Source organism: Mycobacterium mantenii, assembly GCF_010731775.1.
GTDB classification, from domain to species: domain Bacteria; phylum Actinomycetota; class Actinomycetes; order Mycobacteriales; family Mycobacteriaceae; genus Mycobacterium; species Mycobacterium mantenii.
The window spans coordinates 3,898,174-3,955,699 of sequence record NZ_AP022590.1 but is presented as its reverse complement, the minus strand read 5'-3'; the positions used below and the strand labels follow the sequence as shown (position 1 = coordinate 3,955,699).

Annotated in this window: 52 protein-coding genes and 1 pseudogene (2 of these 53 running past the window's edge); 31 read left to right on the top strand and 22 right to left on the bottom strand. The window is 67.7% G+C overall.

Annotated features, from left to right (window positions below; genetic code table 11):
- Together nirB and nirD are read left to right on the top strand one after the other, a co-directional pair.
- Positions 1-1,018, top strand: partial view of a nitrite reductase large subunit NirB gene (gene nirB, locus G6N50_RS17895; RefSeq protein ID WP_083096689.1) — the end only. It extends 1,565 nt beyond the left edge of the window; the window shows 1,018 of its 2,583 coding nt (coding positions 1,566-2,583); its start codon lies off the left edge, out of view; it ends in the stop codon at positions 1,016-1,018.
- A 10-nt stretch (positions 1,019-1,028) separates the two neighbouring features.
- Entirely contained in the window at positions 1,029-1,397 is a 369-nt protein-coding gene (gene nirD / locus G6N50_RS17890) for a nitrite reductase small subunit NirD (RefSeq protein ID WP_083096690.1), read from the top strand.
- A gap of 16 nt (positions 1,398-1,413) precedes the next feature.
- On the opposite strand, the gene G6N50_RS17885 is transcribed toward nirD, so the two are convergent.
- The 8 genes from G6N50_RS17885 to G6N50_RS17850 all read right to left on the bottom strand — a co-directional run bounded on the left by G6N50_RS17885 (position 1,414) and on the right by G6N50_RS17850 (position 9,275).
- Positions 1,414-1,866 carry a TetR/AcrR family transcriptional regulator gene (locus tag G6N50_RS17885; RefSeq protein ID WP_083096691.1) on the bottom strand — a complete coding sequence of 151 codons (453 nt, stop codon included), beginning with the start codon at positions 1,864-1,866 and terminating at the stop codon, positions 1,414-1,416.
- Between the two features lie 78 nt (positions 1,867-1,944).
- Complete coding sequence (locus G6N50_RS17880; protein WP_083096692.1) at positions 1,945-2,718, bottom strand: sirohydrochlorin chelatase; 774 nt, start codon at positions 2,716-2,718, stop codon at positions 1,945-1,947.
- Positions 2,709-3,860: a uroporphyrinogen-III synthase gene (locus G6N50_RS17875; RefSeq protein ID WP_142275628.1), complete on the bottom strand. Its 1,152-nt coding sequence runs from the start codon at positions 3,858-3,860 to the stop codon at positions 2,709-2,711. The genes G6N50_RS17880 and G6N50_RS17875 overlap by 10 nt, the downstream gene beginning before the upstream one ends.
- 89 nt (positions 3,861-3,949) lie before the next feature.
- Positions 3,950-5,347, bottom strand: a complete 1,398-nt coding sequence (locus tag G6N50_RS17870) for a nitrate/nitrite transporter (RefSeq protein ID WP_083096694.1) — start codon at positions 5,345-5,347, stop codon at positions 3,950-3,952.
- Between the two features lie 507 nt (positions 5,348-5,854).
- Positions 5,855-6,766, bottom strand: coding sequence for a 5-oxoprolinase/urea amidolyase family protein (locus G6N50_RS17865; RefSeq protein ID WP_142275623.1), 912 nt, complete (start codon positions 6,764-6,766; stop codon positions 5,855-5,857).
- Between the two features lie 66 nt (positions 6,767-6,832).
- Positions 6,833-7,507 (bottom strand): 5-oxoprolinase subunit B family protein, encoded by a 675-nt coding sequence (locus tag G6N50_RS17860; protein WP_083096699.1) that lies wholly within the window; start codon positions 7,505-7,507, stop codon positions 6,833-6,835.
- Positions 7,508-7,619: 112 nt separating this feature from the next.
- Complete coding sequence (locus tag G6N50_RS17855; protein ID WP_083096703.1) at positions 7,620-8,633, bottom strand: ABC transporter substrate-binding protein; 1,014 nt, start codon at positions 8,631-8,633, stop codon at positions 7,620-7,622.
- 57 nt (positions 8,634-8,690) lie between these two features.
- Entirely contained in the window at positions 8,691-9,275 is a 585-nt protein-coding gene (locus G6N50_RS17850) for an acyl-CoA-like ligand-binding transcription factor (protein ID WP_083096778.1), read from the bottom strand.
- Between the two features lie 196 nt (positions 9,276-9,471).
- Between G6N50_RS17850 and G6N50_RS17845 the strand changes: the two genes are divergently transcribed.
- Complete coding sequence (locus tag G6N50_RS17845) at positions 9,472-10,863, top strand: NarK family nitrate/nitrite MFS transporter (protein WP_083096704.1); 1,392 nt, start codon at positions 9,472-9,474, stop codon at positions 10,861-10,863.
- A 7-nt stretch (positions 10,864-10,870) separates the two neighbouring features.
- Here the strand turns inward: G6N50_RS17845 and G6N50_RS17840 are convergent, their stop codons facing one another.
- The gene (locus G6N50_RS17840) at positions 10,871-12,157 is read right to left on the bottom strand and encodes a DNA polymerase domain-containing protein (protein WP_083096705.1); all 1,287 of its coding nucleotides are present in this window, start codon (positions 12,155-12,157) and stop codon (positions 10,871-10,873) included.
- A gap of 57 nt (positions 12,158-12,214) precedes the next feature.
- Between G6N50_RS17840 and fadD2 the strand changes: the two genes are divergently transcribed.
- On the top strand, positions 12,215-13,894 hold the full coding sequence (gene fadD2 / locus G6N50_RS17835) for a long-chain-fatty-acid--CoA ligase FadD2 (RefSeq protein WP_083096779.1): 1,680 nt from the start codon (positions 12,215-12,217) through the stop codon (positions 13,892-13,894).
- Between the two features lie 34 nt (positions 13,895-13,928).
- Here fadD2 and G6N50_RS17830 read toward each other — a convergent pair whose 3' ends face one another.
- Positions 13,929-14,294, bottom strand: a complete 366-nt coding sequence (locus G6N50_RS17830) for an ATPase (RefSeq protein WP_083096781.1) — start codon at positions 14,292-14,294, stop codon at positions 13,929-13,931.
- Positions 14,295-14,861: 567 nt separating this feature from the next.
- Between G6N50_RS17830 and G6N50_RS17825 the strand changes: the two genes are divergently transcribed.
- Positions 14,862-15,155 carry a hypothetical protein gene (locus tag G6N50_RS17825; RefSeq protein WP_142275624.1) on the top strand — a complete coding sequence of 98 codons (294 nt, stop codon included), beginning with the start codon at positions 14,862-14,864 and terminating at the stop codon, positions 15,153-15,155.
- A 132-nt stretch (positions 15,156-15,287) separates the two neighbouring features.
- Here G6N50_RS17825 and G6N50_RS17820 read toward each other — a convergent pair whose 3' ends face one another.
- The 3 genes from G6N50_RS17820 to G6N50_RS17810 form a co-directional block, all read right to left on the bottom strand.
- Positions 15,288-17,489, bottom strand: a complete 2,202-nt coding sequence (locus G6N50_RS17820) for an acyl-CoA dehydrogenase (RefSeq protein WP_083096706.1) — start codon at positions 17,487-17,489, stop codon at positions 15,288-15,290.
- Positions 17,490-17,629: 140 nt separating this feature from the next.
- On the bottom strand, positions 17,630-18,760 hold the full coding sequence (locus G6N50_RS17815; protein ID WP_083096708.1) for an alpha/beta hydrolase: 1,131 nt from the start codon (positions 18,758-18,760) through the stop codon (positions 17,630-17,632).
- A 14-nt stretch (positions 18,761-18,774) separates the two neighbouring features.
- The gene (locus tag G6N50_RS17810; protein ID WP_142275629.1) at positions 18,775-19,320 is read right to left on the bottom strand and encodes a TetR/AcrR family transcriptional regulator; all 546 of its coding nucleotides are present in this window, start codon (positions 19,318-19,320) and stop codon (positions 18,775-18,777) included.
- Between the two features lie 187 nt (positions 19,321-19,507).
- Between G6N50_RS17810 and G6N50_RS17805 the strand changes: the two genes are divergently transcribed.
- From G6N50_RS17805 to G6N50_RS17790, 4 genes are all read left to right on the top strand, one after another.
- The gene (locus G6N50_RS17805; RefSeq protein ID WP_083096712.1) at positions 19,508-20,089 is read left to right on the top strand and encodes a VOC family protein; all 582 of its coding nucleotides are present in this window, start codon (positions 19,508-19,510) and stop codon (positions 20,087-20,089) included.
- Between the two features lie 30 nt (positions 20,090-20,119).
- Positions 20,120-20,668 (top strand): hypothetical protein, encoded by a 549-nt coding sequence (locus G6N50_RS17800; protein ID WP_083096713.1) that lies wholly within the window; start codon positions 20,120-20,122, stop codon positions 20,666-20,668.
- A 451-nt stretch (positions 20,669-21,119) separates the two neighbouring features.
- Positions 21,120-22,595, top strand: coding sequence for a condensation domain-containing protein (locus tag G6N50_RS17795; protein WP_083096715.1), 1,476 nt, complete (start codon positions 21,120-21,122; stop codon positions 22,593-22,595).
- 1 nt (position 22,596) lies between these two features.
- Entirely contained in the window at positions 22,597-23,946 is a 1,350-nt protein-coding gene (locus G6N50_RS17790) for a WS/DGAT/MGAT family O-acyltransferase (RefSeq protein WP_083096716.1), read from the top strand.
- 15 nt (positions 23,947-23,961) lie between these two features.
- Here the strand turns inward: G6N50_RS17790 and G6N50_RS17785 are convergent, their stop codons facing one another.
- Positions 23,962-24,624 carry a TetR/AcrR family transcriptional regulator gene (locus G6N50_RS17785; protein ID WP_083096717.1) on the bottom strand — a complete coding sequence of 221 codons (663 nt, stop codon included), beginning with the start codon at positions 24,622-24,624 and terminating at the stop codon, positions 23,962-23,964.
- Between the two features lie 83 nt (positions 24,625-24,707).
- Between G6N50_RS17785 and G6N50_RS17780 the strand changes: the two genes are divergently transcribed.
- The 5 genes and pseudogenes from G6N50_RS17780 to rpmE all read left to right on the top strand — a co-directional run.
- Complete coding sequence (locus tag G6N50_RS17780; RefSeq protein WP_083096718.1) at positions 24,708-25,616, top strand: oxygenase MpaB family protein; 909 nt, start codon at positions 24,708-24,710, stop codon at positions 25,614-25,616.
- Between the two features lie 83 nt (positions 25,617-25,699).
- Positions 25,700-27,277 (top strand): PPE family protein, encoded by a 1,578-nt coding sequence (locus G6N50_RS17775; protein WP_083096725.1) that lies wholly within the window; start codon positions 25,700-25,702, stop codon positions 27,275-27,277.
- Positions 27,278-27,385: 108 nt separating this feature from the next.
- Positions 27,386-28,336 carry a permease gene (locus G6N50_RS17770; protein ID WP_276053282.1) on the top strand — a complete coding sequence of 317 codons (951 nt, stop codon included), beginning with the start codon at positions 27,386-27,388 and terminating at the stop codon, positions 28,334-28,336.
- The gene (locus G6N50_RS17765; RefSeq protein ID WP_083096735.1) at positions 28,336-29,073 is read left to right on the top strand and encodes a TIGR03943 family putative permease subunit; all 738 of its coding nucleotides are present in this window, start codon (positions 28,336-28,338) and stop codon (positions 29,071-29,073) included. The genes G6N50_RS17770 and G6N50_RS17765 overlap by 1 nt, the downstream gene beginning before the upstream one ends.
- 474 nt (positions 29,074-29,547) lie before the next feature.
- Positions 29,548-29,735, top strand: a pseudogene (gene rpmE / locus G6N50_RS29450) (50S ribosomal protein L31); the annotation flags it as partial.
- Between the two features lie 177 nt (positions 29,736-29,912).
- Here rpmE and G6N50_RS17750 read toward each other — a convergent pair.
- Positions 29,913-31,208 (bottom strand): cupin domain-containing protein, encoded by a 1,296-nt coding sequence (locus G6N50_RS17750; RefSeq protein ID WP_083096740.1) that lies wholly within the window; start codon positions 31,206-31,208, stop codon positions 29,913-29,915.
- Between the two features lie 57 nt (positions 31,209-31,265).
- Between G6N50_RS17750 and G6N50_RS17745 the strand changes: the two genes are divergently transcribed.
- The 13 genes from G6N50_RS17745 to eccE all read left to right on the top strand — a co-directional run bounded on the left by G6N50_RS17745 (position 31,266) and on the right by eccE (position 49,104).
- Positions 31,266-32,171, top strand: coding sequence for a class I SAM-dependent methyltransferase (locus G6N50_RS17745; RefSeq protein ID WP_083096742.1), 906 nt, complete (start codon positions 31,266-31,268; stop codon positions 32,169-32,171).
- A gap of 241 nt (positions 32,172-32,412) precedes the next feature.
- Positions 32,413-33,879, top strand: a complete 1,467-nt coding sequence (locus G6N50_RS17740) for a PPE family protein (protein WP_083096743.1) — start codon at positions 32,413-32,415, stop codon at positions 33,877-33,879.
- A gap of 423 nt (positions 33,880-34,302) precedes the next feature.
- Positions 34,303-36,156, top strand: coding sequence for a type VII secretion system ESX-3 AAA family ATPase EccA3 (eccA3, locus tag G6N50_RS17735; RefSeq protein ID WP_083096748.1), 1,854 nt, complete (start codon positions 34,303-34,305; stop codon positions 36,154-36,156).
- Positions 36,153-37,775: a type VII secretion protein EccB gene (eccB, locus tag G6N50_RS17730; protein ID WP_083096750.1), complete on the top strand. Its 1,623-nt coding sequence runs from the start codon at positions 36,153-36,155 to the stop codon at positions 37,773-37,775. Before eccA3 ends, eccB begins: the two co-directional genes overlap by 4 nt.
- The gene (gene eccCa, locus G6N50_RS17725; protein ID WP_083096753.1) at positions 37,772-41,761 is read left to right on the top strand and encodes a type VII secretion protein EccCa; all 3,990 of its coding nucleotides are present in this window, start codon (positions 37,772-37,774) and stop codon (positions 41,759-41,761) included. Before eccB ends, eccCa begins: the two co-directional genes overlap by 4 nt.
- Before the next feature lie 43 nt (positions 41,762-41,804).
- The gene (locus G6N50_RS17720) at positions 41,805-42,113 is read left to right on the top strand and encodes a PE family protein (protein WP_065027779.1); all 309 of its coding nucleotides are present in this window, start codon (positions 41,805-41,807) and stop codon (positions 42,111-42,113) included.
- A gap of 2 nt (positions 42,114-42,115) precedes the next feature.
- Positions 42,116-43,609: a PPE family protein gene (locus G6N50_RS17715; RefSeq protein WP_179970027.1), complete on the top strand. Its 1,494-nt coding sequence runs from the start codon at positions 42,116-42,118 to the stop codon at positions 43,607-43,609.
- A gap of 63 nt (positions 43,610-43,672) precedes the next feature.
- Positions 43,673-43,966 (top strand): type VII secretion system protein EsxG, encoded by a 294-nt coding sequence (gene esxG / locus G6N50_RS17710; RefSeq protein WP_007768837.1) that lies wholly within the window; start codon positions 43,673-43,675, stop codon positions 43,964-43,966.
- Between the two features lie 32 nt (positions 43,967-43,998).
- Positions 43,999-44,289: a WXG100 family type VII secretion target gene (locus G6N50_RS17705; protein ID WP_007768835.1), complete on the top strand. Its 291-nt coding sequence runs from the start codon at positions 43,999-44,001 to the stop codon at positions 44,287-44,289.
- Between the two features lie 11 nt (positions 44,290-44,300).
- The gene (locus G6N50_RS17700) at positions 44,301-45,188 is read left to right on the top strand and encodes an ESX secretion-associated protein EspG (protein WP_083096755.1); all 888 of its coding nucleotides are present in this window, start codon (positions 44,301-44,303) and stop codon (positions 45,186-45,188) included.
- Between the two features lie 75 nt (positions 45,189-45,263).
- A complete protein-coding gene (gene eccD / locus G6N50_RS17695; RefSeq protein WP_142275625.1) occupies positions 45,264-46,688 on the top strand; it encodes a type VII secretion integral membrane protein EccD in 1,425 nt (474 codons plus the stop codon).
- Positions 46,685-48,091, top strand: coding sequence for a type VII secretion-associated serine protease mycosin (gene mycP / locus G6N50_RS17690; protein ID WP_083096758.1), 1,407 nt, complete (start codon positions 46,685-46,687; stop codon positions 48,089-48,091). Before eccD ends, mycP begins: the two co-directional genes overlap by 4 nt.
- The gene (gene eccE, locus G6N50_RS17685) at positions 48,088-49,104 is read left to right on the top strand and encodes a type VII secretion protein EccE (protein WP_142275626.1); all 1,017 of its coding nucleotides are present in this window, start codon (positions 48,088-48,090) and stop codon (positions 49,102-49,104) included. The genes mycP and eccE overlap by 4 nt, the downstream gene beginning before the upstream one ends.
- Here eccE and G6N50_RS17680 read toward each other — a convergent pair.
- Positions 49,094-50,293 (bottom strand): alpha/beta hydrolase family protein, encoded by a 1,200-nt coding sequence (locus G6N50_RS17680; RefSeq protein WP_083096760.1) that lies wholly within the window; start codon positions 50,291-50,293, stop codon positions 49,094-49,096. The genes eccE and G6N50_RS17680 overlap by 11 nt on opposite strands.
- A gap of 153 nt (positions 50,294-50,446) precedes the next feature.
- Between G6N50_RS17680 and G6N50_RS17675 the strand changes: the two genes are divergently transcribed.
- The gene (locus G6N50_RS17675; RefSeq protein ID WP_083096762.1) at positions 50,447-51,232 is read left to right on the top strand and encodes a trans-aconitate 2-methyltransferase; all 786 of its coding nucleotides are present in this window, start codon (positions 50,447-50,449) and stop codon (positions 51,230-51,232) included.
- Here the strand turns inward: G6N50_RS17675 and stf0 are convergent.
- From stf0 to bluB, 3 genes are all read right to left on the bottom strand, one after another.
- Positions 51,221-52,024, bottom strand: a complete 804-nt coding sequence (gene stf0 / locus G6N50_RS17670) for a trehalose 2-sulfotransferase (protein WP_083096763.1) — start codon at positions 52,022-52,024, stop codon at positions 51,221-51,223. The two genes, G6N50_RS17675 and stf0, sit on opposite strands and share 12 nt — an antisense overlap.
- Positions 52,025-52,089: 65 nt before the next feature.
- On the bottom strand, positions 52,090-53,520 hold the full coding sequence (locus G6N50_RS17665) for a sulfatase family protein (protein WP_083096765.1): 1,431 nt from the start codon (positions 53,518-53,520) through the stop codon (positions 52,090-52,092).
- A gap of 68 nt (positions 53,521-53,588) precedes the next feature.
- Positions 53,589-54,257: a 5,6-dimethylbenzimidazole synthase gene (gene bluB, locus G6N50_RS17660; protein ID WP_083096767.1), complete on the bottom strand. Its 669-nt coding sequence runs from the start codon at positions 54,255-54,257 to the stop codon at positions 53,589-53,591.
- A gap of 74 nt (positions 54,258-54,331) precedes the next feature.
- Here bluB and G6N50_RS17655 point away from each other — a divergent pair, with 74 nt between their 5' ends.
- Complete coding sequence (locus G6N50_RS17655) at positions 54,332-54,616, top strand: hypothetical protein (RefSeq protein WP_067837361.1); 285 nt, start codon at positions 54,332-54,334, stop codon at positions 54,614-54,616.
- Here G6N50_RS17655 and G6N50_RS17650 read toward each other — a convergent pair.
- A complete protein-coding gene (locus tag G6N50_RS17650) occupies positions 54,600-55,082 on the bottom strand; it encodes a hypothetical protein (RefSeq protein WP_083096768.1) in 483 nt (160 codons plus the stop codon). The genes G6N50_RS17655 and G6N50_RS17650 overlap by 17 nt on opposite strands.
- An 81-nt stretch (positions 55,083-55,163) precedes the next feature.
- On the opposite strand from G6N50_RS17650, the gene G6N50_RS17645 reads away from it, so the two are divergent.
- Both G6N50_RS17645 and G6N50_RS17640 read left to right on the top strand, forming a co-directional pair.
- Complete coding sequence (locus G6N50_RS17645; protein ID WP_083096770.1) at positions 55,164-55,841, top strand: phosphatase PAP2 family protein; 678 nt, start codon at positions 55,164-55,166, stop codon at positions 55,839-55,841.
- 99 nt (positions 55,842-55,940) lie between these two features.
- Positions 55,941-56,600: a L,D-transpeptidase family protein gene (locus G6N50_RS17640; RefSeq protein WP_083096785.1), complete on the top strand. Its 660-nt coding sequence runs from the start codon at positions 55,941-55,943 to the stop codon at positions 56,598-56,600.
- A gap of 3 nt (positions 56,601-56,603) precedes the next feature.
- Here G6N50_RS17640 and G6N50_RS17635 read toward each other — a convergent pair whose 3' ends face one another.
- Positions 56,604-57,074, bottom strand: a complete 471-nt coding sequence (locus G6N50_RS17635) for a nuclear transport factor 2 family protein (protein ID WP_276053256.1) — start codon at positions 57,072-57,074, stop codon at positions 56,604-56,606.
- A gap of 4 nt (positions 57,075-57,078) precedes the next feature.
- Positions 57,079-57,526 carry the 3' portion of a TetR/AcrR family transcriptional regulator gene (locus G6N50_RS17630; protein ID WP_083096773.1) on the bottom strand. It continues 173 nt past the right edge of the window, so the window shows 448 of its 621 coding nt (coding positions 174-621); its start codon lies off the right edge, out of view — the gene reads right to left on this strand; it ends in the stop codon at positions 57,079-57,081.

The following is a 57,526-nucleotide window of genomic DNA, read 5'->3' as shown; positions in this document are numbered from 1 at the left end:
TCTGCTGGAGCGCTTCGGCCGCGGAAAGGGTTGCGACATTTGCAAACCCGTCGTCGCCTCCATCTTGGCATCCACCGGCTCGGACCACATCCTGGAAGGCGAGCAGGCCTCGCTGCAGGATTCCAACGACCACTTCCTGGCCAACATCCAGAAGAACGGCAGCTACTCGGTGGTGCCCCGGGTTCCCGGTGGTGACATCAAGCCCGAGCATCTGATCCTGATCGGCCAAATCGCCCAGGACTTCGGGCTCTACACCAAGATCACCGGTGGCCAGCGGATCGACATGTTCGGCGCCCGGGTGGATCAGTTGCCGGAGATCTGGAAGCGCCTGGTGGACGGCGGCATGGAATCGGGCCACGCGTACGGTAAGGCGTTGCGCACGGTGAAGAGCTGCGTGGGCACCGACTGGTGCCGCTACGGGCAGCAGGATTCGGTGCAGCTGGCCATCGATCTGGAGCTGCGCTACCGCGGCCTGCGGGCACCGCACAAGATCAAGATGGGCGTCTCGGGCTGCGCGCGTGAATGCGCCGAAGCCCGCTCGAAAGACGTGGGCGTGATCGCCACCGAAAAGGGCTGGAACCTCTACGTCGGTGGCAACGGCGGCATGACGCCCAAGCACGCGCAGCTGTTGGCCAGCGATCTGGACACCGAAACACTGGTCAGCTACGTCGACCGGTTCGTCATGTACTACATCCGGACGGCCGACCGGTTGCAACGCACGGCACCGTGGGTCGATTCGCTCGACGGCGGACTCGACCACGTCCGCGAGGTCGTGTGCGACGACTCGCTGGGCCTGGCCGCGGAATTCGAAGCCGCCATGGAGCGGCATGTGGAGAACTACAAGTGCGAATGGAAGGGCGTGTTGGACGACCCGGACAAGATGTCGCGGTTCGTGTCGTTCGTCAACGCCCCGGATGCCGTCGACTCGACGGTGACGTTCACCGAGCATGCCGGGCGCAAGATCCCTGTGTCCATTGGCATGCCGCGGGTCCGTGCAGCGTCAACTTCGGAGGAATGAGGAAGAGATCATGACACTTCTCAACGACATTGCGGTGTGGACCAGCGCGTGCGCCTACGACCATCTCATTCCCGGCCGCGGTGTGGGCGTGCTGCTCGACGACGGCTCCCAGGCGGCGTTGTTCCGGCTCGACGACGGCTCGGTCCACGCGGTGGGGAACGTCGACCCGTTCTCCGGGGCGGCGGTCCTGTCCCGCGGGATCGTGGGTGACCGCGACGGCCGCGTGACGGTGCAGTCGCCGATCTTGAAGCAGGCGTTCTCGCTGGAAGACGGTTCCTGCCTGGACGATCCGGCCGTTTCGGTGCCGGTGTACCCGGTGCGGATCACGGCCGACGGCCACGTTCAGGTCGGGCGGGACTACCACTCGCGGGCCGCCTGAGCCCCACGGCCGAGTATCACCGGGTGATGTCGCCGACCAGATAACGCTGCATCGTCGGCCCGATCGCGTCGACGAGTGCGTCCACGGACATGGAGTGCAGCGGCTCGGAGCGGATGCCGTACCGCATGATGCCCAGGCCCACCAGTTGTGAGGCGCACAACGAGGCGCGCAGGGCGACCTTGTCGGCACCCAGAATTTTCAGCAGTGGGCCGAAGACCGGGCCGATGAACATGCCCTGCACGATTTCGGCGGTCTTCGCCATCCCCGTCGACGCGACGGCACTGGCCGCGAACGGGCCGCCACCGGCGGCATCCCACGTCGTGATCAGCATGCGCAACGTCCGGCGGCCCACCTGATTGACTCCGCCGGTGACGATCCGGTCGATGAATTCCGGTGTGCCGAAGGGCAACCGCAACATCTTGGCGACCGGGTCGAGGATCCCATGCGATGGCTCTTCGCGACGGGGCATAACGCCAGGATCGCCGGTCTGAGACCAAAGATCAAGGAATGCCGGGCCTCGGCGTGGCTCGCCGGCGGGCGTTTGGCGCTACGGACTGGACCGCACGATGCGTCCGTGCGCCAGCTGATGCGGGCCCGATCGGCCCGACGCATGCCGGGCGGTGGGGGCGAGGACCGGCGGCAGGGCCCGCCGGAATCGGTTCGCGACCAGGCGTGCCAGCCCGGGATGGGTGCCCAGCGGCTCGCTGACCAGGTCGGCACCGCAGCCGTGCAGTCGTTGCTGGAACAGGCCGTCGGCCAGCAGATATGAGGCGACCACGACGCGTCCGCCGGCGCGGCGTGCCCGGGCGCGCGCCCGGTCCACGGCTTCGGGCAGCTGCGGTTCACCGGTGGCCGCGAACGCCAGGCTCACCCGCGAGCCGGTCAGCGCCGACACCAATGTCGCCGTGGTGTGCAGGTCGGCACGCGCCTTGTCATCCGAGGTTCCCGCGGCCGCCAGAATCACCGAATCATTCGGGCGCCAGCCGCATTTCACCAGTTGATCGCCAACGATCCGGGCGATCTGGCCGCCGGGACCCAACGCGGGGGTGACGGTCACATTCGAGTGTCCACTGGCCGCGACGTGGGCGGGCAGATCGGCCCGGACATGGTATCCGCGGGACAGAAACGCGGGCACCACGATGGCGGCCCGGGCGGCGTTCTTCGCGCGCGCCAAGACTTCGCTGGGGGTGGGGCCCACCACGTCCACGAAGGCAACGTCGACCGTACCTCCGACGAGCGTACTGACCTGTGCCGCAAGGTCTTCGATCATCGTGACGCCGTCCGGCCTGCGGGTGCCGTGCGCTACCAGGATCAGTGCCACGGGGATTCTTCCGAGTGGTCGATCGCGAGCCGGTAGCCGCGCTTGACGACGGTCGCGACGATGCTCTTGTCGCCCAGCGCCGTTCGCAGCCGCAGCACTGCGGTGTCGACGGCGTGCGGGTCATTGCTGTTGCCGGGGAGCACCCGTAGTAAGTCGTTGCGCGCGACGACATCTCCCGGGCGTTGTGCCAGCGCGCGCAGGGTCGCCATGCCGGACCCCGACAGCGACTTCACCGCTCCGTCGACCAGCACGCAGGTTCCGCGGATCTCGATGTCGTGGCCGGCCGCGCGGATGGTGCACGACCGCAGCGGCGGGAGCTGCTGGGCGATGTGACGGGCCAACGCCCCCAATCGCATTCGCTCGGGCGACGACGTCGGGATGCCCGCACGCATCAAAGGTTGCGCGGTGACCGGGCCGACGCACATCGCATGCACGTCACTGCGAAGCGCTTGCAGCAGTTGATCTTCGATGCCCAACTCGCGGCTGCGCTCCAGCAGCGCCGCTCCGGCGGGCGCCGAGGTGAAGGTCACCGCGTCGAATTGGCGACGCGCGACCGAGGCGACGAGTTGGTCGAAGTCGCCGCCGGCCGGTGTCGGCTTCCAGCGGTAGACGTGAATGGGGACCACCTGTGCGCCCGCCGAGCGCAATCCATTGATGAAGTCGGGGAACGGGTCCCAGCCGTCGGCCGCGCCGTGCAGCTGGACGGCGATCCGCTTACCGGCGACGTCCGATTCGAGGAGGTAGCGCAGGACTTCGCGTGACGATTCGGATTTGGGTGACCACTCCTCGTGCAGCCCGGCGGCACGCAAGGCACCGGTCGCCTTCGGTCCGCGGGCCACGATCCGCGACTTGGACAGCGACGCCAGCAGTTGGGTGGCCAATCCCCATCCGTCGGCCGCGGCGACCCAGCCGCGGAAGCCGATACCGGTGTGCGCCACCAGGATATCGGGCGGTTCGGCGATCACCGCTTCGGTGTGGTTCTGTAGATCGTCGTCTTCGGGCAGCGCGATGATGTTGATGGCCGCGGCGCTGGAAACCTCGGCGCCGTTACGGCGCAGCAACGCGCACAGCTCCTCGGCGCGGTTCGCCGACGTGACGGCGATCCGGTAGCCGGTCAGCGGCGCGGAGTCGGGCGGGGCCAGTTGGGGGGCCATATGAAGTGTGTATGCCTGTGACGTTTCGGTTGCGTTACCGGTCAATTGCTGTGGCATTGCCCGTGTTGCGAGTCCGCTCACACACGGGCGGCCTCGGTTTCCGGCGTCGACCCGGACAAGCCCGGGGCCGCCGCGGGCCGGCGCACATAGACGATCCAGGTCATGATCGCCGCCACGACATAGGAAGCGAGAAATGCCCAGTACGCCGACGTTTCCGTGCCGGTGCTCAGGTAGGACTGGCGCAGCGCCAGGTTGATTCCCACCCCGCCGAGCGCTCCGACGGCCGAACAGATGCCGATCAGCGATCCCGAGTGCGCGCGGGCCCAGTGCCGACGTTCGTCCTCGCTCATGTCCAGCGAGCGACTGCGTGCCTCATAGACCGAGGGGATCAGCTTGAACACCGATCCGTTGCCCATGCCGGACAGGATGAACAGCACCATGAAGCCGCAGACGAAGCCGATCATGCTGGTGGAGTGCGTGCCGGTGTTCTGATCGTCGACGGTGCTGATGGTGACCAGCAGACCGGCCGCCAGGGTCATGCCCGCCAGGACCGCCAGCGTGACGCGGCTGCCGCCGATGCGGTCGGCCAACCGCCCGCCGTAGATGCGGGCCAAGGAGCCCAACAGCGGGCCCAGAAAGGCGACCTGCGCGGCGTGCAGCGCCGCGTGCTTGGCGCTCTCCCCGTTGGCCAGGAAGTTCACCTGCATCACCTGCCCGAACGCGAACGAGAACCCGATCCACGAGCCGAAGGTGCAGATGTACAGCAGCGAGATCACGTAGGTGTCCCGTTCGAACAGGATGGCGCGCATGGTGTTCAGCTCGGTGCCGTGGTGGACGTCGTCCATGAACAACGCGGCCGCGATGCCCACGACGGCCAGCAACACCAGGTATACCGCGCACACCCAGTAGGGCGCCTCGTGCCCGGCGGTGGCCAGCACCAGCAGCCCGACCAGCTGGATCACCGCCACCCCGAGGTTGCCAACACCGGCGTTGATCGCCAGCGCGGCCCCCTTGAGCCGCTGCGGGTAGAAGGCGTTCACGTTGGCCAGCGAGGCGGCGTAATTGCCACCGCCCAGCCCGGTCAGCGCGGCGCACACGATGAAGGGCCACAACGGCAGACCGGGATTGGCCAGCAACACGATCGTGCCGACCGTCGGGATCAGCAGTACGAAGGCCGAGAACGTCGTCCAGTTGCGACCGCCGAAGGCGGCGATGCCCAAGGTGTACGGGATCCGGGCGCAACCACCTACCAGGGTGGCAACCGCTCCCAGCAGCAGCTTGTCGCTCGCGGAGAAGCCGTAGACGGGCCCCGGCATGAACAGCGCCATGACGGGCCACAGGGTCCAGATCGAAAATGCCACGTGGTCACCGGCAATCGTGCAGAGCAGGTTGCGCCGGGCGATCTTCTTATTGCCGGCCTCCCACGCCGCGGTATCTTCCGGGTTCCAGTCCGCGATGCGGTGATTGCGGCCCATCACGTCACCTCTCCGCGGGACGACGCTCATGTTCGTGCACCCATCGACGAAATTTCTTGGGCGCGTTGAGGTATGGAGCCGGCGTGTGATGGCGTATCGACGGAATCCCGCCAGCTGGCGTGCATACAGATCCCTCTCGTCAGGCCCACGAACCGCCGCGTCCGACCGCCGCCGAGCCAGGGGGCGTCGCGCTAGCCCGGCTGTCGGGAAAGCTGTTCGGAGGCCGGCTTTCGACGCGTGGGCGCCTCGAATGAAGGGGCTCATGCCCCGCCGTATGCTCCGATGCTCACATTTAAGACGTGAGCGGGTCAACCGGAACCGGCCCATATCGCCTGTTAGTTGTTTACCAGTTGTCTGGTAAATCCCTGAGGGGGCGGTCAGTTCGCCGATGTGCGCCGGGCAAACCGTGAATGGGCGCCGCCATCAAGTGATTTCACGCATAGACCCGGTGCCGTGTGAGCTGTGATACAGCCGATCTCGGCATCGAGATCCAGCAAACGAATTGTGTTAGGAAACCGGCCAACTCGCGGCGTCGGAGGGGGCGCCCACCAGAGACCTGGGCCGAGCCCAGTGCAGCCGCACCGCCTGGCCGGGTCGCACCTGGGCAATCTTGTCGACGTCCTCGTCCACCACCACGCCGATCACCGGATAGCCACCGGTGACCGGATGGTCGGGCCCCAGGATGACCGGTAAACCGTTGGGCGGCACCTGGATTGCGCCACGGGTGGCGCCCTCGCTGGGCAGTTGCCGATCCGGGTAGCAGTGCTGCAGGGGCCGGCCGGTCAACCGCATTCCCACCCGGTCGCTGCGGTCGGACGCCATCCAATAGGTGTGCACCAGGCGGTCCGGATCGACGAACCAATCGTCACGCGGTCCGGGGACCACGAACAGCTCGACGACATGGGCGGTGATGGCCGCGACCGGCGCCTGGTCCAGTTCGGGGTAGGCGTCGGTGTGCTCGCCGATCGGCAGCCGGTCGCCGGCCCGCAGCGGCGACGGGCCGATGGCCGACATCACGTCGTAGCTGCGCGAGCCCAGCACCGGCTCCACGCAGATGCCGCCGCGGACCGCCAGGTAGCTGCGCAGGCCCGCGCGGGGGGCGCCCAGCGAGATCACCTCGCCATCACGCACGTGATGAAGGCTGTTGGTGCCGAACTTGATTCCGTTGACGGTGGGGTCGGTGTCGGCGCCCGTCACCGCGATGTCGACGTCGCCGCCGGACACCCGGGCCGCGAAACCGCCGAACGTGATCTCCACGGTGGCACGGTCGTCGGGGTTGGCGACGAGCCGGTTGGCCAGCTTGTGCGCCCGCCGGTCGGCGGCCCCCGACTGGCTCACCCCTAGGTGGGCCAGTCCCGGACGGCCCAGGTCCTGGACGAGGGCGAGCGGTCCGGTGCGGAGGATCTCCAGCATTGCCACGACTACTCCTTCACTACGGTGACGACCCGCTTCGCCCGGCTGCGCCGCGCTCGCGATCGCCACTGGCTAGACGGCCCGGAACTGCACCCACACGCCCTGCGTGAGCAAGGCCGGGCTCGGTCTCTGCAGGTCCCACAGCACCGCTTCGGTGCGGCCGATGAGTTGCCAGCCACCCGGGGACGGTCGCGGATACACCGCGCTGAACTCACCGGCGAGGCCGACGGAGCCGTCCGGCACCGAGGTCCTCGGCTCCGGGCGGCGGGGCACCCGCAGGCGCGGGTCGCCGTCCACCAGATACGCGAAACCGGGTGCGAATCCGTTGAATCCGACCCGCCACGGCGTGGCGGTGTGGGCGTCGATCACGGCGGGAATGGTCAGCCCGGCGTGGGCGGCAACCTCGGCCAGGTCCGGACCGTCGTAGACGACGTCGATGACCACGTCGGCTCGGCGCTCCGAGTCGGCGGTCCCGGTGGCGGCGACGCCCATCTTGCGCAGCCGCTGACGGATGACCCCTTGGCGCCGCGCGTCGTGGAGCTTCACCAGCACCGTGCGGGCCGCCGGGACGACATCGACCACGCCCGGGATCTCGGCGCGGCGCAGCGCGTCCGCCCACGCCAATACCTCAGCGGTACTGCCGCATTGCACCATCAGCGCCAGGTCGCCGTAGTCCACAACGGTGTTGCCGACCAGCTCCGTCGGAAGGTCGCGGGCCAGGCCGCCGCTAAGGTCCGTCACGCTCATTACTCGACGGTAACCCCGGGATCTAGGCCTGTGCGAGGGGCGCCGACGGAATTTCGAGCACTGCCAGAGCTGCCTTAGCAAACGCTCAAACAGCCGCGAGATGCCCGCGTGGCTAGCCCAGGATCTTGGTGATCAGCGGGGGCAGTTGATCGGCGATGACGGGGTAGCTCAGTGGCGACGCGAACGCGATCGCGCCGGCCTGGTCCTTGGTGGTGAAGATGTGGCGGTTCTGTGCGGTGGTGAGCGACCCGGCCACCTCGGGGTCGGCCAGTATCGCCTTCTGATCGTCCGGGCTCTGGGTCGTCCAGATCACCACGTCGGCGGAGTCGAGCACGGATTTGATGTGATCGCGCGGGATGACGGCGCGCTGATCGGTGCCGAAGGGTTTGATGGTGTCGGAGACGACCAGCCCCATCTGGTTCAGGAAGTCCGTCCGCCAGCCCGCCATGGTGGCGACGACGGTGCCCTGCCACAGCGCGCCGTGCATCAGCAGCGCCTTCTTGCCGGTCCATTGCTGATTCTTCTTGCCGATGTCGGTGAACTTCTGGTCGACGCCGTCGATCAACGACTTCATCTGGTCGACCTGGAAGACCGCCTGACCGACGGTGCCGGCCTGCTCTTTCCACGGTTCGAAGAAGGCGTCGCCGTCCGATTGCGCCACGGTTGGGGCGATCGCGGACAGCTTCTGATACGTGTCGGCGTCCAGGCCGGCGTTGACGGCCACGATCAGGTCGGGTTTGAGGCCGGCGATCTGGTCGACGGGAATTCCGTTGTCCAGGTTCAACACCGTCGGCTGCGCCCCGTTGAGCTTGGGTGCGGCCCACGGCCAGACAGCGAAGGGCTGATCACCGAACCAGTTGGTCACCGCGATCGGCACCACGCCGACCGCCAGCAGGTCGTCCTGCTCGGTGTAGCCGGCGCTGACGACCCGCTTGGGTGGTTCCTTGATGACGGTTTGACCGAACAGGTGGGTGACCGTCACCGATCCCGGCGCGGCTCCCGGAGCGGGTTTGTCTGAAGAGCACCCCGCCAAAAGCTCTGAGAACGCGGTCGCACCGCCGATCGCGGCCACCCCCGCAGCCCCTGCGAGCTGCAAGAATCCCCGTCGATTCCATCCCTGTCGCATCGCGTGAGAGTATCGCGTTCCGCCCTCTGACATGCGTCGCCGCGCTGTTGAGGCAGTTCAGCCCAGCGGCATGCCGGCGTCCATGAAATCCAGGGCGCGATAGATCGTCTCGGCGGTCTTCGGTGCGCTGTCGAACGCCGCCATCATGGCGCCCGTCAACGCCCCGGCGAACACTCGGACCTCGAAATCGTCTGGGGCACGGCCGATCCGGTGCGCGATCGCCTCGGCGGCCACCGTCACGGTGCGGTAGTACTCGTCGTACATCGCCGCCTTGAGCTCGGGTATCGAAAACATCAGGCGCTGCCGGGTGCTCTCGAACTCCAGCTGGTCGTCCGGCAGCTGGGCCATGACGGCCGCATAGGCGCCGCGGAAGGCCCGCGCCGGCGATAGGTCGCGCGGCTGGGACTTCAGCGCCTCGAGGATCAGCGGGTCGAGGTCGTCGGCGAGCAGCAGCGATTCCTTGGACGGGAAATAACGGAAGAAGGTGCTCGGCGACACGTCGGCCGCCTCGGCGATCTGTTCGACGGTGGTCGCGGCGAAGCCGTTCTCCTCGATCAGGCGAAACGCCTCGCGCCTGATGGCGCGGCGGGTCTTGATCTTCTTGCGCTCCCGCAGGCCCAGGGGAGCCTCAGTCACCTGCATGCGCCGATTGTCGCGCATCGACGCCTCGCCGTGGGCCCGCGACGTCCTCTCGTTGCAGAGTTCTGACAAACGGGGACAGGCCGTTGCGATTTCTGCGTATCGCCCACGTAACTGTGCACACCCAGACCGGTAACAGCGCGTCTTTAACGTCGAGAGGTCCTTGCCCGCGCCGCATCCAACACAGGAGTCCCACCAGATGACCACGACCATCAGGCCGGTAACGCAGCCCGCGCCGCCGCGCGAGCGTCATACGGGACGGCACTGGATCGATGACTGGCGGCCCGAAGACCCCGAATTCTGGGAGACCACCGGCAAGCCGATCGCTCGCCGAAACCTGGTCTTCTCGATCTTCGCCGAACACGTCGGATTCAGCGTGTGGATGTTGTGGAGCATCGCGGTGGTGCACATGACGGCGGGGGCGCACGGGCACCCGGCCGCGTCCGGGTGGGCGCTGACCGCCAGCCAGGCCCTGTGCCTGGTCGCCGTGCCCAGCGGTGTCGGGGCATTCCTGCGGTTGCCCTACACGTTCGCGGTCCCGCTGTTCGGCGGCCGCAACTGGACGACGATCTCGGCGGCGCTGCTGCTCATCCCGTGCCTGCTGCTGGCGTGGGCAGTCAGCCATCCCGGCATCCCGTTCGGCGTCCTGGTGGCGATCGCGGCTACCGCCGGCTTCGGCGGCGGCAACTTCGCCTCATCGATGGCCAACATCTCGTTCTTCTACCCGGAGAAGGACAAGGGCTGGGCGCTGGGCCTGAACGCGGCCGGCGGCAACATCGGCGTGGCGGTGGTGCAAAGGATCATCCCGCCCATCGTCATCGCCGGCGGCGGGATGGCGCTGTCGCGGGCCGGACTGTTCTATGTGCCGCTGGCCGTGGTGGCCGCGCTCTGCGCGTTCCTGTTCATGAACAACCTCACCGAGGCCAAGGCCGACGTGAAGCCGGTGTTTGAGTCGCTGCGGCACCCCGACACCTGGATCATGTCGCTGCTGTACATCGGCACCTTCGGATCGTTCATCGGCTACTCGGCGGCGTTCCCGACCCTGCTCAAGACGGTGTTCGGGCGCGGTGACATCGCCCTGGCGTGGGCCTTCCTGGGCGCCGGCATCGGCTCGATCATCCGGCCCCTCGGCGGCAAGCTGGCCGACCGGATCGGTGGCGCCCGCATCACCGCCGCCAGCTTCGTCATGCTGGCGATCGGGGCGGCGGCGGCGCTGTGGTCGGTGAAGGCGGTCAACCTGCCGGGATTCTTCGCCAGCTTCATGTTCCTGTTCGTCGCCACCGGCATCGGCAACGGCTCGACCTACCGGATGATCTCGCGGATCTTCAAGATCAAGGGCGAGCTGGGCGGGGGCGACCCCGACACCATGGTGGCCATGCGCCGGCAGGCCGCCGGTGCGCTGGGCGTCATCTCGGCGGTGGGTGCCTTCGGTGGCTTCGTGGTTCCGCTGGCGTACGCGTGGTCGAAGTCGGAGTTCGGCAGCATCGAACCGGCGTTGCGGTTCTACATCGTGTTCTTCCTCGGCCTGCTCGGCGTCACCTGGTACTGCTACCTGCGCAGGCACAACGCGATAACGCGGGTGGGGATCTGACCCGAAGTCAGCTCGACGGCTGCTGCTTCCCGCCGTATCCGTCCCAGGGGCTGTAGTCGGCGATCAGCCCTTCCTGGGGTGGCCGTTGGTCCTCGGGAACGTGCTGCAGGTTGATCCGGATCCGGTACCAGATCGAACTGGGCCCGCGCATCCCGTCGACCAGGACGTCGACCGGCTCCAGCTGGCCGGCCACCGCGGGATAGCGGTCGCGCCAGACGTCCAGCGCCGCCATCGCCTCGTCCTTGGTCTTGGTGCGGGCGATCTCGATCAGCGGCATCTTCGATTGTCTCCGGCCTGCTGCTCCGCTGCCGCGTTTCCCCGACCCTTTCGGCGCGCGTTCGGGCGGGCCCATTTCCTCGGCCAACACCAGAAGCCGGTCGAGCTCGCCGACGGCGTCGTCCATTCCCGCCCAGGGGTCACCGATGTCGGCGAACCGGGCGGGCACGGTCTCGATGGTGAACGCCTCGGGCCGGCAGTCGGCGACCTCGTCCCACCGCAGCGGGGTCGAGACCCGGGCGTCCGGGGTCGCGCGCACCGAGTACGCCGATGCGACGGTGCGGTCCTTCGCGTTCTGGTTGAAGTCGACGAACACCCCTTCGCGTTCTTCCTTCCACCAGCGGCTGGTCGCCGCGTCGGGCACGCGCCGCTCGACCTCCCGGGCGACGGTCTGCGCGGCCAGCCGCACCTGGCGAAACTCCCAGCGCGGGGCGATGCGGGCATAGACGTGAAAGCCGCGCGATCCCGACGTCTTCGGCCAGGCCGTCAGGCCGTAGTCCTCGAGCACCTCGCGGGCCACCAGCGCGACGTTCACGATGCGCCGCCAGGAGACCCCGGGCATCGGATCCAAATCGACCCGCAGTTCGTCGGGGTGATCGAGGTCGTCGGCCAGCACCGGATGCGGGTTGAGATCGACGCATCCCAGGTTGATCGCCCAGGCCAGTCCCGCGGCATCGTGGATCACCGCCTCGGCCGCGGAAGTGCCCCGCGCATAACGCAGTTCGGCAACGTCGACCCAGTCGGGCCGTTTGGCCGGGGCGCGCTTCTGAAACACCGCCTCTTCGGTGACGCCCTTGACGAAGCGCTTCAGGATCATCGGTCGACCGGCCACGCCGCGCAGCGCGCCGTCGGCCACCGACAGGTAATAGCGGACCAGGTCGAGCTTGGTGTAGGGGCCCGAAAAAGAGCTGGTGGTTTCGCGGCCGCTCACGCGGGGGAACACCACCTTGTCCGGATGGGTGATGGTCACCTGGCGCCCGGCCACCTCCAGCGAAACCGGACGGGTCATGCGGTTCATGCTAATTCGCCAGAATTTCTGGCCGTACTGAGACGGACGTCACATAAGGTGGATTTCATGCCTAACCTCCTCGGTCTGCCCGCTCAGGCCGCCGCAAAAGTTCAGCAGTACGTCGAACGCGGCTCCGCCGAGCTGCACTACGTGCGCAAGATCTTCGAATCGGGCGCATTCCGGATCGAGCCGCCGCAGAACTACGCCGCGATGGCCGCCGACATCTACAAGTGGGGCGAGTTCGGCATGTTGCCGGCGCTGAATGCCAGGCGCCATCCCGACCGAGCCGCCTGCATCGATGAGGAGGGCGAGTTTTCCTTCAAGGAGCTCGACGAGGCCGCGCACGCGGTGGCCAACGGGCTACTCAAGATGGGCGTCAAGGGCGGTGATGGCGTCGCCATCCTGGCCCGTAACACTCGCTGGTTCCTGATCGCCTACTTTGGCGCCGCCCGGGTGGGCGCCCGCATCATCCTGCTCAACAGCGAGTTCTCCGGACCGCAAATCAAGGAGGTGTCGGAGCGCGAGGGCGCCAAACTGATCATCTACGACGACGAATACACCAAGGCCGTCAGCAAGGCCGAGCCGGAACTGGGCAAGCTGCGGGCGCTTGGGACGAACCCCGACGCCGACGAATCCTCCGGTAGCAAGGACGAGACGCTGGCCGACCTGATCGAGCGCAGCAGCTCCGAGCCCGCCCCCAAGGCGAGCAAGCACTCGTCGATCATCATCCTGACCAGCGGTACCACCGGCACCCCCAAGGGCGCGAACCGCAGCACCCCGCCGACCCTGGCGCCGGTCGGGGGCATCCTGTCGCACGTTCCGTTCAAGGCCGGCGAGGTGACGTCGCTGCCGGCGCCGATGTTCCACGCGCTCGGTTTCCTGCACGGCACGATCGCGATGTTCCTGGGCTCGACGCTGGTGCTGCGCCGGAAATTCAAGCCGCCCCTGGTGTTAGAGGACATCGAGAAGTACAAGGTGACCGCCATGGTGGTGGTGCCAGTGATGCTGTCGCGGATCCTCGATGCCGTCGAAAAGATGGACAAGAAGCCCGACCTGTCCAGCCTGAAGATCGTGTTCGTGTCCGGGTCGGCGCTGGGTGCCGACCTGGCCGAACGGGGGCTCAAGGACCTCGGCCCGGTCATCTACAACATGTACGGCTCGACCGAGATCGCGTTCGCGACCATCGCCGAGCCCAAGCACCTGGAGTACAACTCGTCGACCGTCGGCCCGGTCGTCAAGGGTGTGCGCGTCAAGATCTATGACGACAACGGTAAGGAGCTGCCGCAGGGCGAGGTCGGCCGCATCTTCGTCGGCAACGCCTTCCCGTTCGAGGGCTACACCGGCGGTGGCAAGAAGCAGATCATCGACGGGCTGTTGTCCTCGGGTGACGTGGGGTACTTCGACGAGAACGGCCTGCTGTTCATCAGCGGGCGCGATGACGAGATGATCGTCTCCGGCGGCGAGAACGTCTTCCCGGCGGAGGTCGAAGACCTCATCACCGGGCACCCGGACGTCACGGAGGCCACCGCGATCGGCGTCGAAGACAAGGAATGGGGCCACCGGCTGCGCGCGTTCGTGGTGAAGAAGGACGGTGCCGACCTCGACGAGGACACCGTCAAGCACTACGTACGCGACCACTTGGCCCGCTACAAGGTGCCCCGCGAGGTCGTCTTCCTCGACGAGCTGCCGCGCAACCCGACAGGCAAGATCCTCAAGCGCGAGCTGCGCGAAATGGAGGTCGACTAGCCCGTTCCGGCTCGCCCGCTCCGCGGTGAGTTGGTCAGCGGCGATCTTTGATGGCGCGGGTGATCTGAGCGGTGAGCTTGGGGTCGACCAGCAGCTGGTCGATGAGCGCGGTGAGGACCTCCTGCCCGGTCACCCGGGCCACTCCCAGTCGGTCGGCCGCTTCCCGCTGCCAAATGTCGAGGGCCCGGTGAGTGGGCGCCGGCAGGTCGACCGTTCGACGTGTCCGCTGCGTGCGTCCCGGCTGGCCGGCCGCGGGTTGGCTGGCGATCCGCTGACCGCCCGGCTGCCCGAGGCTGGTGAGGCGCTCGGTCGGCGCGGCGTCCCCGGAGGGCCCGGCGGCCGAGTTGGGGGCGCGAAAGGCTCCGACGCTGGGTCCGCTGTGGCTGCTGTTGAAGTTCACTTCGGTGTCTTCCTCCGTGAGTGCCAATCAGTAAATCAGCGCTCGGTGCCGGTGTGTCAATACTGATTCTGTCACCGCCGCCAGCGTAAGTCGCGTAGCCGGGCCGTCGGCCACCGGTTGGCCGCCGCACGGGCGGGCAGGCAGCTGCGCGGCGCATCGGCGCCTCGCGCCGCAGATCGTGTCGCAAATAGATAAAGGTAGCTGGTTTCGCGGAGTCCGCTGCAATTGGGCGCGATAATGACGCCGGTCGACCTTGCCCGAATTGCCGGGAATCAGTCAATGCGCGAATGCGCAAACGCTGACATCAGTATCTACGACTTCCGCAAAGCAGTATGTCAGTAGATGCCAAGTGAGCTGCAATAACGAGAAGCTGCATGCGCGCCAGTCAGTATTTGCGAAGAAATGAATTGCACAAATACGCACCGACAATGGTGTCTGTTATCGATGACCCGAGACCCCATTGTTATCCAATTCACAAGGGAAAGATCCGAATTGTGCTTGTTTGCTCAGAAATGTCCGATTAACGTTTTTGCCAGTGGTGGCAAGTGGTTGGAAGGACTGATTTCGATGATCTCGCGATCATTGTGCGGCGCGGCCGCAGGTGTGATGGGTGCCGGAGCCGTGGCCGGCGCGCTGCTGATCGGCGGCGCCCCCATGGCTCAGGCCGCTCCTGCGCCCGCAGCCACCACGAGCTTCGCCAGTGCTGGGCCGCACAGCGGACCGGGCTTCATCCCCGATCGCCCCGGCGGTCGCGGATGGGGCGGCCATGATGGTCGGGGAAATGGCAATTGGGGGCACGGCAACTTGGGCCGTGGCGGTGGCTACTGGGGCCCCCAGCACTGGTGGAACTGGTGGTGGTGATCACCATCTCCGCGCGGTAGGGGCCATCGCCGACACGCCAACCCTCGGGATGGTCCACCGCGCATGGGGGGAACCATGCCGGCCTGACTCAGTCAGGTCGGCATGGCCCTTTCCGGGTCTTTTCGCGCCGTCCTACGGGTCGCGGGGCAGGCCGAGCAGCCGCTCGGCGATGATGTTCAGCTGCACTTCGGAGGTACCGCCGTAAATGGTGGTGGCACGGCTGGCCAACAGGTATTCGCCCCATTTGCCGGGTAGTTGGTCGGCGTCGCCGATCGCGGCATCGGTGCCGAACGTTGAGACCGCGAATTCCGCGTAACCCTGTCCGGTGCGCATCGACAGCAGCTTGGAGATCGCCGCCGAGGGCATGGCGTCCCCACCGGCCAGCGTCAACAGCGTCGAGCGCAGGTTGAGCACCTTGGCCGCGTGACCCTCGGCGATCAACTGGCCCGCCCGGTGCTGGGCGATCTGATCGAAGTGGCCGTCGCGAACGAACTCGACGAACTGCGACAGCGTGGCCAGGAAGTTCGCCTCGCTGCTGCCGATCGACACCCGCTCCGCGGTGAGGGTGTTGCGGCTGACCTCCCAGCCCCGGTTGACCTCCCCGAGCACGCACTCGTCCGGGACGAACACGTCATCGATGTAGACGGTGTTGAACATGGCGTTTCCGGTGAGCTCGCGCAGCGGCTTGACGTCGACGCCCTCGCTGCGCATATCCAACAGGAAGTAGGTGATGCCGGCGTGTTTCGGGGCGCTGGGGTCCGTCCTGGCCAACAGTGCGCCCCACTGCGACAACTGTGCGGCGGTGGTCCAGATCTTCTGGCCGGTGATGCGCCAGCCGCCGTCGGTCCGGACGGCCTTGGTGGTCAGGCTGGCCAGATCCGATCCGGCGCCCGGTTCGGAAAACAGCTGGCACCAGATCATCTCGCCGCGGAACGTCGGCGGCAGGAACCGCTGCTTTTGCTCCTCGGTTCCGAACGCCACGATCGACGGGACGATCCAGGTGGCGATCCCCGTCTGCGGCCGCCTGACCCGCCCGGAGGTGAACTCCTGGGCGATGATGATCTGCTCGACCGGGCTGGCGGCCCGGCCCCATGGCTTCGGGAGATAGGGCAGTACCCAGCCACCCTCGGCGATGGCGACCTTGCGTTGCTCCCGCTCGATCTCCTTGAGCGCGGCGACCTCGGCCCGGATCTCGGCCCGCAATTTTTCGGTGTCGGGGTCGAGGTCGATGTCCACCGGGCGCAAGCCGGTGGTGGTGGCGGTGTCGACGACCTTCTGCGGGTAGTCCGAACTGCGACCGAACGAGGCTGCGAGCAGCAGTGCCCGGCGGTAGTACACGCCGGCGTCGTGCTCCCAGGTGAAGCCGATCCCGCCGTGCACCTGAATGCAGTCCTGCGCGCAGCGCTGGGCGGCTGCCGGCGCCAGCGTCGCCGCCACGGCGGCCGCGAATTCGACATGCGAACCCGCTGTGTCCCAATTGTTTTCGCGCGCTTCGTCGATCGCGCGGGCGGCATCCCACACGGCCGCGGTGGCTCGCTCGGTGTCGGCGATCATCTCGGCACACTTGTGCTTGATCGCCTGGAACTGGCCGATCGGCCGGCCGAACTGCTCCCGGATCTTGGCGTACTGCGCGGCGGTGTCGGTCGCCCAGCGCGCCACCCCGATGGCTTCGGCGGACAGCAGCGTGGTCATCAGCGCGTGCGCCGTCGCCATGCTCAGGTTCGTCAGTACGACGTCCTCGCCGACCTCGACGGCATTGGCTCGCACATCGGCGATGGGGCGCAGCGGGTCCAGGCATTTCACCGGCTCGATCTCGAGCTGGTCGGCGCGCAGCACCGCCCACGCCTCGCCGCTGTCGATCGCGACGGGCAGCACCAGCAGCGTGGCCTGCGCGGCAGCGGGGACCGCCCGGACTTCGCCGCGGATCACCAGTGAATTGCCCTGCCGGGTGGCGGTCAGCGCGCAGCAATTCAAGCCATAGGAGGCGATTTCGGCACCGGACGCCAGGGCGGCGAGCACCTTCGCGTCCGGGTCGTGCGCCGAGATCAGGGCACTGGCGATCGCCGACGGCACGAACGGGCCCGGCACCGCCCCGTATCCGAACTCGGCCAGCACGATGGCCAACTCGAGCATGCCGAAGCCCTGCCCGCCGACGGATTCGGCCAGATGAACGCCGTGCAGTCCCTGCTCGGCGGCGGCGTGCCAGTACGGCGGGGGATTCTCGACCGGAGTTTCCATCGCCGCGTGCAGCGTCTCGGACGGCGCGATGCGCGCCACCAGCGATCGCACGGAATCGGCCAGTTCTTGATGCTCGGGATTTATCGCGATCGGCATTGGTCGCCTTCCGTTGCTGCAGGACGCCGTTTCGGCCGGGTTCCCTCCAAGCTAACAACCAGTCGGTTGGTTGACGACATGGGCTGTCGGCCGCCGGTCACGCGGGCGCCGGCCGCCGGGAACGAATTGGGCGAGAACTCTCAGCGCCACCGCTTGCTGATCCATGCGGTGATGACGTCCGCCTGCTCACTGCGCGCCCCGGGAGTGGTGAAGTAGTGGTCGGTGTCCACCGAGGCCTGCGTTTTGTCGGTGCCGGCGAGTGCGCCGAAAATACGTTGGGCGTCAGAGGGAAACACGCCGGTATCGGCCTCGGCGTTGATCACCAGGGCGGGGCAGGTGATCCGGGCCAGGTGTGGTTCGGCGCGGGTCTGCGCCACCCGCAGGCTCCACATGCCCAGCCAGTTGCGCAGTGTGCACGCCGCCGCGATCCCGTGCGCCGAGCGGTTCGCCTTCGCCGGCACGCCCGCGTAGCACAGGTTGGGCCGTCGCGTGGTGGGCTCGATGCTGGCGTCGACCATGCGGGGATCCGCCCAGGTCCGCATCACACTGAACGGGCGATCGGAAAACCCTGCCGCGCGAACGCGTTTGAGCTCGGTCTCGGCCCAATCGGTGATGGCGTGGTTGCGCGCGGTCTGCGCGCTGCGGTATCGGGCCAGAAACTCCGGCGAGTAGGGCGGGCCGTTGCGCTCGTCGAACAGGTCGAGGTCGGCGTCGGTGGCCACGGGGTCGTTCTCGTCGACGACGGCGGCGTCCATCCACGCGGTGAGTACCTCTGGGCGCCCGGGATGGGCGGCGGTGGCCACGTAGCCATCGGCGGAAGGCAATTCGGTCAGCCCGGCCGCTGGCCGCATCCCGTCCAACGGAGTGACGTTCGGCTCGACGGCCTGGGACTGGTAGGCGGCCATCAATGAGCCGCCGCCCGAATTGCCCAACAGCACAACGGTATCCACTCCCTGGACCTCGCGCAGCCAGCGCACCCCGACGCCGATGTCGACCAACGCGTGATCGAGCAGGAAACTGCTTTCGAAGCCGCGAAACCTGGTGTTCCAGCCGAGAAACCCGATGCCGCGGGTGGCCATGTAGTCGGCGAGATAGTGCTCGGAGAAGTCGATCTGGTAGTGCGTGGCGATCATCGCCACTTTGGGCTTGCGTCCCACCCCCCGGTGATACAGCCCCTGACACGGATGCCCGCCCGCACCCGCGCGCCCCGCGGTGGGCGACGGCAGCCCGACGAATTCGCGGACGACTCCAGCACCGGTACGACGAGTCAACTCAGCGGTCCTCCTCACGCATAGATGGCTCGGTAGTAGATGTTGGCCAGGGTTTGGATGCAGGCCTGGTCGTCGGGCTTCTCCGAACGCGCCCCACCGAGCTGGATGTAACAGAACTGGTTGAACATCGCCACGATCGCCTCGGCGATCAGCCGCGGATCGTCGTCGCGACAACGGCCCTCGGCCTGGGCGCGCCGGACCGACTCGGCGATGAAAGAGATTGGGATCTCGCAAATCTCGGCCCAATACTGCGCGAAGTCGTCGTTGATCATGGCCAGCTGCGACACGCTGATCACCTCGGCGAGCCGGTGGCGGTAGGTGTGCCAGTGCGCGGTGGCGGCGGCGTGGGCGCGCTCACGGTCGGACAAACCATGTTCGGTCACCGCCAGTGCGCGTTCGTTGGCCTCGTCGCGGAAGTGCAGCGCCCACTGGCGCACCATCGCCTCTTTGGAGTCGTAGTAGTTGTAAAAGGACGCCGCCGACCGACCCGCTTCGGCGGCGATGTCGGCGATGGTCGTGGCCAGGACGCCTTTGCGCGCGATGACGGTCCGGGCGGCCATATCAATGGCGGCCTGCGTTCGCCTGCCGCGCAGGGTGGGGAGCTCGGCGCGCCGGTCATCCCGGGCAGCAGGGGACGCCGCGGTCGACACCTGACGCACCTCCCTGGGCCAAAACTGAAACTGATGTTAGATTCAGATTCGGATCTTGGCCAGGACCGGCAAGCCGGGAACCGAGGGGAGCCACCAGATGATCAAGCCGCATTACACCAACACGGAATTCGAACTCGGCGGGATCAACCATGTCGCCCTGGTGTGTTCGGACATGGCGAAAACCGTCGACTTCTACAGCAATGTCCTCGGCATGCCACTGATCAAATCGCTCGACCTACCCGGTGGCGCCGGCCAGCACTTTTTCTTCGACGCCGGCAATGGCGACTGCGTCGCCTTCTTCTGGTTCGCCGACGCCCCCGACCGGGTGCCGGGGATCTCGTCGCCGGGCGCCATCCCGGGCATCGGCGACATCACCAGCGCCGTCAGCACCATGAACCATCTGGCATTCCACGTGCCGCCCGAGAAGTTCGACAGCTACCGTCAGCTCCTCAAAGACAAAGGGGTGCGGGTCGGGCCGGTGCTCAATCACGACGAAAGCGCCATGCAGGTGTCCGCGACCGTGCATCCCGGCGTCTACGTGCGCTCCTTCTATTTCCAGGACCCCGATGGCATCACCCTCGAATTCGCCTGCTGGGTGCGGGAATTCGACAGCAACGATGCCCAGGCTGTGCCCAAGACCGCGGCCGACCGCCGGCCCCCGGTGGGCGCCGCCCACTGATTCACCCGGGCCGAGCCGGAGGATGTTTTCATGACCGACGGCATTTTGACCGACGCGCAGATAGCGGCGCTGACGCCCCAGCAACGGCGGGAACTGATCACCCGGCTGGAGCAGCCGCTGGGTGACGTGATCGACCCGGAGTTCCTGGCGCGGGTGCGGCGCATCCGGTTGAGCTTGATGGTCGGTGGCTCCATGGCGATGGTGCCCTGGCTGGGGTATCTGTCGGTGACGCTGCCGGAGAACTACGTCGCCCACAACTGGCCGGTCACCTGGGTCGGTTTCGACGTGCTGCTGGTCGCATTCATGCTGACGACGGCGGTGCTCGGGCACCTGCGCCGTCAGCTGTTGGTGCTCGCCGCCTTCACCACCGGGGTGCTGCTGATCTGCGACGCGTGGTTCGACCTGATGACCGCCGGGCCTAAGGACATCTGGTTGTCGGTGATCACCGCGCTGCTGATTGAGGTGCCGCTGGCGATTTTCATGATCACCAGCGCGGCGCGCATCATACGGCTCACCATGATGCGGTTGTGGCTGCTGAATCCCGGCATGCGGCTCTGGGATCTGCCGCTGTTCCCCTGAGGCGGTGCAGGTTTGGCTCGAGTCGCCCGCGTTCCAGGCGATGCCGGCTCTGCGAACGGGCCAAACAATCCTATCCCGAGTCCTCGACGCGGACTGGCGAATGAGCAACATACCCTCCGTGATTGGATACTTTTTGGTACGCATGCGCCACTCACCGGGCCGGGAATGTGACCGTTAAGCGAAACAGGTTACCGCCGCGGAGACGATCGCGCGGGAGAATGCGAGTCTTCGTAAAACCGCGAAATCGTCACCTCCGTCAGCTAGCGTCCATAGCAGCGACATAGGGGGTGTAAGCGACGCGGTAGTTCGGCCCGACATACCGAAAAGTGAATCGCAAAATTCAGACGCGAGACCAACACGAGACGCACCAGAAGCCAAGCGCTGAACCCACTTTCACCACCCCCCAAATCGCAATAGATGTCGGTATCTCACAGCACAAGGACTCGACGAAATGGTCGCACTCGGCAACATCAACGAATGGCAACCACCACACGGCCCGGTTACCATGTGGATGGCCGCACCCACGGCACTCGAAGCGGCACGCGCCGCGCGGCGAAGCGATCTAGCCCCGAGTTATCAACAGAATCAACATCTCTGGTCCGCTTACCACGGCAAGAACCTGAACCGGCAGCTGCCGCGCCTGATGATCGTGGCGTGGGACATTCCCGGCACCTGCGATATCGAGGCGATGACCGCGACGATCACCGCCCATGTGCGCCGCCAGGACACGTACCACTATTGGTTCGAATTCGACAACGGAATCTTCGTGCGCCGCGAAATCGAGGACCCCGCGGCCATCGACTTCGTTCCCGTGGCGCTTGGGGAGATGACCCAGGATCAGGTGCGCACCCACGTCTTGACCACGACTCCGGAAACCTTGGAATGGGGCTGCTTCACCTACGGAATCGTCCAGCACCCTGACTATTTCACGTTCTACGCCAGTGTCGACCACCTGCACATAGACGGCCTGTCCGCCGCCCTCATCTTCCTGGACATCCACCTGATGTATCAGGAACTGGCGCAAAGCGGGCACCGGCCGGCCGAACTGCCTGAGGTACGCAGCTACCGCGACTACGTTGTGCGACAGCGCGAAAAGGTTGCGAACCTGGATCTGTCGTCGCCCGAGATCAAAGACTGGATCGCATTCGCGCGTGACACGGACGGCGACTGGCCCCGTTTCCCGCTGCCGCTCGGTGACATTTGGGCCAGCACCAAGGGCGATCTGCTGACCGTCGAATTGATGAACTGCGCCGAGACCGAGGCCTTCGACGCCGCCTGCGTCGCCGCCGGCGCCCGGTTCATCGGCGGAGTGCTGGCGTGCGCCGGCTTTGCCGAGCACGAATTGACCGGCAAGGACACGTATCACGGGTTCACCGCGAAGGACACCCGGGCCGCGGGTATCGACTCGATGACCGTGGGTTGGTTCGCCAGTCTGATTCCGGTCACCGCGCCGATCGCCGGCGAGACGTTCGCCCAGGTGGCCAGGGCGGCGCAGAAGTCGTTCGACGACGCCCAGCGCCTCGCCGACGTGCCCGTCGAGCGGGTCCTGGAGTTGGCAACACCCGATGATCTGGAGATCAAGCTGCCCACGCAGCTGCCGATGATGCTGTCCTTCCTCGACTTTCGCAAGATTCCGCTCAACGGGTTGTGGGCGGAGACGAAGTTCGGCACCTACGGCGACAGTCTGTCCCACGGCGGGATCAACATGTGGATCAACCGGCAAGCCGAGAACACCACGGTAACGATGTCCTTCCCCGACAACGCGATAGCCCGCGAGTCGGTGCTGCGCTACATCGCGACGCTGACCAAGGCGTTCCTGCGCGCCGCAAAGCCCACCTCGGATGAGCCGATTGTCGTTGCACCCCAGGTGAATTCGGAAGAGACCTACCCGATCGCGCCGGACGCAGACGACAACGAAGCGGCATGACATGAGCAACGTGCTGGACCTGGCTGACCAGACCCTCTTTCTCGGCGAACGGGCGACGGGAGCCACCAGCCTGCTGCAATGCGTTTGGGTGTACGACCACGCCATCGATATCGGCGGGCTGCGCAGATTCCACCACCATCTGGGGAAGGGTCGGTTGTCCCGCCGGATCGAGCGGTCGCCGTTGCCGTTCGGCCGCCACCGCTGGGTATCACCGAACGACCGGTGCGCACTCGAGGTCGTCGGGACGCCGCGGCCGCGTGACGAGATCGATGCCTGGCTGGATGAACAGGCCACCGCACGCCCGGACGCGGAGCACGGACCCGGCTGGCACCTGGCGGTGCTCCCGTGCACCGACGGCGGCGCGGCGGTCAGCCTGGTCACCACGCATTGCCTCACCGACGGCGTGGGGCTATGCGAGGCGTTGGCGGATGCGGCTTCCGGTCGTGACGACGCGATCCGCTGGCCCGTCGCGAACACACGGCCGTGGTGGCGGGCGGTGCGCGAGGACGCGCGCCAAACCGCACGCGACACAGGCGATATCGGCCGCGCCATCAGCGCGGCGGTCCGAATGCTCCGCCACGGCCGCGACGCCGTGCAATCCGCGTCCGCCGAGAAGTCGCCGGTGCCGCGCACCGCAGCAGGCGACCCCGTCACCATGCCGATGATGACATTGTTCGTCAGCGCCGAAGAGTGGGATACCCGCGCCCACACCCTGGGCGGCACCAGCAACGCGCTGCTCGCAGGGCTGGCGGCCCGCCTGGCCCAGCGGGTGGGACGGGTCGCGGCCGACGGCTCGGTGAACGTGGGGATGCCCGTCAACGAGCGCGCTCCGGGCGATACCCGCGCGAACGCGGTCACGAACGTCGACGTCACGCTCAGCCCCTCGGCGATCGGCACCGACCTGCGTGAGATCCGCGCCGTGACCAAGAACGCCCTGATTCGCCACCAGGATGTGCCCGACGAGCGATGGGCGTTGCTGCCGCTGGTTCCGCTGATCCCCAAGCGGCTCTTCAAGCGGTTGATCAGCATGGTCACCGGAGGCGCCACCACGGTCGTGTCGTCCAACCTCGGTGCCATGGACCCGGCCGTGAATAAGCCGGACGGCAGTGACGCCGACTATTTCGCGATCAGGTCGGTATACCCGGGGGTGACCAGCGCGACGATGCAGCGCACCAACGGGGCGCTGGCGTTGGTGTCGGGACGAGTCCACGGCCAGGTCTTCGTCTCGATCCTTGGCTATCAGCTGGGTCGCCCGAACTCGAATGACGAGTTACGGCACGCCATCTCCGGCGTGATGAGTGACTTCTCGCTGACCGCCACGGCGGGCTGGCGCACGTTCAGCCCGGTGTGATCTCGCGGTGGGACGCTAGGCTTCCGCGCGGGTTTCGGTGAGGCGGTACAGGTTTGGCTCGGCGAGTTCGTCGAGCAGCGCCGCCAGCTGGTCGACGAGCTGATCCGGTTCGAGGTGGACGTCGCCGGCGAGCCAGGCGCTGATGGTTTGTCCGACCCCGCCGACGACGAAATGCGCGGCGGCCTTGATGCGTTCGTTCGCCGGGACCTGCAGCGCGTGGCCGACGTGCTGGCCGGACAGCATGGCGAACAGCGCGCTGGACTCGGCACGTTTGCGCATGATCACCGGATCGGCCAGCTGCGTGCTGAACACCAGGCGTCCCACCCGGGGGTCGTCGGTGATGGTCCGCACGATGTTGGCCATGCCCGCCCGGGTCTGCTCGGCGGCGGGCACCGCGGCCACCGCCGCCTGTGTGGTGGTGGCCAGCTCGGCAATGATCCAGTCGAACACGGCCGCGACGAACTCGTCCTTGTCGGCGAAACTCTCGTAGAAGTACCGGGCGGCCAGGTTGGCGCCGCGGCACACGCCGCGGACGGTGACCGCCGAGATGTTTTGCCGCTCCGCGCCGAGCAGGTCCAGGCCCGCGGCCAGCAGCCGGTTACGGCGGGTGGCCAGGCGCTCCGCGGCCTCGACCCCCCGGTACGGCCGTGCGCTGGACGAATCGCTCATGGAAACCATCTTGACACTAACGCCCGGCCGCGACAATATCAGGAAACAACCGTTCGCACATTAGCGGACAGCGCTGCGGGAGGGACCTGACGATGGCAATTCACGAGCCGGTGCACCAGCCGGTGGGGCACGTCGAGCGCAGGGTCACCGACCCGCCCCGCCCGCAGCGGCGCCGGCGGCGCCGGGCGCTGGGCATCGACGAGGGTTTGATGGGTGTCGCACTGCTGGCCGGCCCGGCGAACGTGATCATGCAGCTGGCCCAGCCCGGCGTCGGATACGGCGTGATGGAGAGCCGCGTCGAAAGTGGCCGGGTCGACCTGCACCCGATCAAGCGCGCCCGCACCACCTTCACCTACCTGGCCGTCGCGACCAACGGCAGTGATGCCCAGAAGGACGCCTTCCGCCGCGCGGTGAACCGTGCCCACGCACAGGTCTACTCGACCCCGGAAAGCCCGGTGTCCTACAACGCCTTCGATCCCGAGCTGCAGCTGTGGGTGGGCGCCTGCCTGTACAAGGGTGGGGTCGACATCTACCGCATGTTCATCGGTGAGCTCGACGGTGAGGACGCCGATCGGCACTATCGCGAGGGCATGACGCTGGCCACGACCCTGCAGGTGCCGCCAACGATGTGGCCCGCGGACCGCGCGGCGTTCGACCGGTATTGGGAAGAATCGCTGGCCAAGGTGCATATCGACGACGCGGTGCGCGAGTACCTGTTTCCCATTGCCGCCAACCGCATTCGGGGTGTGGTACTGCCGCGGCGGCTGCAGCGCCTGTCCGATAGCGTCGCGCTGCTGATTACCACGGGGTTCCTGCCGCAGCGGTTCCGCGACGAGATGCGGTTGCCCTGGGACGCAACCAAGCAACGCCGCTTCGACAGGCTGATCGCCGTACTGGCCACGGTGAACCGGTGTCTACCGCGGTTCATCCGACAGTTCCCCTTCAATGTCTTGCTGCATGACCTGGACCGCAGGATCAAGAAGGGCCGTCCGCTGGTGTAGCGCTCCGGCCCCGCCCGGTTGAAAACGATAATCATATTCATTAAGCTCTCCGGCTGGTAACCCTTCCAGCCCGAGGAGTGCCTATGACGGCGCCAATTTGGATGGCCTCGCCGCCCGAACTGCATTCTGCGCTGCTCAGCAGCGGCCCGGGGCCCGGGCCATTGCTGGCGGCGGCCGGTGCCTGGTCGCAGCTGAGCGCCGAATATGCCTCTGCCGCGGAGGAATTGACCACGATGCTGGCGGGAGTACAGGCCGGGGCATGGCAGGGGCCCAGTGGGGAGTCCTACGCCGTCGCGCACGCGCCATACCTGGCGTGGTTGGCGAAGTCCAGCGCCGACAGCGCGGCGGTCGCCGGCCAGCACGAGGTGGCCGCGGCGGCCTACAGCGCGGCGCTGACCGCCATGCCCACCCTCCCGGAACTGGCCACCAACCACGTCGTGCACGGAGCGCTGGTGGCGACGAATTTCTTCGGGGTCAACACGGTTCCCATCGCGGTCAACGAGGCCGACTATGCGCGGATGTGGACTCAGGCGGCCGCCACCATGTCCACCTACCAAGCCGTGTCCACCGCCGCGGTCGCGTCGACACCGCAACCCGAGCCGGCGCCGCCCATCGTGAAATCCGATGCCTCGGAGGGTGATTCGTCGAACGTGGATCACGACCCGACGATCGACAATCCGTTCGACGACTTCATCGCCAAGATTCTGAAGAACTTCGGCATCAACTGGGACCCGGCCCAGGGCACCGTGAACGGGCTGCCCTACGACGCCTACACCGACGCGTCGCAACCGATTTGGTGGGTCGTCCGGGCGCTGGAACTGCTGGAGGATTTCCAGCAGTTCGGCTACTACCTGGTGCACAATCCGGCGCTGGCCTTCCAGTACATCGTTCAGCTCGCCCTGTTCGACTGGCCGACGCACATCCTCGAAATCTTGGCCACCGCGCCGCAGCTGCTGGCCCCCGCGTTGCTGCTTGCGGTCGCTCCCTTCGGCGCACTCGGCGGCTTCGCCGGGTTGGCCGGCATGGCCGCCATCCCCCACCCCGCGGTCGTCCCGGCGCCGGTGCCGGGCCCCGCGCCGGCGCCTCCCGCCTTGCCGGCCGTGGCGATGGCTCCGAGCCCGCCGGTGCCGGCTACGGCCCCGGCCTCAGCCCCGGCGCCCGCACCCACCGTTACGACCACGGTTGGCAGCGCGGCTCCGGCGCCACCGGTGCCGGCCGCGCCCGCACTGGGATTTTTCCCGCCCTATGCCGTCGGTCCACCGGGTATCGGAACCGGCTCCGGGATGAGCTCGAGTGCCAGCTCCAGCGCCAAGAGGAAAGCACCGGAACCGGATAGCGCCGCGGCCGCGGCGGCAGCCGCCGCGCGCGCAGCGGCTCGAGCGCGCCGGCGCAGGCGCGCGACACAGCGCGGGCACGGCGACGAGTTCATGGATATGAACGTCGACGTCGACCCGGACTGGGACGCCTCGCCTGAAGGTCGGGACGCGCTGACGTCGGATCGTGGCGCGGGGACGTTGGGATTCGCCGGCACCGCGCGCAGAGAAGCGGCGGCCGCGGTGACTGGCCTAGCCACGCTGGATGGCGATGAATTCGGCGGCGGTCCCACGATGCCGATGATGCCGGGCACCTGGAACAAGGGCGGCGCAAATCCGGACGGCTAGTGCCGCGGACTCGGGCCGCCTCCGGCGACTTAACCCCGGGCGCGGGCTGCTGCGCACTGAAATAATGACCCGGTGGACACGCTGAAGTCCCGACGCAGGTTGGGGTCGATGGAAGTGCTGGTGGGCATTCTGTTGACCTGCGCCGTGGCGGCGACGACCTTGCGCACCGCGGTCTACAACAGTGCGGCGATGTCGACGGTGGGCACCGTGTTCTGCGGCGTTTTCGTGCAGGCGATTCCATTCCTGGTGCTCGGGGTGGTGGTCAGCGGACTGATCGCGGTGTTCGTGTCGCCGCAGCGGCTGGCGCGTTGGTTGCCGCGCCGGCCGGCGTTGGCGGTGGTGGCGGCCGGCCTGGGCGGGGTCGCGTTGCCGGGTTGCGAATGTGGCTCAGTCCCGTTGGCGCGGCGGTTGTTCGGCGACGGCGGGCCGACGGGAGCCGCGGCATTGACCTTCATGTTGGCCGCGCCGGCGATCAACCCGGTGGTCCTGGTGGCCACGGCGGTGGCGTTTCCGGGCGCCCCGAGGATGGTCTTCGCCCGCATGGGAGCGTCGCTGCTGACCGCGGTCGTCATGGGCTGGGTGTGGTCGCGGTGGGGCCGTGCGGACTGGATCACCCGTCGGCTGCCCGTCGCTGGAACACAGACCGAACCGCGCTGGGTGGTCTTCGCCGAGGCGGCCCGTCACGACTTCCTGCAGGCTGCATCGTATTTGGTGCTCGGTGCGGCCGCCGCGGCGTTGCTGCATGTGGCGGTGCCGCAGTGGGTGTTCGCGCATCTGGCGACCGACCCGGTCCTCGGGGTCGCGCTGATGGCCACCCTGGCGGTGGTGCTGGCGTTGTGTTCGGAGGCGGACGCGTTCGTGGCGGCCAGCATGACGATGGTCCCGCTGTTACCCCGGCTGGTGTTTCTCGTCGTCGGTCCGGCCGTTGACGTCAAGCTGTTCGCCATGCAGGTGGGCATGTTCGGCCGGGCGTTCGCCGCGCGCTTTGCGCCGTGCACCTTCGTGGTGGCCACGGCGAGTGCCTGTGCGATCGGGCTTTTCGTGTTGGGGGCCCGGTAATGAGTCGCGAAGCCGAGAACACCGTGTTGCTGTTGGTGGGCATCAGCATCGCCATGATCACCGGGTCGGGTGTGTTCACCCGTTACGTCAAGCCCGGGCTGTTGCCGTGGCTGGCCGTTTCGGCGGTGGTGCTCATCGGGTTGGCGCTGGTGGCGATCGTCGGCGATATCCGCCGGGGCGGGCCCCCGCCGAACGACGCGGCCGGCGATCACGGTCACGAGCATTCCCATCGGACCGGCATCGTCTGGTTGCTGGTGGTCGCGGTCGTGGTGCTGATGTTCGTGGCGCCCCCGACGCTGCGGCCCTCGGCCGCCGCTCCCTCCGTCACATCGGCGTCCAATAGTGTTGTGAACAAAACGTTTCCACCGTTGCCGCCCGGGCCGGCGCCGGAGGTCTCGCTGCCGGAGGTGCTGATGCGCGAGGCGCACGACACGACCGGTTCGTTGACGAACCGGACGATCACCGTCACCGGGTTCGTGCTCAACGAGGCGCAGGGCGTCGACCTCGGTCGCGTCGTCATCATCTGCTGCGCGGCCGACGCCCAGCTGGCCCGCATCCATCTGCGTGGCCCGGCCGCCGGGGGTGCGGCCGGCCTGCCGGACAACACCTGGCTTCGCGTCCAGGGCCAGGTGACTCCCGCACCACGGCAACCGAATTCGCCGGCGGTTCCCACGCTGCAGGCCACCGCGGTCAGCCAGATCGACGCCCCGCCCAATCCGTACGCGTACCCGCGTTGATCAATTCCGCCGGCTCGAACCGCCTGTCCAACGCTCATGCAGCCCGAGTTGACGGGGTACGGGTGTGATTTCCCACTGCCCGCGCTCCAGCCAATCGCGCAGTTCTGCGGCCGCGGCACGGTCGGCGATAGGGCCTATCCAATGCGCGGGGCCGCAGGCCACCCGGTCGTCGGTGCAAGGTTGCACCACGGCCATGACGCCGCCGCCGGTCGGTCGGGACGAACAGGTGAGTGGTCCGAGCATGCAGGCGGCCGAGACCAGCATGGAGCGCGGGCAGCGGCGGATCGTGGGGCGTAGTTCGTCGATCACCGACAGCTGATGGCCGACCGCGCAAGCGGCGCAGACGATTACGGTGAATGGGCGGTCGGTGCCGCGGCGCGCGGATGTCCAGAGGGACACCGACGCGGTCGTGGGTGCGCGGTTGCGAAGCCCGGGAACGCTGGTGGTCGAGCACCGGTTCGGCCGTCGGGAGTCGACACGTACCCCCTGGTCGTCGTCGAGGTCACCTCGGAATCACACCCGTTCTGGGCCGGCGGGGTCGCCGCATCGTCGACAGCGCGGGACAGGTCGAGAAGTTTCCCCGCCGCTACGCCGATAGTAATGCCACTATTGTGGACAGCAAGCGCAGTAGCCCGGCTCGGCAAAGCGTTGAGCGGCCCTGAAGCATCTCCTCCGCCATGCGCGCAACGGCATCAGGGTCGACATCGAGCCCGAAATGAATTGCCGCTTAGCTATACCGTTTCCAGCCCGGGTGGCATATCGATGCACACCCACCCGACCGGATCCGTTGCAGCAGAATCCAGCATGGCGCCGGGGACGCGGACCGCGAATTCGGCGAATCAGTCCTGGACCCGGACCAGGAATCCGCTCACGATAAGCGACCGGGCCAGCTCGATCTGCTCCTGCGCACCCAGTCCGGGAAGATCGCAAACCCGAAACGGCTCGGCGCTTCTCGCGATGAACAGCATCGCGGCTTTGTGGTCCGTCCCGGCGCGCACGGACAAACCCGCAAACCGCAGCGCAACACCGCCGTCAACGGCCCGCACGCGAGAATAGAGCGGTTGGTACTTCCGCACCAGTGTCTGTCCGTCGATTCGGGCGGCGTTCGAGGCCGGTCCGATTGGTGGGATTCGGCCGCGGCGGACCAGGCGATCCGCCAAGACGTCGAGACCTCTCGCGACGGCGCCCTGGTCCTCAACCGCTTTGACAGCGTCACGTAGGAGGTCGGCAAGGTCCGCCTGCACATCAGCGTCATCGAGGTGTCGCGGCGGCAGATATGCGTTCAGACGATCATCGTGGAATCGCTGCGCGGACAGCGCCGCGATGGCGAGCGTGAGCATGGTGGGCGGGTGGAATCCGACGGTCAGATGGGCGGATGGCTCTGAATTCGTCTCGGCCGCATGAACTTGGCCGCGTGGCAGATACAGCACGTCGCCGACTTCGAGGCGCAAGTCGGCTCGCAACGGGAGGCCGTCGATGGCAACAGCCTTGTTCTTCTCGGGTTGCAGCTCGCGCGGTGGCACAGAGGGGCCGTCGTACAAATGCCAAAGCTTAGATCCATGGACCTGCAAGAAAAACACGTCGTGGTCGTCGTAGTGGGGAATGAGCCCTTGTGTTTCGGGCGGGGTGATGTAGGCGTTGACCTGTATCGGGTAGTTCAGCTCGACCTCGATGGAGTGGGCCAACGACCCAACCGCGCGCATGTAGCGCTCGACGCCGCCCAAAATGATCGTGTAGCCATCGGCAAAGTCGTTGCGCACGCGGACAAGGTCCAGGCTGCCGTCAGCAAGCCGGTAGCTGTCGGAGCCTGACCTCCTGTCTTCCCCCTTGAGCAGGTGCACCGTCGATGGGTCCCGGCGAAAAAGCTCCAACAATTCCTCAATCGCCGACGGCGCCCGCAGCAGGCTATCGAAGTAGCCCGCGCAGCCGCGCTTGACGTGGTAATGCGTTGCCCCCCAAATCTCGTTGAGAAAGGTCTCTACCTCAAGGGGTTGAAGCAACCAGGCGAGCGACGGTTCGATGGCTACTCCTCGGCAAACGTCGTCGTGGTGGGCTGGTGAGAGTCCCGCGTTTTGGACATCCCAGTATGACGGATGGCTGCACCGCGGGCCTGCGGCTTTAGGAAAGTTCACCATTAGCGTTGTGCCCCATAGGGATTAGGCGCCCCAGCTTGGCGGCGTAGTGTGGGTCGGGTGCGAAGCGAAGGTGACACCTGGGATATCACCACAAGTGTGGGTTCGACCGCGTTGTTCGTGGCAACGGCGCGGGCATTGGAGGCGCAGAAACCCGACCCACTGGCCGTGGATCCATACGCGGAGGTCTTCTGCCGCGCCGTCGGCGGTTCGTGGGCCGACGTCCTCGACGGCAAGGACCCCGACCACCAGCTGAAGAGCGCCGACTTCGGGGAGCATTTCGTCAACTTCCAGGGCGCCCGCACCAGATACTTCGACGAATATTTCCGCCGCGCGGCGGACGCGGGGGTGCGGCAGGTGGTCGTCTTGGCGGCGGGTCTAGACTCGCGCGCCTACCGCTTGGACTGGCCGGCCGGGACGACGATCTTCGAGCTCGACCAGCCGCAGGTGCTCCACTTCAAGCGCGAGGTGCTTACCGGCGCCGGCGCCCAACCCCGCGCCGAGCGCCGTGAGATCGCCATCGATCTGCGGGAAGACTGGCCACAAGCCTTGTGCGCCAGCGGCTTTGATGCCGCGAAGCCTTCGGCATGGATCGCCGAGGGCCTGTTGGTCTATCTCCCGGCGACCGCCCAGGAGCAGCTGTTCACCGGTATCGACGGGCTGGCCGCTCAAGGCAGCCACGTCGCCGTCGAGGACGGCGCACCGATGAAGCCCCAGGACTACGACGCCGCCGTGGCCGAAGAGCGCGCGGCCACCGCGCAGGGCGACGGGCGCGTGTTCTTCCAGCTGGTTTATAACGAGCAGCACGCACCCGCCACCGAATGGTTCGGCAAGCACGGCTGGACCGCGGTCGGCACTCCGTTGGCCGACTACCTGCGCGAGGTCGGCCGCCCCGTGCCCGGGCCCGACACCGAGGCCGGCCCGATGGTCGCGCGCAACACCCTGGTGAGCGCCGTCCGAGCCTGACGCATCGAGCCGGAAGCCGACCATGATCGCTGTTCGCGGCCCGGTTTCGATGAGTTCTCCTTGAATTGGGCGCCCGCCGGAACTTCTTCGGGTCGCCGCCCGACTACTAACGGGCTGATCCTTGCGCCGCCGACAGCCCGGCGGTTGCCGACATCGCCCGGCGAGGAGTCTCTGGCATGGCGCCACGCGTTGTTGCTCATCGCCCGGTCGCGCCACCACCCCTGGTGGCGGGTGGGCGGGCATGACCGCGCCGATCTGGATGGCATTGGCCCCGGAGGTCCACTCCACGTTGCTGAGCAGCGGTCCTGGGCCGGCTGGCCTCTTGGCCGCGGCCGCATCCTGGACTTCTTTGAGTGAGACCTACGCGTCGGCCGCCGACGAACTGAGTGCGACGTTGGCCGCGGCGCAGGCCGGGGCGTGGCAGGGGCCCAGTGCCGAGCGATACGTGGCCGCGCATCTGCCCTACCTGGCCTGGCTGGTGCAGGCCAGCGCCAACAGCGCGGCCATGGCTGCCCAGCACGAAGTCGCGGCCACCGCCTACACCGCGGCGTTGGCCGCGATGCCGACCCTGCCGGAACTGGCCGCCAACCACGTCGTCCACGGGGCATTGGTAGCGACCAATTTTTTCGGGATCAACACGATTCCCATCGCGGTCAACGAAGCCGACTACGCGCGGATGTGGGTCCAGGCGGCCACCACGATGACCACCTACCAGGCGGTCTCCACCGCCGCGGTGGCTTCGGCGCCGCAGACAGGGCCCGCGCCACAAATCGTGCAAGCAACCGACAGCGGCCAAGACAGTGACGACGACGGAATCGTCGACAATGACGGTGGTAACCCGTACCAGCTGAGCTGGTGGGTAAATCGATTCCTCGAGATTTTCCAGACTATAGGAAGAGATTTAGCGGAGTTTCCCACGGACCCAGCTGACGCATTAGAGGATTTGGTACAAGACATTTTCGGGCCCGCCGGACTCATCGCAGACGAGTTCACCCACCTGGGCGAGGCCCTTCAGGCGTTCCCGCAGCTTGCTGCCCTTCCGTTGATCGTGCCAGGTGGATTTGCGGGGGGCATAGCAGGTTTAAGTCTGATGGCCGGAATCCAGCCAGCCCCAGCTCCCGACCCCGCGCCGGCACCGGTGGCTCCGCCACCCAATGTGCCTGTCGTCAGCGGCGCTCCGGTCGCCGTTAGCGCTGCCCCGGCCACGGCGCCGGCACCGTCTTCTACCCCGACGTCGGCCCCGTCACCCGCGCCAGCCTCGGCGCCGGCAACCCCAGCCCCGCCGCCGCCGCCGTCCACCGGTGCCGAGGCAGCCGCCTTCCCGTACCTGGTCGGTGGGCCCGGCATTGGCACCGGCTCCGGTATGGGCAGCGGCGCGCAGCGTAAGGCGCCCGAGCCGGATGCCGCCGCGGCAGCCGCACCGGCCGCGGCATCGGTGTCCGAAAGACAGCGGGCGCGGCGGCAACGTCGGGCGACGATGCAAGACCACTACCGCGGCTACGAGTTCATGGATCCGGAACCGGACGTCGGGCCGGAACCCGACCTCGGCTTGCCGATCGCATCGGATCGGGGCGCGGGGTCGCTGGGCTTTGCCGGAACCGCGCCCGCGCAGACCCCCGAGGCTGCGGGGCTGACCACGCTGACGGGTGGCCAGTTCGGCGACGGGCCCTCCGTGCCGATGTTGCCGGGCAGCTGGGAGGGCGAATAGCGCGGAACTTTTCGAGCCCGGCGGCCGACTACTGGCTGCGTGATCGTTGCACCGGTTACCCGTCGTGGCGGTCGTCCAGGCTCACCCCGATCGTCAAGGAGTCGTTGCTATGACCACGCCCGTGCGGACGGTGTCGTCCCTGATCCGCTCGACCGTGGCGGGCGGGCGCGGGGCGGACCGGGCGAGTTGATAATGAAAATGATTTTCATTAATGTGGTGCCTTGCTGTGAGGGCACCGGCCGCGCGGCTGTGAGTATGCCGAAAATACGGGAAAAAGCTAACGGTAACGTCCTCAACAGCGGTAAAAGAAGGTCAGCGCAGTGGTGAGCCGGACAGGCCCAAACGTCTCGACAGTTAGCTTATGCAATGCTAACTTCAGGCGGGTTAGGTTAGGGGAGACTACATTCATGAAAAGACGCGGCCGTGGAACTCGGTGACACCGGCATGCTCACAGCTCAGCCCGTTAATTCGCGTGTGGACGCGCGGGTTGACGAGGACGTCGTCAGCCGGTTCGCCACCTGCTGCCGCGCTCTGGGTGTGGTCGTCTACCAACGTCAGCGTCCCGCCGATCTGACCGCCGCTCGCTCCGGTTTCACCGCGCTGACCCGCATCGCCCACGACCAGTGCGACGCGTGGACGGGCCTGGCGGCGGCCGGCGACGTGTCGCTGCGGGTGCTCGAGTCGGTGTCGCGCACCGCAGCGACGGCGGGCACGCTACAGCGCCAGGTCGATCTGGCGCCCGGGTCGTTGGGCTTCCGCTACGACACCGGACTGTATCTACAGTTTCGCGCAGAGGCACCGGACGACTTCCATCTCGCCTACGCGGCGTCGCTGGCAACGGCCGGGCGATTTGCTGACGCCGACCAGATCGTCGCTCGCCTGACCGCCGGCCGCCCGAACTGGCGCGAGGCCCGTTGGGTGTCCGTCGTCATCAACTACCGCGCCGAGCGCTGGTCGGACGTCGTCAAGCTGCTGACCCCGATCGTCAACGACGCGGACCTCGACGACGCGTTCTCGCACGCCGCTAAAATCGCCCTGGGCACCGCCCTGGCCCGGCTTGGCATGTTCGCCCCCTCGTTGTCGTATCTGGAGGAGCCCGACGGTCCCGTCGCGGTGGCCGCCGTCGACGGCGCGCTGGCCAAGGCGCTGGTGCTGCGCGCGCATGTGGACGAGGACTCGGCAAGCGAAGTGCTGCAGGATCTGTATGCCGCTCATCCCGAGAACGAACAAGTCGAACAGGCCCTGACCGACACCAGTTTCGGCATCGTGACCACCACGGCGGCCCGCATCGAAGCCCGCACCGATCCCTGGGATGTCGAAACCGAGCCCAGCGCAGAGGATTTCGTCGACCCTGCCGCACACGAACGCAAGGCGGTGCTGCTGCACGAGGCCGAGCGTCAGCTGGCCGAGTTCATCGGACTCGATGAGGTCAAGAACCAGGTGTCGCGGCTGAAGAGTTCGGTCGCCATGGAGCTGGTTCGTAAGCAGCGTGGCCTCGCGGTCGCGCAGCGCGCCCACCACCTGGTCTTCGCCGGGCCGCCCGGAACCGGTAAGACCACGATCGCCCGCGTGGTCGCCAAAATCTATTGCGGCTTGGGGCTTTTGAAGCGGGAAAACATTCGAGAGGTCCACCGCGCCGACCTCATCGGCCAGCACATCGGCGAGACCGAGGCCAAGACCAACGCGATCATCGACAGCGCGCTGGACGGCGTGCTGTTCCTCGACGAGGCCTACGCGCTGGTTGCCACGGGCGCCAAGAACGACTTCGGCCTGGTCGCCATCGACACCCTGCTGGCGCGCATGGAGAACGACCGCGACCGCCTGGTGGTCATCATCGCCGGATACCGTGCGGACCTGGACAAGTTCCTGGATACCAACGAGGGCTTGCGTTCTCGGTTCACCCGCAACATCGACTTCCCTTCCTACGCGCCGTCGGAGTTGGTCGAGATCGCGAACACAATGGCCGAGCAGCGCGACAGCATCTTCGAACAGGCTGCGCTGCAACACATGGAGGCGCTGTTCACGAAGTTGGCAACCGAGTCGACCCCGGATGCCAACGGAATCTCGCGACGCAACCTGGACATCGCCGGTAACGGTCGATTCGTCCGAAACATCGTCGAACGCTCCGAGGAAGAGCGAGAGTTCCGGCTCGACCATTCGGAACACGCCGGAACCGGCGAATTCAGTGACGAGGAGCTGATGACGATCACCGACGACGACGTCGCACGTTCGGTTGAGCCGCTGCTGCGCGGCCTTGGCCTGTCGGTGCCGGCATGAGCTCCAACAACGAGTCCGACGAACGCCGTTCGTTCACCTCCCGCACGCCGGTCAACGACAACCCCGACCAGGTCGAGTACCGCCGCGGTTTCGTCACCCGCCACCAGGTCACCGGCTGGCGGTTCGTGATGCGCCGGATCGCCTCGGGTATCGCCTTGCACGACACCAGAATGCTGGTCGACCCGCTGCGCACGCAGTCACGCGCGGTGGCCATGGGCGCGGTCCTGCTGGTCACCGGCTTGGCGGGTTGCTTCGTGTTCTCACTGATCCGGCCCAGCGGCACGGTGGGCACCAACGCCGTACTGGCCGACCGCTCGACCGCCGCGCTGTATGTCCGTGTCGGTGACGACCTGCACCCGGTGCTCAACTTGACGTCAGCCCGGCTGATCACCGGCCACGCGGTCGATCCCACCATGGTGAAAAGCAGTGAGCTGGATCGCTTTCCGCGTGGCAACCTGATCGGCATCCCCGGTGCGCCGGAGCGCATGGTGCAAAACCCCTCGCACGACGCGAACTGGACGGTGTGCGACGCCGTCAGCGAGCCGGCCCAGGGCGGGCACGCCGCCCACAGCACCGGGGTCACGGTGATCGCGGGCCGGCCGGACAGCAGCGGTGCGCGCGCGGCGACGCTCCCGTCGCAGCAGGCGATCCTCGTCGAGCGGGACGGCAGCACCTGGCTGTTGTGGGAAGGCAGGCGCTCGCAGATCAACCTGACCGACCACGCGATCACGAACGCACTCGGCCTGGCGCAGAACAACTCCGAGGTGCCCGCGCCCCGGCCCATCGCGCTGGGCTTGTTCAACGCGATACCGGAAGGGCCGGCGCTGACGGCGCCCGCCATCCCGAACGCCGGCGCGCCGGCACCGTTCAGCGTGCCGGCACCGATCGGGGCGGTGGTGGTCTCCTACGCCCTGGATCAGAGTTCCTCGGGTGCACCGCGCTACTACGCGGTGCTGCCCGACGGCCTTCAGCAGATCTCACCGGTGCTCGCCGCGATCCTGCGCAACACCAATTCCTATGGGCTGGACCAACCGCCCCGGCTGGGCGCCGACGCGGTGGCCAAGCTGCCGGTGTCGCGGATGCTGGACACCGCGCGGTACCCGGATCAACAGGTCAGCGTGGTCGACGCGGGCAAGTCCCCCGTCACGTGCGCCTACTGGAGCAAGCCGGCCGGGGCCGCGACCAGCTCGCTGAACCTGATGTCCGGTTCGGCGCTGCCGATCGCGGAGTCGATCCGCACCGTCGATCTGGTGGGCGGCGGCGCCGCGACGAATGGTTTAGTGGCCACCCGCGTCGCTTTGGCTCCGGGCACCGGCTACTTCACCCAGACCGTCGGCGGCGGCCCGGACTCGCCGGGCACCGGGTCGTTGTTCTGGGTCTCTGACACCGGTGTCCGCTACGGCATCGACAACGAGTCAGAGCACTCCGCCGCCGGACACGGCAAAACAGTTGAGGCCCTTGGCCTTAACGGATCACCGGTCCCCGTTCCGTGGTCGGTGTTGTCGCTGTTCGCGAATGGTCCGACGTTATCGCGCGCCGACGCGCTGCTGGCACATGACGGGTTGACGCCCGATCAGAAGCCCGGCCGTGTGGCATCTGCCGAGGGAGCCCCCCGATGAGCCGACTGATCTTCGAAGCGCGCCGGCGCCTGGCGCCGCCGGTCACCCGCAAGGGGACCATCGCCATCGAGGCACCACCCGAACTGCCCCGGGTGATTCCGCCGTCGTTCCTGCGCCGGGCGATGCCCTACGTGCTGGTGATCCTGATCGTCGGCATGATCGTCGCCCTGTTCGCCACCGGAATGCGGCTGATCTCCCCGCAGACCCTGTTCTTCCCGTTCGTGCTGTTGCTCGCCGCCACCGCCATGTATCGCGGTGGCGACAACAAGATGCGCACCGAGGAGGTCGACGCCGAGCGCGCCGATTACCTGCGTTACCTGTCGGTGGTCCGGGACAACATCCGCACCCAGGCCACCGCGCAGCGCGCCGCGGCGCAGTGGTCCCACCCGGAGCCGTCCGCGCTGGCGACCGTGCCGGGATCGCGTCGCCAGTGGGAGCGTGACCCGCACGATCCTGATTTCCTGGTGCTGCGGGCCGGCCGCCACCAGGTGCCGCTGGCCACCGCCCTGCGGGTCAATGACACCGCGGACGAAATCGACCTGGAGCCGGTGTCGCACAGCGCGTTACGCAGCCTGCTCGACACCCATCGCACCGTGCGCGACGTGCCGACCGGAATCGACCTGACCAAGGTCTCCCGGATCACCGTGCTGGGCGCGGAAGACGAGGCGCGGGCGGCGTTGCGCGCCTGGGTCGCTCAGGCGGTGACCTGGCACGACCCGACCGTGCTCGGGATCGCGCTGGTGGCCCCGAATCTGGAGAGCCCGGACTGGTCCTGGCTGAAGTGGTTGCCGCACATCGACATTCCGGGTGAGCTCGACGGGGTCGGGCCGGCGCGGTTCATGTCGACCAGCGCCGACGACCTGGTCGCCAGCCTGGGTTCGGCTCTGGTCGACCGTCCGGCGTTCACCGGCGAGCCCGCCGATGCGCTCCGTCACCTGCTGATCGTCATCGATGACCCCGACTACGACCTCAACGCGTCGACGCTGGCGCTGGGCCGCGCGGGTGTCACCGTCGTGCAGCGCAGCGCCACGGCGCCGAACCGTGAGCAGTATTCGGATCCGGAAAAGCCGATCCTGCGCGTCTCCGGGCGGGACGGCGGCGGCCGCGCGGTCGCCATCGAGCGCTGGCAGACCGGCGGCTGGCAGCCCTACATCGACAACGCCGACCAGTTCGACGCCGACGAGGCCGCGCATTTGGCGCGCCAGTTGGCACGCTGGGACTCCAACCCGACCCACACCGGCCTGCGCTCCGCGGCCACCCGCGGTGCCACGTTCACCACGATGCTGGGCATTTCGGATGCCTCGGCGCTGGACGTGCCGACGCTGTGGGCGCCGCGCCGCCGCGAGGACGAGCTGCGCGTTCCGATCGGGGTCACCGCGACCGGTGAGCCGTTGATGTTCGACCTCAAGGACGAAGCCGAGGGCGGCATGGGCCCGCACGGGCTGATGATCGGTATGACGGGTTCGGGTAAGTCCCAGACCCTGATGTCGATCCTGTTGTCGCTGTTGACGACTCACTCGGCGGATCGGTTGATCGTCATTTATGCCGACTTCAAGGGTGAGGCCGGCGCCGACAGCTTCCGTAATTTCCCGCAAGTGGTCGCCGTGATCTCCAACATGGCCGAGAAGAAGTCACTGGCCGACCGGTTCGCCGACACGCTGCGCGGCGAGGTGGCTCGCCGGGAGACGCTGCTCCGGGAAGCGGGCCGCCAGGTCCAGGGCAGCGCGTTCAACTCGGTGGTGGAGTACGAGGCCGCCATCGCCGCCGGGCATGACCTGCCGCCGATTCCGACGCTGTTCGTGGTCGCCGACGAGTTCACCCTGATGCTGGCCGATCACCCGGAGTACGCGGAGCTGTTCGATTACGTTGCGCGTAAAGGCCGCTCGTTCCGCATCCACATCCTGTTCGCGTCGCAGACGCTGGATGTCGGCAAGATCAAGGACATCGACAAGAACACCTCCTACCGCATCGGTTTAAAGGTGGCCAGCCCCAGCGTTTCCCGCCAGATCATCGGCGTGGAGGACGCCTATCACATCGAATCCGGCAAGGAGCACAAGGGCTTGGGCTTTTTGGTGCCCGCCCCGGGGGCGACCCCGATCAAGTTCCGCAGCACCTATGTCGACGGCATCTACGACCCGCCGAAGAAGGCCAAATCCTTTGTGGCGCCGTCTATTCCGGAGCCGAAGCTGTTCACGGCCGGGCGCGTCGAACCGGATCAGGACACCGTGATCACCGCCGCCGAGGAAGACGAACTGACCGGGCCGCCGCGCAAGCTGATCGCCACCATCGGCGACCAGTTGGCCGGCTACGGCCCGCGGGCGCCGCAGCTGTGGCTGCCGCCGCTGGACGAGCCGATCCCGTTGACCGCCATGCTGGCCCGCGCCGGCGTGCCGCCCCGGCAGTGGCAGTGGCCACTCGGCGAGATCGACAAGCCGTTTGAGATGCGCCGCGACCCGCTGGTGTTCGACGCCGCCTCGTCGGCCGGAAACATGGTGATCCACGGCGGCCCGAAATCGGGCAAATCGACCGCGCTGCAGACGTTCATCCTTTCCGCGGCCAACCTGCACTCGCCGCGCGAGGTCACCTTCTACTGCCTGGACTACGGCGGCGGCAAGCTGCGGGCGCTCGAAGACCTGGCCCACGTCGGCAGCGTGGCCTCGGCGCTGGAGCCCGAACGCATCCGGCGCACCTTCGGAGAACTCGAACAGTTGCTGCTGTCGCGCCAGCGACGAGAGGCGTTCCGGGATAAGCACGGCGCTGCCCCTGACGACGGGTTCGGCGAGGTGTTCCTGGTCATCGACAACCTCTACGCGTTCGGCCGGGACAACACCGACCAGTTCAACACCCGAAACCCGTTGCTGGCCAGGGTTAGCGAGCTGGTCAACATCGGTCTTGCGTACGGGATCCACGTCGTCATCACCACCCCCAGCTGGCTTGAGGTGCCGTTGGCCATGCGCGACGGCCTCGGATTGCGGCTCGAACTCAAGCTGCACGACCCGCGGGACAGCAACGTGCGGCTGGTCGGCGCGCTGCGTCGGCCCGCCGAGGCGGTGCCGCACGATCAGCCCGGCCGTGGATTGACCATGGCCGCGGAGCATTTCCTGTTCGCCGCTCCGGAGCTGGACCAGGTGGCCGCACTCAATGCGCGCTACCCGGGCCTGACCGCACCGCCGGTGCGGCTGTTGCCGACCAACCTGGTGCCAGAGTCGGTCGGGTCGCTGTATCGCGGGCCGGAGCAGGTCGTCATCGGTCAGCGCGAGGAAGATCTCGCGCCGGTGGTGGTCAACTTCGCCGAGGATCCGCTGCTGATGGTGTTCGGCGACAGCAAGTCCGGGAAGACCACCCTGCTGCGTCACCTCATTCGCACGGTGCGCGAGCACTCCACCCCCGATCAGGTGGCCTTCACGGTGCTGGATCGGCGGCTGCACCTCGTCGACGAGCCGTTGTTCGCCGACAACGAGTACACCGCCAACATCGACCGCATCATCCCGGCGATGCTGGGGCTGGCCAACCTGATCGAATCGCGCCGGCCACCGGCCGGCCTGTCGCCCGGGGAGCTGGCCCATTGGCGGTATGCGGGCCACACCCACTATCTGATCATCGACGACGTCGACCAGATATCGGATTCGCCGGCGATGAGCGGCCCCTACGTCGGGCAGCGCCCGTGGTCTCCGCTGATCGGATTGCTTTCGCAAGCAGCCGATCTGGGGCTGCGGGTGATCGTCACCGCACGCGCCACCGGATCGGGGCACGCGTTGATGACCAACCCGCTGCTGCGCCGGTTCAACGACTTGCAGGCGACCACGTTGATGCTGGCGGGTAACCCGCAGGACAGCGGCAAGATTCGTGGTCAACGGTTCGGCCGGTTGCCCGCCGGGCGGGCGATCCTGCTGGGCGACAGCGATGCTCCGACATACGTGCAGTTGGTCAACCCATTGGTCGGGGAGTCCGTGATAGAGGGCGCTGCAGACGGTTTCGCCCACTGAAGTTTATCCAAGTCCGAACAGAAGGACCAGGAAAGGAGTAGCCATGACCCTACGAGTGGTTCCCGAGGGACTGGCCGCGACCAGCGCGGCGGTGGAGGCCCTCACGGCACGGCTGGCGGCCGCGCATGCGGCGGCGGCACCGGCGATCACCGCGGTGGTGCCGCCGGCGGTCGATCCGGTATCGCTGCAAACGGCCGTCGGATTCAGCGCCCAGGGCCAGGAGCACTCCGCCATGGCCGCGCAGGGCGTCGAAGAGCTTGGCCGCGCCGGCGTCGGCGTCGGGCAGGCCGGCGCAAGCTATCTCGCGGGCGACACCGCGGCCGCTGCGACGTTTGGCATCGCGGGCGCCTGACCATGACATCCCCCTTCGGACCCTTCTGGATGGCTTCGCCACCCGAGGTGCATTCGGCGTTGCTCAGCGCCGGTCCGGGCCCGGGGCCGCTGTTGGCGGCCGCCGGCGCCTGGACCTCGCTGAGCACCCAATACGCCTCGGCGGCAGCCGAACTCAGTGGGTTGTTGGGGGAGGCCCAGGCCGGCGCCTGGGAGGGGCCGAGTGCCGAGCAGTATGTGGCGGCCCACGTGCCGTACCTGGCGTGGCTGCAGCAGGCCACCGTCGACAGCGCGGGTGCCGCCGCGCAGCAGGAGGTCGCGGCGACGGCGTATACGGCCGCATTGGCCGCCATGCCGACGCTGGCGGAACTGGCCACCAATCACACCGTGCACGCAGTGCTGGTGGGAACGAATTTCTTTGGCATCAACACCATTCCGATCGCGGTCAACGAGGCCGACTACGCGCGGATGTGGGTCCAGGCGGCCACCACCATGGGGACCTACCAGGCCGTGTCGGGCTCGGCTTTGGCCGCGGCGCCGCGCACCACAGCGGCGCCCGCCATCGTCAATCCCGGCGGCCAGACCAACAGCCTGGTGTCCAATGCCACGCAGAACAGCCCCGGGGACTGGTGGCAGAACTTCATCCAGCAGCTGTCGAAGTTCCTGCAGGACTTCTTCCAGAACATCCAGCAGATGATGCAGAACTTCTTCTCGAATCTGCCGGCGTTCCTGGCGGCCAACGGGCCGCTGCTGTTCTTCGTTGCCTACCAGGTGTTCTTCAATGCCGTCGGCTGGCCGACCTGGGGTGCGATCCTCACCGCACCGTTCCTGATCCCGCTACTGCTGGGCATCGGGCTCAGCTCCCTGCTCACCACGCCGGTCGTCGAGGCCGTGCCGGACGCCGCCCCCGCCGTGGTGGCGCCTGTGCTGACGTCGAACAAGCCGTCCATGCTGCCGGCGGTCGCGCTGGCCCCGACGGTGGCGACGCCGGCCGGGGCCCCGGCCGGCACGGTTGCCGCGGGATCCGGTGCGCCCGCCGCGCCGGCGCCCGCGGCCGCGGCCGGCAACTTCGCCTACCTGATCGCCATGGGCGGTGACCCCGACGCCGGCGTCGGCCCCACCCTGACTGGCCGCGGCGGGGCCAAGGCTCCGGCGGCGACCATCCCGGCGGCCGGTGCCGCGGCGGCGAGCCGGGCCGAGTCCCGGGCGCGGCGCCGGCGCCGCGGCGCACTGCACGACCACGCCGACGAGTTCGCGGATATGGACTCCGATTTCGGTGTCCCGCCGGATTTCGGCGACGAGGAGGAGCTGGCCGCGGCCCTCGTGTCCGCCCAGGGGGCCGGTCCGCTGGGGTTCACCGGAACCACGCAGCGACACAAGGCGTTTCAGGCGGCCGGATTGACCAAGCTGGCCGACGACGACTTCGGCGGCGGCCCGCGCATGCCGATGGTGCCCGGCACCTGGGAGCACGAAGCCGGTAACGAAGCGGGCCCGGCCGAGCCGGGGAAAGGGGGGTGAGGCGGTCAGCCAGATGCAGGTGAATTACCGAAACCCCAACGGACGCAACAGAAAGGAATCAACATGAGTATGTTGGACGCTCACATTCCGCAGTTGGTAGCCGCCCAGTCGGCCTTCAGCGCCAAGGCGGCGCTGATGCGGAGCACGATCAGCCAGGCCGAGCAGGAGGCGATGTCGGCGCAGGCGTTCCACCAGGGCGAGTCATCGGCCGCCTTCCAGGCCGCGCACGCTCGGTTCGTCGAGGTCGCCGCGCGTGTCAACACCCTGCTGGACATCGCCCAGGCCAACCTCGGGGACGCCGCCGGGACCTACGTGGCCGCGGACGCCGCCGCCGCATCCGGCTACACCGCATTCTGATCTCACCGATAGCAACCGCGAAAGGACTTGTCATGTCGCAGATCATGTACAACTACCCGGCGATGCTGAGCCACGCCGCCGACATGTCCGGCTACGCCGGCACCATGCAGGGGCTCGGTTCCGATATCGCCAGCGAGCAGGCCACGTTGTCCAACGCCTGGCAGGGTGACACCGGTATGACCTACCAGGTGTGGCAGGCCCAGTGGAACCAGGCGATGGAAAGCCTGGTGCGCGCATACCAGTCGATGGCGAGCACCCACGAGGCGAACACCATGTCGATGCTGGCGCGCGACCAGGCCGAAGCCGCCAAATGGGGCGGTTAGTCCGCAGCTGAATGAACGCGTCACCCAACGCCGTCGAGCTGACGGTCGATCACGCGTGGTTCATCGCGGAAACGATTGGGGCGGGGAGCTTTCCCTGGGTGCTGGCAATCACCTCGCCCTATCGTGATGCCGCGGAACGCAACGCGTTCCTCGACCGTCAGAAGGCTGAGCTGATCGATCTCGGTCTGGTCTCGGAAGGCGGACTCGTCAACCCTGCGGTGGCAGAGTGGATCAAAGTGGTGTGTTTTCCCGAGCGGTGGCTGGACTTGCGTTATGTCGGCCCCGCCAAGGAAACCGGTGAGGGCAGCGGTGCGGAGTTGCTGCGCGGCGTCGTCGCGCAGCGCACCGGGGTGGCCGGCAAGCCGTCGCTCACCGTGGTCGCGTTGCGCAGCGCGCAGCTGATCACGTTCACCGCGATGGACATCGACGATCCACGTGCGCTGGTCCCGGTGCTCACCGTCGGCCTGGCGCAGCGCCCGCCCGCCCGGTTCGACGAGTTCAGCCTGCCGACGCGGGTCGGTGCCCGAGCCGACGAACGACTGCGTTCGGGCGCCCCGCTCACCGAAGTGCTTGACTTCCTAGGTATTCCGCAATCGGCACGACGGGTGGTGGAATCGGTGTTCAACGGACCTCGCAGCTACGTCGAGATCGTTGCCGGCTGCCACCGCGACGGCCGGCACTCCACCAGCGAGGTGGGGCTGAGCATCGTCGACGCACGCGAGGGGCGGGTGGTGGTCAGTCCGTCCCGCGCGTTCGACGGCGAGTGGGTGTCAACCTTCGCGCCCGGAACACCCTTCGCGATCGCCGTCGCGATTGAACAACTGACCGCCCTACTGCCAGACGCCGGATGGTTCTCCGAACACCGGCTGGCCCGAGATTTCTCCGTCCAACACACATAGTAAAAGAGAAGAGAGCACGATGTTCGAGCAACGGCCACAACACTTTTCGAGGGTCCGGTGACGTCCGGAACCGTCATGCCGATCGTCCGCGTGGCAATTCTCGCGGACAGCAGGTTGACGGAAATGGCCTTGCCCGCGGAGCTGCCGCTGCGCGAAATCCTGCCCGCCGTCCAGCGTCTGGTGGTTCCCGCCGCAACGATCGGTGACTCGGATGACGGCGCCGCCGGGCGCGGTGCCGCCGAGATCGGCGCGGCGACCCAGCTGAGCCTGGCGCCCATCGGTGGCGCGCCGTTCAGCCTGGACGCCAGCCTGGACACGGTCGGCGTCGTCGACGGTGACCTGCTGGCGTTGCAGGCGGTGCCGGCCGGTCCGGCCGCGCCCGGCATCGTCGAGGACATCGCCGACGCGGCCATGATCTTCTCCACGTCCCGGCTCAAGCCCTGGGGCACAACGCATGTCCAGCGTGGCGCTCTGGCCGCGGCGATCGCGGTGGTGTTCCTGGCCACCGGCCTGTCGGTCACCTACCGGGTGGCCACCGGCGCGCTGCTGGGACTGGTCGCCGTCAGCGCGGTCGCGGCGTTGACCGCGATCGTCGGCCTGCTGGTCACCGCGCGCTCGGCGCGCACCGGAATGGCGCTCGCCATCGCCGCACTGGTTCCCATCGCCGCCGCCCTGGCGCTGGCCGTGCCGGGCAAATTCGGCCCCGCCCAGTTGACGCTGGCCGCCGCCGGTGTCACCGCGTGGTCGTTAATCGCGTTGATGGCGCCCAGCGCCGAGCGTGAACGCATCGCCGGGTTCTTCACCGCGACCGCGGTGGTGGGCGCCGGGGTGCTGCTGGCCGCGGGCGCCGAATTGCTCTGGCACCTCAGGCCGATCGCCATCGGCTGCGGGCTGGTCGTGGCGGCGCTGCTGGTCACCATCGAGGCGGCGCAGCTGTCCGCATTGTGGGCGCGCTTCCCGTTGCCGGTCATCCCGGCGCCCGGGGACCCCACGCCGTCGGCGCCGTCGCTGCGGGTGCTCGAGGACCTGCCGCGCCGGGTCCGGATCAGCGACGCGCATCAGAGCGGATTCATCGCCGCCGCAGTACTTCTCAGCGTCCTGGGCTCGGTCGCGATCGCGCTGCGGCCCGAGACGCTCAGCGGTGCGGGCTGGTACGTGGTGGCGGCCACCGCCGCGACGTCCGTGCTGCGCGCCCGGGTGTGGGACTCGGCCGCATGCAAGGCGTGGCTGCTCGCCCAGCCCTTCCTGACCGCCGGCGTGCTGCTGGTCCTCTACACGTCGACCGGACGTTACGCCGCCGCCCTGGGCGCGGTGCTGGTGCTGCTGGCGCTCGTGTCGGTGTGGATCGTGGTGGCGCTGAACCCGGGTATCGCCGCGCCGGAAAGCTATTCGCTGCCGGTGCGCAGGCTGGTCGGCTTCGTCGCGACCGGACTCGACGCGTCGCTGATCCCCGTGATGGCGTTCGTGGTGGGCCTGTTCGGCTGGGTGCTCAATCGATGATTCGGCCGGCATCAGCCTGCGTCGCGGCGGCATTGGCGTTGCTGCCGGCCGCCGCGACGTGGACGAGTCCGCCGGCGTTCGCGATCAGCCCGCCGACGGTCGATCCCGGCGTCCCACCGCCCGGCGGGACGCCGGGGCCCGGGCAGCCGATGGAACAGCGCGGACCCTGCAGCACGTCCGGAGTCGTGCCCGGCAGCGATCCCGGCGCCATCGCCCCCAGCCAGTCGGTGCTGAACCTGCCTGCGGCATGGCAATTCTCGCGCGGTGAGGGGCAGCTGGTGGCGGTGCTCGACACCGGGGTGCGGCCAGGCCCTCGGCTGCCCAACGTCGAACCGGGCGGTGACTTCGTGGAGACGACCGACGGGCTGACCGACTGCGACGGGCACGGAACCCTGGTGGCCGGGATCATCGCCGGCCAGCCGTCGGCCGACGACGGGTTCTCCGGCGTGGCGCCCGCGGCGCGGGTGGTGTCGCTACGGACGACGTCGGCCAAGTTCTCGCCGCGGACGCCCGGCGGCGATCCGCTGATGGTTCGGGTGTCGGCCGAGGTTTCGACCCTCGCGCGGGCGATCGTGCACGCGGCAGACCTCGGTGCCCGGGTGATCGACATCGGCTCGGCCACCTGCATGCCCGTCGACCGGCCCGTCGACCAGGCCGCCCTCGGGGCCGCGGTGCGGTACGCGGCGGTGGACAAGGACGCAGTGATCGTGGCCGGCGCGGGCGACAGCGGACCAACCGGAGCCGGCGGCGGAACCTCGTGTGAGTCCAATCCGCTGACCGACCTGAGCCGCCCGAGCGATCCACGCAATTGGGCCGGCGTCACGTCGGTGTCCATCCCGTCGTGGTGGCAGCCCTACGTGCTCTCGGTGGCGTCGCTGACCCCGGACGGCCAGCCGTCGAAGTTCACCGTGGCGGGGCCGTGGGTGGGTGTCGCCGCGCCGGGCGAACGCATCGTGTCGATCGGCAACGCCGACGGCGGCGGACTGGCCAACGGCCTGCCCGACGAGCACCAGCAACTCGCCGCACTTTCCGGAACCGGTTATGCGGCCGGCTACGTGGCCGGCGTCGCGGCGCTGGTCCGCAGCAAATACCCCGACCTGAACGCCACAGCGGTGCTGCGTCGCATCACCGCAACCGCGCACAACGGCGCCCGCGACCCGTCCAACGTGGTCGGTACCGGCAGCGTGGATCCGGTGGCGGCTCTGACCTGGCAACTCCCCGCCGGTAATCAGCCCGGCGGCGCATCGGTGAAACCGGTCGCCGTGCCGCCGGCACCGGCGCCCAAGGACACAAAACCCCGGACCGTCGCGGTGGCCGGCACCGCCGCGCTGGCCGTGCTGGTCGCGGTGGCCGGCGCGGTCACCGCAATCGCCGCACGCCGACGAAAGGACCCCACCCCGTGAGCAAGCACCGGATGCCGACCGTCGGCAGCGCTCGAATCACGTTGGCGCTGCTGGCCATTGTGCCCGCGGTCATGGCCTACCCGTGGCATACGCCCCGCGACTACTGGTTGCTCGGCATCGCGGCCGCCATCGTGATCGTGTTGTTCGGCTGGTGGGGCGGTCTGCATTTCACCACCATCCTGCGCCGGCGCCTGGCGATGATCCAACGCGGCAATGCGGTTCCCGTAAGCACATCCGACACGGCGGCAACCGCCCTCATTCGCCTCGGCGCCCCGGGGGACGATCCCGATGTGCTGCCGCTCCCGCTGATCGCGAGCTACCTGGACCGCTACGGCATCCGGGTGGACAAGCTGCGAATCACCAGCCGCGACAACGCCTCCGACGCATCGCGACGCGAGACCTGGATCGGGTTGACCGTGTCGGCGCCCGACAATCTCGCTGCGCTGCAGGCGCGCTCATCGCGAATCCCGTTGCACGAGACCGCACAGGTCGCGGCACGCCGGCTGGCCGACCATCTACGGGAGATCGGTTGGGAAGCGACCACCGTCGCGGCCGACGACGCGCCCCGGCTGTTGACCTCAAACCCCCGCGAGAGGTGGCGGGGAGTGCAGCGCGGCGCCTCGGATTACCTCGCCGCGTACCAAATCCAGGTCGACGACGCACTGCCGGAGACCTTGGAGGCGATCCGGTCGTATTCGGCCCGCGAAACCTGTACCGCGCTGGAAATCGCCGGCGACAAAAGCCGGCCCACCGTTGCGGTGGCCTGTGCGTTGCAAACCGACACCGGCCCGGACGGCAAGGCGCCGGTGGACGGGTTGACCCCGCAGCGCGGAAATCACCTGCCCGCGTTGACGGCGCTGGACCTGTTGTCCACGCGGCGGCTGGACGGACACACCGCCGTGCCGAATGAGCTTCTCTCGCAGCTCTATTGGCCCACCCTGGCCGGTGCCGCCGATCGGGCCTCGCTCGCCGAGACCGACGCCGCCGACACCGTCGAGGTGGTCAGAACATGACCTCCTGCAGGAACGCGGTCATCCGGCGCAGGTAATCCAGCTGGCTCACGTGAATCACGTGGCTGCCCGGAAACCAGTGCAGCGCACACCGATCCCAGTGTTGCCATAGCTTGACGGCGTGGTCGGGCGGCGCCATCCGGTCACCGAGTCCGGTGATGATCATCCGGCGGTCCCGGGGCGCCAGCGGCCGGTAATTGAGCGGGCTGTGGTAGGCCAGCCCGGCCGCAAGGTCGTCTTGGCCGATGTCGGAGAGGCGTAAACCCAACCGGACCAGCACGTTGGCCGGGAACCATTCGTCGAACAACGTCGACGGGGTGACCACCGGACAGTTGGGGATGACGGCCTCGAGCCGGTCGTCGACCGAGGCCACCAGCGCCGAGGTGTAGCCGCCCAGCGAGATCCCGGTCAGCGCGATGCGGTCAACCCCGGTGTGGTGCAAATAGTCGATGATGGAACGGAAGTCGTGCACGGCCTGGGCCATGGCCTCGGCGAAACCACTCAGCCCACCGGCGAAATAGCCGAAACCGCTGAAGGGTGAGTACTTTTCGGCCCGCTTGCCGTGAAAGGGCAACGTGTACATCAGCACGTCGTAGCCCGCCCGGTAGTACCAGGGCAACGAAAAGAACCGGCCGTTGGCCAGGTACGACGATCCCATGAAGCCGTGAATGACGCACAGGGTGGGACGTGGTCCGTCGTCGTGGCGCCAATGCTGTGCGCGCACGATGTTGTTGGATCCCCAAGCGTCCCACTGCGCGCGCATGGCGGGGTTGATTGCCGTAAAGCTGCTGGGGAACGCGATGTTGTCGACGGTGCCGCGCGCGATCCACTCAGCCAGGGGACTGGCCCGCCGCGACGTGACCTCGGGCACCCCGGTGGGTGGCGGAAAGGATCGCGCCGGGTCCGCGGCCGCGCCCAACTCGGCGTAGAAGTCGAGGTTGCCCCGCTCGGCGGCGGGATCGGACTGCCGCAGGGTGTTGGCGACCACGAACGGCGCCACCGTGGTGGTGAGCAGCGAGGCCACCCAAGTGCGCAGGGCCAGATCGCCGAAGGCGGATGCCTCGACTACCATTCGCTGACGTGGCGACAACGCCGAGTGGGGGGGTAATCCGCCGGCGCCGGCCGATAGATCGGCGCCGGGGACGTCCGGAACGGGGATGGGCGGGTCGATCGGATCTGAGTCGGTCGCCACGAACGCCGATGGTAGCCGGACGGGCGCGCGTTTCCTGGGCGTTTGACCGGTTTCGGGTCATAGTGGTGCTATCCGGGACCAGTCGAGACGCGTCGGCGCACCATGGGAGATATACGGTTTGCTAGCGGCGGTGCGAGGAACGGGAGGATCGACATGTGGGATCCGGACGTCTACCTGGCCTTCGCCGACCAGCGCGGCCGCCCGTTCTACGATCTGCTGTCGCGGGTGGGGGCCGACCGGGCGCGTCGCGTCGTCGATCTCGGTTGCGGCCCCGGCCACCTGACGAAGTATCTGGCCCGGCGCTGGCCCGACGCGGTGATCGAGGCGATGGACAGCTCGCCGGAGATGGTGGCCGCCGCGAAGGAGCGCGGCATCGACGCGGTCACCGGCGACCTGCGCGACTGGAAGCCCAAACCCGACACCGACGTGGTGGTCAGCAACGCGGCCCTGCACTGGGTGCCCGAGCACGCCGACCTGCTGCTCCGGTGGGCGGGGGAGCTGGCGTCCGGATCGTGGATCGGTGTCCAGATGCCGGGCAATTTCGAGTCGCCGTCCTACGCGGCGGTGCGGGCACTGGCCCGACGGGAGCCGTACGCGAAGTTGCTGCGCGACATACCCTTTCGGGTAGGGGCGGTGGTTCAGCCGCCGGCGCACTACGCCAATCTGCTGCTCGACGCGGGATGCAAGGTCGACGTGTGGGAGACCACCTATCTGCACCAGCTGACCGGCGAGCACCCGGTGCTGGAATGGATCACCGGCACGGCGCTGGTTCCGGTACGCGAGCGGCTCGACGACGAGACTTGGGAGCAGTTCCGCGAGGAGCTGATCCCGCTGCTGCGCGACGCCTACCCGCCCCGATCCGACGGCACGACGATCTTCCCGTTCCGGCGGGTGTTCGTCGTCGCCGAGGTGGGAGGCTCGAGCCGCTCAGCTGGGTAGCCCCAGCAGCGGCGCCTCCCTGCGATAGCGCTCGACCCACTCGTCGGAGCGGCTGTTGGCCTGCCGTTGCAGCATCGGGGGTGGCGCCAGCGTGGGATCGAGCCCCAGCGCTTCGAGAACGGTGGCAACGATCGTCGTCAGGTTGCGCCACAACACCGGATACGCGATGTCGATGGGCGTGACGTGCTCCTCGGCGAACCAGGCGCGCCACCCGTCTTCCTGACGTCGCAGGTTCTCGATGACGTGCGCGATCGCTCCGGCGTGGTAGCAGGCGCGTGAGTCGCGTTCGGGGTCCGCGTGGCCCTGCCACACCCGGGTTTGCGCGGCACGCCAGAAGGACACCGCCTGGGACACCACGTCGGGGCGGTGGACGTGGATGTACACGGGCTCGCCGCCGATCACATCGCGGATCGCCGAGCGCAGGCCGGTCCCGGAGCGGTCCGGCAGTTCGGCCGCGCGCCGGATCAGTAGCGGGGTTTGGTTCCACATGAGCTTGCCGCCCCACACGCCGTTGGGGGTGCGACCGGCGGCGCGGATGCGTTCGCGCCAGGCGAGCGGCGACGCGTGGTCCGGCGTCCCGGTATGCAGCGGATCGAGCAGACGCAGGATCGACTCGTCCTCGACCCCGGCGAACCATTCCCGCGGCTGCGGTGGCATGCCGGTGGCCGGCAGGTACTCGAAGAATTCCCGTGGATTGCCGGCGATTCCGGTCGCGCGCAGCGACTCCACCAGCAGTGTGCTACCGCTGCGCTGGGTGGCGATCACCAGATACGACGTCGCGGCGCCGGACACTCGATGAGCCTAACCGGGATCGCGCGGGCGGCGCGGCGACGAACTATGCGTCATGCTGACCGCAACTAGCGCTGCGTGGGCTGGTCTTCCTCGATGCCCCGGTCGGCGGCGATGGCCGAGCGTGGGGTCGGCTTGGCGAAGTGGATCTGCAGATACGTTTCGGTGTACCGCGCGGAGATGCGGGTGCCGGCGAACTCCGACGGGATGACGTCGCCGGTGCGCTGGCGCCAATCATGCAGCAGCACAGCAAGATCAGCCGCGACCTCGTCCGCGCCGGCGCCGTCGTCGGCCAGCAAGTTGTTGGTCTCGGTGGGGTCGGTGCGCAGATCGTAGAGTTCACGCTCGGGCCGCGGCGCCTTGACGAACGGAGCGACGGCCAGCCCCGACGGGCTTTCCTCGATGTCCAACGGCAGATCCAGCAGGGGCCGCGGCACATAATTCTCGATGTAGCTGTAATCCTTGGTGCGGATCGCGCGAATCGGATCGAACGAGTCGTGGTAGGTCTTCATGGTGTACACGTGATCGCGCACCGGTGCGGTTTTCGGATCCGGCTCCAGCAGGACGGACGCGTGTGAGACGCCGTCGATGTCGTCGGCCGGAGCGTCAATTCCCAACAGCACCAACAATGTTGGGACCAAGTCGACCGCGCTGAACAGTTCGTCGTAGACGCCGGGAGGCACGGCCCGGTTGGTGGGCGGACGGATGATCATGCCGATGCCGGTACCGGCGTCGTACAGCGTGGATTTCGCCCGGGGGAACGCCGGGCCGTGATCGGTGAAGAACACCACCCAGGTGGTGGCGTTCAGACCGGTGTCGGCCAGCGCGTCCAGCAACCGCCCGACGGCGGCGTCGGCGGCGCTGATCGCCCCGTAGAAATCGGCGAGGTCGCCGCGGACCTCGGGGGTGTCGGGCAGGTAATCGGGCAGATCCACCTCGGCGCTGTCCGCGGGCGTGTATCGGTCCCGCGGATAGGGCCGGTGTGTCTCGAAGAAGCCCGCGGTCAGCAGAAACGGCTGGCCGTCAAGGTTTTCGGCGCTTTGCCGCAGCCACTCCTCGGCCTTCTCGACCACGTAGTCGCAGTAGGAATTCGATACGTCGAACTCGTCGAAGCCCAATCGCTTCGGGTAGGAGGTCTCGTGCTGCATGCCGAAAAGCACCGAGTACCAGCCTGATTCGGCCAATATCTGGGGCAGGGTCCGGATCCCGTCGCGGTATTCCCACCCGTGGTGGGCCAACCCGATGAGACCGTTGCTCTGCGGGTAGCGGCCGGTGAACAGCGATCCGCGCGACGGCGAGCACAGCGGCGCGGTGGCGTGCGCCCGGGTGAACAGGATGCCCTCGGCGGCAAGGCGGTCCAGTCGCGGGCTCGATACGTCGGGGTGGCCGTAAGCGCCGAGGTAACGGCCCAAGTCGTGCCAGTGCACGATCAGCACGTTGTCTTTTTGGCCCGTGTTCTGTTTTTGGTTCGCTTTGTCGCTCGGCGCCAATTGCGTCACCTCTCACATTGCCTTGCGACCGGCGACGTTACCGCAACTTCCCCCGACGATTCCTGAGTGCCGACGCGTCAGGGCGTCGGCAGCCGGCCCCATCGGTTCTCGCAGACGAACTCCGACAACGGTCGCCCGACGGCCCAGCCGTCCAATTCCAGCGCCGGGCGATCGGGAAATTCGGGCACCGGCCCCAGGCACAGGATGGCCACCGGCTCGGCGCCGGGCGGCATGCCCAGCAGCGACGCCAGCCGTTGCGGATCGAACAGCGACACCCAGCCCATGCCGAGGCCTTCGGACCGGGCCGCCAGCCACAGGTTCTGGATCGCACAGGACACCGACGCCAGATCCATCTGGGGGAGTGTTCGCCGGCCGAACACGTGCGCGTCGCGGTCGTCGCCCAGCGCGACCACGAACAGTTCCGCGCACTCGAGGATGCCCTCCACCTTGAGCGCCAGGAACTCCTCGGCTCGCTCGCCGAGGGCGGCGGCCGTGCGTGGGCGTTCCTCGTCGACCAGGGCGTGAATGCGCCGCCGCAGCGCCGCATCGGTGATCCGGATGAAGCGCCACGGCTGCATCAGGCCGACGCTGGGTGCGGCGTGTGCGGCCTGCAGCAGTCGCGCCAGCACGGCCTCGTCCACCACCGCGCCGGGAACGAACCGGCGCATGTCACGGCGCTCGGCGATGACGCGATAGACGGCGCGCCGCTCTTGCGGGCTGAATGGCTCACCGGTCACGTCAGCCATCCTAGGAAATCCGCACTAGCGTGGATCCTGCCAACACCCGAGAACCAGGTGAACGCCCAGGAGGGAGTGCTGAAGTGAAGCCTTCCGATGTACTCGATCAACTGGCCGCCGACCCCGCCGCCGGCCGCGGTTACGGCGAGCCCTATCAGACCCCGGACGGCACCACGATCATCGTGGTGGCCAAACCGCTGGGGGTGTTCGCCATCCGCGACGGGAAGGCCTCCTGGACGCCGGCCGTGGACGGCGGCCGGATCGCGCTGATCGGGGTGATCACCGGTCTGCTGGCCGCGGTGATCGGCAGCTTGGCGGTGCTGCGGCAGCCGCCCTGGCCGCGCATCACGGTCAGGGACTATAGGTAACACCGACCGCGCGGAACACGTATTCCGGCGGCATGTCGAACGCCAGCGACTGCCGGGGCAGGCCCTCGAGCACCTCGTCCGGGATGGCGACCTTGTAGTGCAGCGACAACTCGCCGTTGAACTTCTCGTCGACCCGGGAGACGTCGACGTCGACCTGCACGCCGGTGGACGAAATCTCCACCCGCGCCGCGCCGGTCTGCGGCGCGTTCCACCGAACGTTGACGGTCGGGCCGGCCAGCCGGGGCAGCATGGACAGTGTTGCCAGTACCCGCTCGGAGGTGAAGACCAACGAACCGGTGTAGCTGGCGACGCTGTGCGGCAACCGCACGCCCGGGATGCTGCCGCTGAAGCGCCGGGTCACGGCGACGTAATCGGCGAGGTGGATAAGGCCTTCCGACTCGACCTGGGCGTGGAGCGCGTCGGGCAGCTTGCCGATGCCGAACAACCTACGGACAAAGACGGCCATATCGACAGTATGACCGTGCGAGCGACTCGGTGCCGCGGGTCGCACGCATGTCACCACGGGGGTGCTGGTATCGGTGGTTTTATGACTCGCCCGAGGACGCCGGTGGTCGCGTGGATCGCAGTGTTGGCCGCGGCTGTGTACGCGGTGCTGTGGGTCGGTTGCGCTCGGCAGTGGACGTGGCTGTACCGGATGGACTGGTCGCTGCTGAACGCGGCCCGCGACTTCGCGGTCAAACACCCGATGTGGTTGCGGTTTTGGGAGGGCGTGTCCTATGCGTTGGGCCCGGTCCCGATGTCTGTGCTGGGCATCGCGGTGACGGTGTTCGCCCTGGCGATGCGCAAGCTGCGGGCCGCGCTGGTGCTGGCCGTTGCGTGCGGCCCGCTCAACGAGTTCGCGACCGCGGCGGCCAAGGCCCTGGTCAACCGGCCGCGCCCGGCCACCATGCTGATCGCCGCGTCGTCCAGCTCGTTTCCGTCCGGGCATGCACTGGAGGCGACGGCCGCCCTGCTCGCGGTGTTGTGCTTCTTCTTTCCGATGATGAACCGGGTGATCCGCCGCATCGCGGTTGGGGCGGTGGCGGTGTCGGTGCCGGCGGTCGGCATCTCCCGGGTGGCGCTGAACGTGCACTACCCGTCCGACGTGCTGGCCGGATGGTCACTCGGATACCTGTATTTGCTGTTGTGCCTCTTGCTTTTTCGGCCCCCGATCGAACGATCCGCCATCCCCGAGCGCGCGGCCGAACCCGCTGCCATGCCCTAACGGCGCTGTCCCCGTGAGCTTTTGGTCACGACGCGGTGACCTAACCGGAGCTAAAGCTTTACTTGACCCTGAAGATGCACCTGTTCGACGATGGAGTGCATGCACCGACTGCTCACTTCACTGTGCGCCGCGGCGTGCGTGATCTTCGCCGCGGTGGTGCTGTCGCCGATCAGTGCCGCGGCCGGCGCCCCCTGGTTCGCGAACGCGGTTGGCGATGCGACCCAGGTGGTTTCGGTGGTGAGCACCGGCGGTTCGAACGCCACCATGGAGATCTTCCAGCGCACCGGCACCGGCTGGCAGTCGCTGCGGTCCGGCATTCCCACCCACGTCGGTTCGGCGGGGATGGCACCGCAGGCCAAGAGCGGTGTGCCGGCCACCCCGATGGGCGTGTACAGCCTCGACTCCGCGTTCGGTACGGCGCCGAATCCCGGGACCGGCCTGCCCTACACCCAGGTCTCCGGGCCCAACTACTGGTGGAGCGGCGACGACCACAGCCCCACGTTCAACTCGATGCAGGTGTGCCAGAAGGCGCAGTGCCCGTTCAACACGGGCGACAGCGAGAACCTGCAGATCCCGCAGTACAAGCACGCGGTCGTGATGGGCGTCAACAAGAACAAGACCCCGGGCGGGGGAGCCGCGTTCTTCTTCCACACCACGGACAACAAACCCACCGAGGGCTGCGTGGCGGTCGACGACGCTCAGCTGGTGTCGATCATGAAATGGCTGCGGCCCGGTGCCGTCATCGCCATCACCAAGTAGCCGTCAGTCCAGCGCCCGGCCGGGCGTCACTTTGAAATCGAGGCCCGCCAACGACATTGTCGCCTCGTAGGTCCGGTCGTAACCGGTGGCGGCGATCTTCCAGCCCTCGTCGGTGCGCCGGTAGGTGTCGCGGTAGAAGGCCGCGCCGATCAGCATGAAGTTGAAGTCGGCGACGATGACCCGGTCCTGCAGGTACCACACGCCCGAGGCCTCGTCGCCGGTCACGGTGATCTCCGGGTGTGTCACCCGGTGCTCGGTAATCACCGCCGGTCCAAGCGATTTGCGCATGTAGTTCACCAGGTCGACCCGGTTGGTGAAATGGTGTTCTTCGCCCACCGACGAGCCGTAGTCGCCGATCACGTCCTCGGCCAGCGTGTCGGCGAAGTCGTCCCAACGCTTGGTGTCCAGCGCGCGCAGATAGCGGTATTTGACTTGCTTGATCGCTTCGATATCGGCGAAGTCGTCGAGGGTCATCAGGTCATTGCAGCACACGGGTGACCATGTCGACGAGGGCGCGTCGTTCCAGGCTCCAGTCGATGGCGGTTCCGGTGAGCATCTGGGCCAGCACCACCCCGCGCAGCGTCGCCCAAATGACCTCGGCCACACCGGCATGCGCGGGATCGGTGGTGATCAAGCGCCCCAGCTGACCGATCGCGGCGTTCATCTCGAGCAGGTGGCGCCGCGAGGTCGGGTCCGGGCCGCCGCGGGTCTCGCGCAGGATTTCGAAGGCGGCCATCGACGTCGGGCTGCTGTAACAGCACCACGCGGTGTCGACGACGACCTCGATGCGCGTTCGCAGCGGCAGCTCGCTGACATCGGCCGACGACAGGCTGTCCACCAGGCGGGCCACCCCGTCGTCCACCACGGCCATCAGCAGGCCGTTGCGATCCCCGAAGTGATACTGGATGACCCCCCAGGTCACGCCC

Bases quoted from the DNA above. Each gene is read 5' to 3' on its own strand.
- nirD (WP_083096690.1), top strand. From the start codon at position 1,029: ATGACACTTCTCAACGACATTGCGGTGTGGACCAGCGCGTGCGCCTAC.
- G6N50_RS17885 (WP_083096691.1), bottom strand. From the start codon at position 1,866: ATGCCCCGTCGCGAAGAGCCATCGCATGGGATCCTCGACCCGGTCGCC.
- G6N50_RS17870 (WP_083096694.1), bottom strand. From the start codon at position 5,347: ATGGGCCGCAATCACCGCATCGCGGACTGGAACCCGGAAGATACCGCG.
- G6N50_RS17860 (WP_083096699.1), bottom strand. From the start codon at position 7,507: ATGAGCGTGACGGACCTTAGCGGCGGCCTGGCCCGCGACCTTCCGACG.
- G6N50_RS17855 (WP_083096703.1), bottom strand. From the start codon at position 8,633: ATGCGACAGGGATGGAATCGACGGGGATTCTTGCAGCTCGCAGGGGCT.
- G6N50_RS17850 (WP_083096778.1), bottom strand. From the start codon at position 9,275: ATGCAGGTGACTGAGGCTCCCCTGGGCCTGCGGGAGCGCAAGAAGATC.
- G6N50_RS17845 (WP_083096704.1), top strand. From the start codon at position 9,472: ATGACCACGACCATCAGGCCGGTAACGCAGCCCGCGCCGCCGCGCGAG.
- G6N50_RS17840 (WP_083096705.1), bottom strand. From the start codon at position 12,157: ATGAACCGCATGACCCGTCCGGTTTCGCTGGAGGTGGCCGGGCGCCAG.
- fadD2 (WP_083096779.1), top strand. From the start codon at position 12,215: ATGCCTAACCTCCTCGGTCTGCCCGCTCAGGCCGCCGCAAAAGTTCAG.
- G6N50_RS17825 (WP_142275624.1), top strand. From the start codon at position 14,862: ATGATCTCGCGATCATTGTGCGGCGCGGCCGCAGGTGTGATGGGTGCC.
- G6N50_RS17820 (WP_083096706.1), bottom strand. From the start codon at position 17,489: ATGCCGATCGCGATAAATCCCGAGCATCAAGAACTGGCCGATTCCGTG.
- G6N50_RS17810 (WP_142275629.1), bottom strand. From the start codon at position 19,320: ATGGCCGCCCGGACCGTCATCGCGCGCAAAGGCGTCCTGGCCACGACC.
- G6N50_RS17805 (WP_083096712.1), top strand. From the start codon at position 19,508: ATGATCAAGCCGCATTACACCAACACGGAATTCGAACTCGGCGGGATC.
- G6N50_RS17800 (WP_083096713.1), top strand. From the start codon at position 20,120: ATGACCGACGGCATTTTGACCGACGCGCAGATAGCGGCGCTGACGCCC.
- G6N50_RS17795 (WP_083096715.1), top strand. From the start codon at position 21,120: ATGGTCGCACTCGGCAACATCAACGAATGGCAACCACCACACGGCCCG.
- G6N50_RS17790 (WP_083096716.1), top strand. From the start codon at position 22,597: ATGAGCAACGTGCTGGACCTGGCTGACCAGACCCTCTTTCTCGGCGAA.
- G6N50_RS17785 (WP_083096717.1), bottom strand. From the start codon at position 24,624: ATGGTTTCCATGAGCGATTCGTCCAGCGCACGGCCGTACCGGGGGGTC.
- G6N50_RS17780 (WP_083096718.1), top strand. From the start codon at position 24,708: ATGGCAATTCACGAGCCGGTGCACCAGCCGGTGGGGCACGTCGAGCGC.
- G6N50_RS17775 (WP_083096725.1), top strand. From the start codon at position 25,700: ATGACGGCGCCAATTTGGATGGCCTCGCCGCCCGAACTGCATTCTGCG.
- G6N50_RS17770 (WP_276053282.1), top strand. From the start codon at position 27,386: ATGGAAGTGCTGGTGGGCATTCTGTTGACCTGCGCCGTGGCGGCGACG.
- G6N50_RS17765 (WP_083096735.1), top strand. From the start codon at position 28,336: ATGAGTCGCGAAGCCGAGAACACCGTGTTGCTGTTGGTGGGCATCAGC.
- G6N50_RS17750 (WP_083096740.1), bottom strand. From the start codon at position 31,208: ATGGTGAACTTTCCTAAAGCCGCAGGCCCGCGGTGCAGCCATCCGTCA.
- G6N50_RS17740 (WP_083096743.1), top strand. From the start codon at position 32,413: ATGACCGCGCCGATCTGGATGGCATTGGCCCCGGAGGTCCACTCCACG.
- eccB (WP_083096750.1), top strand. From the start codon at position 36,153: ATGAGCTCCAACAACGAGTCCGACGAACGCCGTTCGTTCACCTCCCGC.
- eccCa (WP_083096753.1), top strand. From the start codon at position 37,772: ATGAGCCGACTGATCTTCGAAGCGCGCCGGCGCCTGGCGCCGCCGGTC.
- G6N50_RS17720 (WP_065027779.1), top strand. From the start codon at position 41,805: ATGACCCTACGAGTGGTTCCCGAGGGACTGGCCGCGACCAGCGCGGCG.
- G6N50_RS17715 (WP_179970027.1), top strand. From the start codon at position 42,116: ATGACATCCCCCTTCGGACCCTTCTGGATGGCTTCGCCACCCGAGGTG.
- esxG (WP_007768837.1), top strand. From the start codon at position 43,673: ATGAGTATGTTGGACGCTCACATTCCGCAGTTGGTAGCCGCCCAGTCG.
- G6N50_RS17705 (WP_007768835.1), top strand. From the start codon at position 43,999: ATGTCGCAGATCATGTACAACTACCCGGCGATGCTGAGCCACGCCGCC.
- G6N50_RS17700 (WP_083096755.1), top strand. From the start codon at position 44,301: ATGAACGCGTCACCCAACGCCGTCGAGCTGACGGTCGATCACGCGTGG.
- eccD (WP_142275625.1), top strand. From the start codon at position 45,264: ATGCCGATCGTCCGCGTGGCAATTCTCGCGGACAGCAGGTTGACGGAA.
- mycP (WP_083096758.1), top strand. From the start codon at position 46,685: ATGATTCGGCCGGCATCAGCCTGCGTCGCGGCGGCATTGGCGTTGCTG.
- G6N50_RS17675 (WP_083096762.1), top strand. From the start codon at position 50,447: ATGTGGGATCCGGACGTCTACCTGGCCTTCGCCGACCAGCGCGGCCGC.
- bluB (WP_083096767.1), bottom strand. From the start codon at position 54,257: ATGGCTGACGTGACCGGTGAGCCATTCAGCCCGCAAGAGCGGCGCGCC.
- G6N50_RS17650 (WP_083096768.1), bottom strand. From the start codon at position 55,082: ATGGCCGTCTTTGTCCGTAGGTTGTTCGGCATCGGCAAGCTGCCCGAC.
- G6N50_RS17645 (WP_083096770.1), top strand. From the start codon at position 55,164: ATGACTCGCCCGAGGACGCCGGTGGTCGCGTGGATCGCAGTGTTGGCC.
- G6N50_RS17640 (WP_083096785.1), top strand. From the start codon at position 55,941: ATGCACCGACTGCTCACTTCACTGTGCGCCGCGGCGTGCGTGATCTTC.
- G6N50_RS17635 (WP_276053256.1), bottom strand. From the start codon at position 57,074: ATGACCCTCGACGACTTCGCCGATATCGAAGCGATCAAGCAAGTCAAA.